General features: G+C 57.3%; 50 protein-coding genes and 4 tRNA genes (2 of these 54 only partly in view). 10 read left to right on the top strand and 44 right to left on the bottom strand.

Going from position 1 to position 57,671, the window contains the following annotated elements:
* Window positions 1-540: the final stretch of a pyruvate kinase gene (gene pyk / locus FGO67_RS09485; protein WP_203300474.1), read on the top strand. It extends 909 nt beyond the left edge of the window; 540 of the gene's 1,449 nt are visible here — the last part of the coding sequence; its start codon lies off the left edge, out of view; the stop codon is at window positions 538-540.
* Window positions 541-678: 138 nt separating this feature from the next.
* On the opposite strand, the gene FGO67_RS09480 is transcribed toward pyk, so the two are convergent.
* The 3 genes from FGO67_RS09480 to zwf are packed head-to-tail and all read right to left on the bottom strand — an operon-like array spanning window position 679 to window position 3,542.
* Window positions 679-1,326, bottom strand: a complete 648-nt coding sequence (locus FGO67_RS09480; protein WP_203300473.1) for a bifunctional 4-hydroxy-2-oxoglutarate aldolase/2-dehydro-3-deoxy-phosphogluconate aldolase — start codon at window positions 1,324-1,326, stop codon at window positions 679-681.
* Window positions 1,327-1,360: 34 nt separating this feature from the next.
* A complete protein-coding gene (gene pgl, locus FGO67_RS09475; protein ID WP_203300472.1) occupies window positions 1,361-2,080 on the bottom strand; it encodes a 6-phosphogluconolactonase in 720 nt (239 codons plus the stop codon).
* Window positions 2,067-3,542, bottom strand: coding sequence for a glucose-6-phosphate dehydrogenase (zwf, locus tag FGO67_RS09470; RefSeq protein WP_203300471.1), 1,476 nt, complete (start codon window positions 3,540-3,542; stop codon window positions 2,067-2,069). Before zwf ends, pgl begins: the two co-directional genes overlap by 14 nt.
* A 226-nt stretch (window positions 3,543-3,768) precedes the next feature.
* On the opposite strand from zwf, the gene FGO67_RS09465 reads away from it, so the two are divergent.
* A complete protein-coding gene (locus FGO67_RS09465) occupies window positions 3,769-4,641 on the top strand; it encodes a MurR/RpiR family transcriptional regulator (RefSeq protein WP_203300470.1) in 873 nt (290 codons plus the stop codon).
* Window positions 4,642-4,751: 110 nt separating this feature from the next.
* On the opposite strand, the gene FGO67_RS09460 is transcribed toward FGO67_RS09465, so the two are convergent.
* The 10 genes from FGO67_RS09460 to FGO67_RS09415 all read right to left on the bottom strand — a co-directional run bounded on the left by FGO67_RS09460 (window position 4,752) and on the right by FGO67_RS09415 (window position 14,199).
* Window positions 4,752-6,605 (bottom strand): SurA N-terminal domain-containing protein, encoded by a 1,854-nt coding sequence (locus tag FGO67_RS09460; protein WP_203300469.1) that lies wholly within the window; start codon window positions 6,603-6,605, stop codon window positions 4,752-4,754.
* A 154-nt stretch (window positions 6,606-6,759) separates the two neighbouring features.
* Window positions 6,760-7,032 carry an HU family DNA-binding protein gene (locus tag FGO67_RS09455; protein WP_041344017.1) on the bottom strand — a complete coding sequence of 91 codons (273 nt, stop codon included), beginning with the start codon at window positions 7,030-7,032 and terminating at the stop codon, window positions 6,760-6,762.
* Between the two features lie 238 nt (window positions 7,033-7,270).
* On the bottom strand, window positions 7,271-9,688 hold the full coding sequence (gene lon / locus FGO67_RS09450; RefSeq protein WP_203300468.1) for an endopeptidase La: 2,418 nt from the start codon (window positions 9,686-9,688) through the stop codon (window positions 7,271-7,273).
* 166 nt (window positions 9,689-9,854) lie between these two features.
* On the bottom strand, window positions 9,855-11,138 hold the full coding sequence (gene clpX, locus FGO67_RS09445) for an ATP-dependent Clp protease ATP-binding subunit ClpX (RefSeq protein ID WP_138441730.1): 1,284 nt from the start codon (window positions 11,136-11,138) through the stop codon (window positions 9,855-9,857).
* Between the two features lie 76 nt (window positions 11,139-11,214).
* On the bottom strand, window positions 11,215-11,850 hold the full coding sequence (gene clpP / locus FGO67_RS09440) for an ATP-dependent Clp endopeptidase proteolytic subunit ClpP (protein WP_203300467.1): 636 nt from the start codon (window positions 11,848-11,850) through the stop codon (window positions 11,215-11,217).
* Window positions 11,851-12,025: 175 nt separating this feature from the next.
* Entirely contained in the window at window positions 12,026-13,330 is a 1,305-nt protein-coding gene (gene tig / locus FGO67_RS09435) for a trigger factor (RefSeq protein ID WP_203300466.1), read from the bottom strand.
* Between the two features lie 308 nt (window positions 13,331-13,638).
* Window positions 13,639-13,723, bottom strand: a tRNA-Leu gene (locus tag FGO67_RS09430).
* Window positions 13,724-13,852: 129 nt separating this feature from the next.
* A tRNA-His gene (locus tag FGO67_RS09425) sits at window positions 13,853-13,928 on the bottom strand.
* A gap of 85 nt (window positions 13,929-14,013) precedes the next feature.
* Window positions 14,014-14,090: transfer RNA gene (locus FGO67_RS09420), tRNA-Arg, on the bottom strand.
* Window positions 14,091-14,122: 32 nt separating this feature from the next.
* Window positions 14,123-14,199, bottom strand: a tRNA-Pro gene (locus FGO67_RS09415).
* Window positions 14,200-14,430: 231 nt separating this feature from the next.
* On the opposite strand from FGO67_RS09415, the gene folD reads away from it, so the two are divergent.
* Complete coding sequence (folD, locus tag FGO67_RS09410; RefSeq protein ID WP_203300465.1) at window positions 14,431-15,288, top strand: bifunctional methylenetetrahydrofolate dehydrogenase/methenyltetrahydrofolate cyclohydrolase FolD; 858 nt, start codon at window positions 14,431-14,433, stop codon at window positions 15,286-15,288.
* A gap of 92 nt (window positions 15,289-15,380) precedes the next feature.
* Here the strand turns inward: folD and FGO67_RS09405 are convergent, their stop codons facing one another.
* The 3 genes from FGO67_RS09405 to FGO67_RS09395 form a co-directional block, all read right to left on the bottom strand.
* Window positions 15,381-17,561, bottom strand: coding sequence for a malate synthase G (locus tag FGO67_RS09405; protein WP_203300464.1), 2,181 nt, complete (start codon window positions 17,559-17,561; stop codon window positions 15,381-15,383).
* Window positions 17,562-17,705: 144 nt separating this feature from the next.
* The gene (cysS, locus tag FGO67_RS09400) at window positions 17,706-19,094 is read right to left on the bottom strand and encodes a cysteine--tRNA ligase (protein ID WP_203300463.1); all 1,389 of its coding nucleotides are present in this window, start codon (window positions 19,092-19,094) and stop codon (window positions 17,706-17,708) included.
* The gene (locus FGO67_RS09395) at window positions 19,091-20,770 is read right to left on the bottom strand and encodes a glutamine--tRNA ligase/YqeY domain fusion protein (RefSeq protein ID WP_203300462.1); all 1,680 of its coding nucleotides are present in this window, start codon (window positions 20,768-20,770) and stop codon (window positions 19,091-19,093) included. The genes cysS and FGO67_RS09395 overlap by 4 nt, the downstream gene beginning before the upstream one ends.
* A 136-nt stretch (window positions 20,771-20,906) precedes the next feature.
* On the opposite strand from FGO67_RS09395, the gene FGO67_RS09390 reads away from it, so the two are divergent.
* Window positions 20,907-21,416, top strand: a complete 510-nt coding sequence (locus tag FGO67_RS09390) for a peptidylprolyl isomerase (RefSeq protein WP_203300461.1) — start codon at window positions 20,907-20,909, stop codon at window positions 21,414-21,416.
* A complete protein-coding gene (locus tag FGO67_RS09385; protein WP_203300460.1) occupies window positions 21,413-22,138 on the top strand; it encodes a UDP-2,3-diacylglucosamine diphosphatase in 726 nt (241 codons plus the stop codon). The genes FGO67_RS09390 and FGO67_RS09385 overlap by 4 nt, the downstream gene beginning before the upstream one ends.
* A 48-nt stretch (window positions 22,139-22,186) precedes the next feature.
* Here the strand turns inward: FGO67_RS09385 and FGO67_RS09380 are convergent, their stop codons facing one another.
* The 5 genes from FGO67_RS09380 to FGO67_RS09360 form a co-directional block, all read right to left on the bottom strand.
* Window positions 22,187-22,897, bottom strand: a complete 711-nt coding sequence (locus FGO67_RS09380; protein WP_203301163.1) for an amino acid ABC transporter ATP-binding protein — start codon at window positions 22,895-22,897, stop codon at window positions 22,187-22,189.
* 98 nt (window positions 22,898-22,995) lie between these two features.
* The gene (locus FGO67_RS09375) at window positions 22,996-24,081 is read right to left on the bottom strand and encodes an amino acid ABC transporter permease (RefSeq protein WP_203300459.1); all 1,086 of its coding nucleotides are present in this window, start codon (window positions 24,079-24,081) and stop codon (window positions 22,996-22,998) included.
* On the bottom strand, window positions 24,081-25,268 hold the full coding sequence (locus tag FGO67_RS09370; protein WP_203300458.1) for an amino acid ABC transporter permease: 1,188 nt from the start codon (window positions 25,266-25,268) through the stop codon (window positions 24,081-24,083). The genes FGO67_RS09375 and FGO67_RS09370 overlap by 1 nt, the downstream gene beginning before the upstream one ends.
* 89 nt (window positions 25,269-25,357) lie before the next feature.
* Complete coding sequence (locus FGO67_RS09365) at window positions 25,358-26,383, bottom strand: amino acid ABC transporter substrate-binding protein (protein WP_203300457.1); 1,026 nt, start codon at window positions 26,381-26,383, stop codon at window positions 25,358-25,360.
* Window positions 26,384-26,645: 262 nt separating this feature from the next.
* On the bottom strand, window positions 26,646-27,530 hold the full coding sequence (locus FGO67_RS09360; protein ID WP_203300456.1) for a hypothetical protein: 885 nt from the start codon (window positions 27,528-27,530) through the stop codon (window positions 26,646-26,648).
* Between the two features lie 197 nt (window positions 27,531-27,727).
* On the opposite strand from FGO67_RS09360, the gene FGO67_RS09355 reads away from it, so the two are divergent.
* Entirely contained in the window at window positions 27,728-28,780 is a 1,053-nt protein-coding gene (locus tag FGO67_RS09355; protein ID WP_203300455.1) for a 2-dehydropantoate 2-reductase, read from the top strand.
* A gap of 26 nt (window positions 28,781-28,806) precedes the next feature.
* Here FGO67_RS09355 and FGO67_RS09350 read toward each other — a convergent pair whose 3' ends face one another.
* The gene (locus FGO67_RS09350) at window positions 28,807-30,387 is read right to left on the bottom strand and encodes a PQQ-dependent sugar dehydrogenase (protein WP_338039548.1); all 1,581 of its coding nucleotides are present in this window, start codon (window positions 30,385-30,387) and stop codon (window positions 28,807-28,809) included.
* A 128-nt stretch (window positions 30,388-30,515) separates the two neighbouring features.
* Window positions 30,516-31,286 carry a ferredoxin--NADP reductase gene (locus FGO67_RS09345; protein WP_203300454.1) on the bottom strand — a complete coding sequence of 257 codons (771 nt, stop codon included), beginning with the start codon at window positions 31,284-31,286 and terminating at the stop codon, window positions 30,516-30,518.
* 140 nt (window positions 31,287-31,426) lie between these two features.
* Here FGO67_RS09345 and FGO67_RS09340 point away from each other — a divergent pair, with 140 nt between their 5' ends.
* Complete coding sequence (locus tag FGO67_RS09340) at window positions 31,427-32,308, top strand: LysR family transcriptional regulator (RefSeq protein ID WP_203300453.1); 882 nt, start codon at window positions 31,427-31,429, stop codon at window positions 32,306-32,308.
* A 1-nt stretch (window position 32,309) separates the two neighbouring features.
* Here the strand turns inward: FGO67_RS09340 and FGO67_RS09335 are convergent, their stop codons facing one another.
* Entirely contained in the window at window positions 32,310-32,915 is a 606-nt protein-coding gene (locus FGO67_RS09335; RefSeq protein WP_203300452.1) for a MiaE family protein, read from the bottom strand.
* Window positions 32,916-33,111: 196 nt separating this feature from the next.
* Between FGO67_RS09335 and acnB the strand changes: the two genes are divergently transcribed.
* Window positions 33,112-35,706, top strand: coding sequence for a bifunctional aconitate hydratase 2/2-methylisocitrate dehydratase (gene acnB / locus FGO67_RS09330; RefSeq protein WP_203300451.1), 2,595 nt, complete (start codon window positions 33,112-33,114; stop codon window positions 35,704-35,706).
* A 74-nt stretch (window positions 35,707-35,780) separates the two neighbouring features.
* Here acnB and FGO67_RS09325 read toward each other — a convergent pair whose 3' ends face one another.
* From FGO67_RS09325 to FGO67_RS09245, 17 genes are all read right to left on the bottom strand, one after another.
* Entirely contained in the window at window positions 35,781-36,773 is a 993-nt protein-coding gene (locus tag FGO67_RS09325; RefSeq protein ID WP_203300450.1) for a zinc-dependent alcohol dehydrogenase family protein, read from the bottom strand.
* Window positions 36,774-36,798: 25 nt separating this feature from the next.
* Window positions 36,799-37,545: a sulfite exporter TauE/SafE family protein gene (locus FGO67_RS09320; RefSeq protein ID WP_203300449.1), complete on the bottom strand. Its 747-nt coding sequence runs from the start codon at window positions 37,543-37,545 to the stop codon at window positions 36,799-36,801.
* A 13-nt stretch (window positions 37,546-37,558) separates the two neighbouring features.
* Window positions 37,559-39,706, bottom strand: coding sequence for a TRAP transporter permease (locus FGO67_RS09315; protein WP_203300448.1), 2,148 nt, complete (start codon window positions 39,704-39,706; stop codon window positions 37,559-37,561).
* Between the two features lie 2 nt (window positions 39,707-39,708).
* Window positions 39,709-40,716: a TAXI family TRAP transporter solute-binding subunit gene (locus FGO67_RS09310; RefSeq protein WP_203300447.1), complete on the bottom strand. Its 1,008-nt coding sequence runs from the start codon at window positions 40,714-40,716 to the stop codon at window positions 39,709-39,711.
* A gap of 236 nt (window positions 40,717-40,952) precedes the next feature.
* Window positions 40,953-42,446: a sodium/proline symporter PutP gene (gene putP, locus FGO67_RS09305; RefSeq protein ID WP_203300446.1), complete on the bottom strand. Its 1,494-nt coding sequence runs from the start codon at window positions 42,444-42,446 to the stop codon at window positions 40,953-40,955.
* 364 nt (window positions 42,447-42,810) lie between these two features.
* Window positions 42,811-44,301, bottom strand: coding sequence for a sodium/proline symporter PutP (gene putP / locus FGO67_RS09300; protein WP_203300445.1), 1,491 nt, complete (start codon window positions 44,299-44,301; stop codon window positions 42,811-42,813).
* Window positions 44,302-44,460: 159 nt separating this feature from the next.
* Complete coding sequence (locus FGO67_RS09295) at window positions 44,461-45,240, bottom strand: AraC family transcriptional regulator (protein WP_203300444.1); 780 nt, start codon at window positions 45,238-45,240, stop codon at window positions 44,461-44,463.
* A 39-nt stretch (window positions 45,241-45,279) separates the two neighbouring features.
* On the bottom strand, window positions 45,280-45,915 hold the full coding sequence (gene tmk, locus FGO67_RS09290; RefSeq protein ID WP_203301161.1) for a dTMP kinase: 636 nt from the start codon (window positions 45,913-45,915) through the stop codon (window positions 45,280-45,282).
* Complete coding sequence (mltG, locus tag FGO67_RS09285) at window positions 45,915-46,982, bottom strand: endolytic transglycosylase MltG (RefSeq protein ID WP_238942316.1); 1,068 nt, start codon at window positions 46,980-46,982, stop codon at window positions 45,915-45,917. The genes tmk and mltG overlap by 1 nt, the downstream gene beginning before the upstream one ends.
* Before the next feature lie 5 nt (window positions 46,983-46,987).
* Window positions 46,988-47,803: an aminotransferase class IV gene (locus FGO67_RS09280; RefSeq protein WP_203300443.1), complete on the bottom strand. Its 816-nt coding sequence runs from the start codon at window positions 47,801-47,803 to the stop codon at window positions 46,988-46,990.
* 8 nt (window positions 47,804-47,811) lie between these two features.
* A complete protein-coding gene (fabF, locus tag FGO67_RS09275; protein ID WP_203300442.1) occupies window positions 47,812-49,059 on the bottom strand; it encodes a beta-ketoacyl-ACP synthase II in 1,248 nt (415 codons plus the stop codon).
* Window positions 49,060-49,189: 130 nt separating this feature from the next.
* Window positions 49,190-49,423: an acyl carrier protein gene (acpP, locus tag FGO67_RS09270; protein WP_012136033.1), complete on the bottom strand. Its 234-nt coding sequence runs from the start codon at window positions 49,421-49,423 to the stop codon at window positions 49,190-49,192.
* A gap of 132 nt (window positions 49,424-49,555) precedes the next feature.
* Window positions 49,556-50,299, bottom strand: a complete 744-nt coding sequence (fabG, locus tag FGO67_RS09265; protein WP_203300441.1) for a 3-oxoacyl-ACP reductase FabG — start codon at window positions 50,297-50,299, stop codon at window positions 49,556-49,558.
* A gap of 15 nt (window positions 50,300-50,314) precedes the next feature.
* Window positions 50,315-51,253: an ACP S-malonyltransferase gene (gene fabD, locus FGO67_RS09260; protein WP_203300440.1), complete on the bottom strand. Its 939-nt coding sequence runs from the start codon at window positions 51,251-51,253 to the stop codon at window positions 50,315-50,317.
* Window positions 51,254-51,389: 136 nt separating this feature from the next.
* A complete protein-coding gene (gene plsX / locus FGO67_RS09255) occupies window positions 51,390-52,409 on the bottom strand; it encodes a phosphate acyltransferase PlsX (RefSeq protein WP_203300439.1) in 1,020 nt (339 codons plus the stop codon).
* A gap of 25 nt (window positions 52,410-52,434) precedes the next feature.
* Window positions 52,435-52,614: a 50S ribosomal protein L32 gene (rpmF, locus tag FGO67_RS09250; RefSeq protein ID WP_203300438.1), complete on the bottom strand. Its 180-nt coding sequence runs from the start codon at window positions 52,612-52,614 to the stop codon at window positions 52,435-52,437.
* A gap of 81 nt (window positions 52,615-52,695) precedes the next feature.
* Window positions 52,696-53,250, bottom strand: coding sequence for a YceD family protein (locus FGO67_RS09245; protein WP_203300437.1), 555 nt, complete (start codon window positions 53,248-53,250; stop codon window positions 52,696-52,698).
* A 163-nt stretch (window positions 53,251-53,413) separates the two neighbouring features.
* Here FGO67_RS09245 and FGO67_RS09240 point away from each other — a divergent pair, with 163 nt between their 5' ends.
* Window positions 53,414-54,010, top strand: a complete 597-nt coding sequence (locus FGO67_RS09240) for a Maf family protein (protein ID WP_203300436.1) — start codon at window positions 53,414-53,416, stop codon at window positions 54,008-54,010.
* Window positions 54,011-54,031: 21 nt separating this feature from the next.
* Here FGO67_RS09240 and FGO67_RS09235 read toward each other — a convergent pair whose 3' ends face one another.
* From FGO67_RS09235 to rluC, 3 genes are read right to left on the bottom strand one after another with little or no spacing between them, the layout of a single operon-like run.
* Window positions 54,032-55,075: a S49 family peptidase gene (locus FGO67_RS09235; RefSeq protein ID WP_203300435.1), complete on the bottom strand. Its 1,044-nt coding sequence runs from the start codon at window positions 55,073-55,075 to the stop codon at window positions 54,032-54,034.
* A 38-nt stretch (window positions 55,076-55,113) separates the two neighbouring features.
* Window positions 55,114-55,761, bottom strand: a complete 648-nt coding sequence (locus FGO67_RS09230; RefSeq protein WP_203300434.1) for an HAD family hydrolase — start codon at window positions 55,759-55,761, stop codon at window positions 55,114-55,116.
* A complete protein-coding gene (gene rluC, locus FGO67_RS09225) occupies window positions 55,762-56,868 on the bottom strand; it encodes a 23S rRNA pseudouridine(955/2504/2580) synthase RluC (protein ID WP_203300433.1) in 1,107 nt (368 codons plus the stop codon).
* Window positions 56,869-57,462: 594 nt separating this feature from the next.
* Between rluC and rne the strand changes: the two genes are divergently transcribed.
* Window positions 57,463-57,671, top strand: partial view of a ribonuclease E gene (gene rne, locus FGO67_RS09220; RefSeq protein WP_203300432.1) — the start only. The gene runs 3,058 nt beyond the window's last position; the window shows 209 of its 3,267 coding nt (coding positions 1-209); it begins with the start codon at window positions 57,463-57,465; the stop codon falls past the right edge of the window.

Genomic DNA, 57,671 nt, shown 5'->3' with positions numbered 1-57,671 from the left:
GCGGTCATGGACTACACCGATGCCGTGATGCTGTCAGCTGAAACCGCGGTGGGTGATTACCCGGTGGAAGCCGTTGAGGCAATGGTTCGCATCTGCCTGGGCGCCGAGAAGCACCCGTCAATGCACCAGTCCAAGCACCGGATTCACGAGAGCATGGAGCGGGTCGACGAGGCCATTGCGCTGTCTTCGATGTACGCGGCCAACCACCTGGAGGGTGTCGCTGCCATAATCTGCATGACTGAAACCGGCGCTACGCCGCGACTGATGTCTCGCATCAAGTCCAGCCTGCCGATTTTTGCCTTCTCCCGTCATCACTCAACACAGCATCGGGTAGTGCTGTTCCGGGGCGTCCAGACCATACCGTTCGACTCTGCCAAGATTCCGAACGAGCAGACCAATGCCCTGGCCGTGTCAGAACTGGTTAATCGTGGCGTGGTTAGCGAGGGCAATCTGGTGGTGATTACCAAGGGCGACTATGTGAATGCCCAGGGTGGCACCAACACCATGAAGATCGTAAAGGTAGGTTCGGAAATCCGCTAATACGGGGATGGAGAAACCTGCGCTCACGCTTCGAACAAAACACCTAGAACGGAGCGTGAACAAACCTTGCGGCCAGCGTTGTTTTTGACACTGGCCGCAAGGGCACTTCTTAAAGCCCGCGAGTTACAGGGTTGAGAGTTATAAATCTGCGAGACTGTCCCGAGCAATCTGGGTGACCTGCGCCCAGTCTTTAGCAGCAACCACATCTGCCGGTGTCAGCCAGGATCCGCCCACCGCCTTAACGTTCTTCAGCGCCAGATAGTTTTTCGCCGTATCGCGACGAATACCACCCGTCGGGCAGAAGGTCACATCGCTAAAGGGTCCACTGAACGCTTTCAACGCCGGCACACCGCCAGACACTTCAGCCGGGAAGAATTTGAACTCGCGGTAGCCCAGGGCATACCCCATCATCAGTTCTGACACGGTTGAAACACCGGGCAGCAACGGAGCTTCCGAGGTTACGCCAAATTCAAGAATGGCTTCGGTCACACCAGGGGTAATCACAAACTGCGCTCCCGCCGCTTCGACCTGGCGATACTCGGCCACACTGGTGACCGTGCCGGCGCCAACCCAGGCGTCAGGAATGGCTTCACGCACGGCTTTGATGGCACTAACACCGTGTTCAGTCCTGAGAGTGATCTCAAGCACGTTGATGCCACCGTCAACCAGCGCCTGACACAGCGGAACAGCATCTTCCAGCTCATTGATCGCGATAACCGGCACCAGAGGCGAGGCCGCCAACACGGCCTGGACGCGCTCGCGCTGGAATTCAGAAAGTTGGGTCATGGGTTTTTACTCCAATAAATCATGAAAAGCAGACTCAGGGACTCCAGAACACATTGAGTCCAGGCTGAAGAAAAGCGCGCACCGGCATTGCCATCACGTCGTTCGGATTGGCCAGCGCCTGCTCCAGAGTCTCAAGCTTGTCCTGGCCCTTCAGGTGTAGCGCAGTAAACCGAGCATCCTTCAGTACCGGCCAGGTCAGTGTGATTCGTTGCTGGGATTGGGACGGCGGCGTGGCCGCAGCCACCCGGTCCGGGCAGTCGGCACTGATCGCCTCAGCCAGCTCCGGCGCGTCCGGAAACAGAGACGCCGTATGGCCGTCATTCCCCATACCCAGAATCAGAACATCCAGGGGCAGCGCCAAATCAGCCAATTCCGCATTCACCGCCGCCAGCCCCTCAAGCGGGGTCGCACCTTGCTGCTTGAGCGACAGGTAATTGGCAGCCGCAGCTTTGCCCTGCAACAGATGCGCCTTCACCAACTGGGTATTGCTGGCCGGATCGTCCTCGGCTACCCAGCGCTCATCCGCCAACACGACATCAACCCGCTGCCAGTCGAGCGCCTTCTCCGACAGGGCCTTGAAAAATGGCAGCGGTGTCGAGCCACCCGAAACCACCAGGCTGGCTCGCGGAGCCTGCGCCAGCCGGGTTTCAAGAACCTCAGCCACAGCATCGGCCAGCGCCACGGCGACCTGCTCCGGGGTCTCCCCGAAGCGTGGAAGCATACCCTCAGGCAACTGAATATCAGGCGTCTTCATACCAGCTCCTTCCGTCACGAGTGATCATGGCGATGGACGCCACCGGGCCCCAGGTACCGGCGGCATAGCGCTTGGGAGGAGCGCCACTGTCGCGCCAGTTCTGGATGACCTGATCAACCCAGCGCCAGGCGTGTTCAACCTCGTCGCGGCGAACAAACAGGTACTGATTGCCTTTCATCACCTCCCACAGCAGACGCTCGTAGGCATCTGGAATCCGGTCGGTGTCAAAGGTCTCCGAGAAGGTCAGTTCCAGAGGGCCCTGGCGCAATCGCATACCCTTATCCAGACCCTGGTCCTTGGTCAGGATCTTCAGCGACATACCCTCATCCGGCTGCAACCGGATAATCAGCTTGTTGTTGGCCAGGTGCTTCTGATCCGGATCGAAGATGTAGTGCGGCGCAGGTTTGAAATGAATGATGATCTGGGAAAGCTTTTCCGGCAGCCTTTTTCCGGTGCGGATGTAAAATGGCACACCGGACCAGCGCCAGTTGTCGATTTCAGCCTTCAGCGCCACAAAGGTCTCGGTATCACTGCCTTTGTTGGCACCCTCTTCTTCAAGGTAACCGGGCACAGGCTTGCCATTGCTGGTACCCGCTGTGTACTGGCCGCGAACCACGTGGCTTTCCATTATGTCTGGAGTCACCCGCTTGAGCGCCTTGAGCACCTTTACCTTTTCATCACGAATACTGTCCGCCGATAGATCCGAAGGGGGGTCCATGGCGATAAGGCACAGAAGCTGGAGCAAGTGGTTCTGAATCATGTCCCGGATCTGGCCGGCCTGATCAAAATAGCCCCACCGACCCTCAATACCGACACTCTCCGCAACGCTGATTTCAACGTGGGAAATGTGGTTCTGGTCCCACTGTGAAGCGAACAGGTTGTTGGCAAATCGCAGGGCGATCAGGTTCTGTACCGTTTCCTTACCCAGGTAATGATCAATACGGAACAACTGGTTCTCGTTGAACACCTCGCCCAACTCATCGTTGATCACCTTGGACGACTCAAGGTCATGACCAATGGGCTTTTCTACCACTACCCTGGTGTTCTGGTTGCAGCAATTTGCCGCCCGCATACTTCGGGCAATCACACCGTACATGGACGGCGGCGTCGCCATGTAAACGATCAGTTCGTTATGGGCGTCGTCTCGCCAGTCGTTGAGAACGCTGAAGCCCTCGGGATTGCTGAAATCGAGAATCTGGTAGTCGACCCGCTGCAAAAACTTGTCAGCAACGGTGGCATCAAACTCTTCCGGCTTGACGTATTGCTTCAGTTTTTCGAGCAGTTGCTGCCGAACACTGTCGGTGTCCGCTTCCGTGCGCGCAACGGCGAGAATGCGGCTGCCTTCAGCAAGCAGCTTGGCCCTCTCCAGTTGGTAAAGTGCAGGAAACAGCTTGCGTTGAGCGAGATCGCCCAGTGCGCCAAACAGCATAAGGTCACAACGGGTATTGCTTTTATTGGCCATTGGATCCTTCTCTCCGGTGGGTAAGGCGATCACAACGCCAGTCGGCTCGCCTTTGGATGTCGGGGTTCGATGTAGTAATTTTATGCAAATAATGACATCGGGGATCGGGTTTTCCAAGGAAAAAATGCACTAAATGACATTTTTACTACCCCAAAGCAGGAAGAAACGCGGTATAATCAGCGCCGTCGAAAAACAACGAACGCCAAAGAGTCAGGGAGTACTTTTAATGGCCGCGAATCAGGCGCACCGCGATGAAAATCTGCTTACCGACATTCAGTCCCGGCTAGACAGTCTCAACAAATCCGAGCGCAAAGTAGCAGAAGCCATTCTTCGCGATCCCAGCGCCGCCACCCGCTACAGCATAGCTGCGCTTGCCCGGGCCGCCAATGTCAGCGAACCCACCGTCAACCGGTTCTGTCGCGGATTTTCCGCCACCGGTTTTCCGGACTTCAAGATCCGGCTGGCGCAGAGCATCGCAACCGGCACTCCCTATGTCGGCCAGAACGTCGAGGCTAACGATACGGTCTCAGAATTTGCTGACAAGATCATGCTCAGCACCATTGCCAGTCTCGACAAAGCTCGCCAGGCCCTGGACCCGGACGCCCTGGCTACCGCTATCGACTACCTGATCCAGGCCAAGCAGATCAATTTCTTCGGTATGGGCGGCTCAGCGTCCGTGGCGCTGGATGCCCAACACAAGTTCTTCCGCTTCAACATTCCGGTAATGTCTTACGACGATGCATTAATGCAGCGCATGGTGGCAGCCGGTTCCAGTGTGGGCGACGTGATCGTGCTCATCTCCTACACCGGACGCACCCGGGAAACCGTGGACATCGCCCAGCTGGCACGCGCCAATGGCGCAACCGTGATTGGCATCACCAACCCCGATTCGCCCCTGGCCGCGGTCTGCAGCGTGGTGGTCGGCGTCACCGCGCCCGAGGACACCGAGGTCTACATGCCCATGTCGTCCCGAATCATCCATCTGACTGTGATTGATATCCTGGCCACCGGCGTCACCCTCAAGCGTGGCGCGGATTTCCTGGGGCACCTCAAAAAAATCAAAGAGAGCCTGAAGCCGACCCGGTTTCCGTCCGAATAAAACCCGCCGGCCGCGCGCTTGCGCTCAAAAGCTGACGATTGACCACAAAAAAACCCGGGCTTACCCGGGTTTTTTTGTGGTCCCTTTCGGGGCTCAATACTCAATCAGGCTTAGGGTCTCTCAACTTCCGCACGATTGCGCAGGAACTGCTGGTAGGCACCGTATTCACGCTGCCCCTCAAGAGACGCGAGGAATTCTTCCAGCTGGCCAAACTCTGCAGAAGTTTCATCCACGGCGCCCTCGTTGACGCCATCGAGCGCTACCACGGCGGCACTGCTGCCACTGACAGACTGGCCATAGCTGGTCTCGCCTTCGGCAGGACGGGACAACGAGAATACTGTCCGCATGACGGCCGCTCCGGCCTCCTGATCATTGCGGGGTTTTGCTTCGTAGCTGACCCACTCATCTGCACCCAGCTCCGACAGCGACTTGCCTGCTTCAAGGCCGGCAATGATCTCATCAGCGCGCTCACTCAGGGCGGCGCGGGTTTCCTGGGCCTTCAGAGAAGCGCGCACGTCCGCGGCGACCTCTTCCAGTGCCAACTGCTGGGCTTCACGGTATTCGCGCACACGAGCCACCACCGACACGTTGTCGCCCACGTCGATCAGCTCGGTGTTATAACCGTCTTCAACAACATCAGCAGAGAACAGCTGGCGCAGCAGGCCTTCGTGATCAAAGGGCGCGGTTCCGCCATTACGGGTAATGCCTTTGGCTTCGCGCACTTCCAGACCAAGTTCCTCGGCCGGGCCGGCAAGATCATCGGCGGCGTAAGCGGAGTCCGCCAGCTGGGTGCGAATCTCGGCAAAGCGTTCTTCGGCACGCTCGCGGGCCAGTTCGCTGCGAAGCTGACCTTCAATCTCAGACAGTGCAGGCACGTCCGAACGGCGCACGTCTTCCAGCTTGATCAGGTGTACACCGAAGCTGGTCTCGACCGGCTCGGACACCTCACCCTTTTCCAGGGCAAACAGAGCCTCTTCAAACGCTTCGTTGTAGACGCCACGGCCGGCATAGCCAAGATCACCGCCCTCTTCGGCAGAAACGGTATCGATTGAATATTCTTTAGCCAAATCCGCGAACGAAGCTCCGTCGGCCAGTTTTTGCTGCAGAGTTGCCATGGTCTGATCAGCGTCTTCGCCATCTTCAATCAGGATATGCGCAGCACGGCGCTCTTCCCGGGCCAGATCATCGGCACGGGTTTCATAATACCCCTGAAGCTCGTCGTCGCTGATTTCAATGGATTCTGCCAGGGCACCCAAGGACAAGGTGATGTAAGCCGCATCGACCTGCTCAGGCTGCTTGAAGGCGCTGCTGTTCTCGTCGTAGAACGACTGAACCTCGTCTTCGGTGATTTCCACCTGATCGGCGACGGCACTCTCAGGCACGGTCACGACACGGAAGTCCCGGGTCTGGTTCTGGATTCGCAGCAACTGGCTGACGTTCTCGTTCGCCGCCACGCCGCTTTGCACAATGCCGGCGCGGATCTGGTTGACCACATACTGCTTGCGCATCGCTTCGCGGAATTCCGCCACGCCCATTCCCATATTGCGAACGGTCGAAACAAAGCGGTCACGGTTAAACTGGCCTTCAACCTGGAACTGGGGCATCTGGGTGATCAGCGCGTCGATGTCAGCATCAGTCAGGGCCAGGCCCTGGCTGTCGGCATCCTGGATGAGTACCTGTTGCTGAATCAGGGACTCCAGAACGTCTTTGCGAATCTGGTCTTCATTCAGCAGCGACGGATCCGGGTTATCCATGCGCGACAGACGACGCTGGCTTTCCATCTGGACCAGACGGAGAAACTCGCGCTCTGTGATGTCTTCACCGTTTACCGTTGCCACTTCCGGCTCACCGGAGAAGCCGCCGATGATGGCGTCCATTCCCCAGATGGATAGGGACACGATCAGCAAACCGATAATGATTTTGGCAATGGTGCCTTGGGCGTTTTCCCGAATATCTTGAAGCATGTTTCTCCCGAATCCCTGTTCAAGGTCGTGCAGTTTTCAGCGTTTGGCGATAAGCGTAGGGGCACTGAACGTAAAAAGGCGCACCCTATCCGGAATGCGCCTTGAATTCTTGCTGGGCAGCTCCCTGCGACAGGAGCTGCCTGAGAAAGAACCGTTACTTAACGGCGTCTTTCAGGGCCTTGCCTGCTTTGAACCCAGGCACTTTAGAGGCCGGAATCTTGATCTCGGCACCAGTCTGCGGGTTACGACCGGTACGAGCAGCACGCTCTTTTACAGAGAAAGTACCAAAACCGATCAGAGTTACCTGATCACCCTTTTTCAGGGCACCGGTGATGGAGTTGGTCATTGCGTCCAGAGCACGGCCAGCGGCGGCTTTGGAAATATCTGAGGATTCTGCAATTGCATCAATAAGTTCGGACTTGTTCACACTAAACCCCTTCGATTTCAGGTTGAAGATGTTATAGGTTGGGTTGTTTTTTCTAGGACGCTCTCGACTATCGCATAGGCGGTCGGAGAATTCCATTCTTCACTTTTCTTATTCCTTGCGGCTGTTAACCGGTGCTTGGAATAGGCACTTAATGCGCGGGAGCCCTTGGTATTGGCTGCTTCACGGCGAAACAGTTATACCAACGGGCTCTCTGGCATGTCAACAACTCATCAAGGCTTTAATGTGTATTTATGCGCTCTGCGGCGTCGCCGTCGTCGTCACGGGGCTTGCTTGAACCCGCTTCTGAGGACTCATCTGCGGTGCGCGGCTCCGGCGGATACGCCAGGGCTATGTCCAACACTTCATCGATCCATTTGACCGGATGAATCTCCAGCGACTCCTTGATGTTGTCCGGTATCTCTTTGAGATCTCGAACATTTTCATCGGGTATCAAGACCGTCTTAATACCGCCGCGATGGGCCGCCAGAAGCTTTTCCTTAAGGCCGCCAATGGGCAGAACCCGACCCCGCAGGGTGATCTCACCGGTCATTGCGACATCCGCACGGACCGGAATTTTGGTCAGTGAAGAAACCAGCGCGGTGCACATGCCAATACCGGCACTCGGACCGTCTTTTGGCGTTGCCCCCTCGGGAACGTGCACGTGCAGATCGTGTTTTTCATGGAAATCGTCGGCAATTCCAAGCCCAGGCGCGCGACTGCGAACCACAGTCAGAGCCGTTTGAATCGACTCCTGCATGACATCGCCCAGGGAACCGGTCTTAACCACCCGACCCTTACCCGGTGTCAGTGCACACTCGATGGTCAGCAATTCGCCCCCCACCTGGGTCCAAGCCAGGCCGGTCACCTGGCCGATCTGGTTTTTCTCTTCCGCCAGGCCGTACTTGAACTTCTTCACACCGGAGTAATCCTCCAGCATGTCCGGCTCCAGCGTCACAGAAGCCTTGTCGTTGGCTTCAACGTGCTCACGTACCACCTTACGGCAAATCTTGGCGATCTCGCGCTCCAGGCCCCGTACGCCCGCCTCACGGGTGTAGTAACGAATCAGATCCCGAAGGGTTTCCTCTGGAATTATCAGTTCGTCCTTGCGCAGGCCGTTGGCCTTGATCTGCTTGGGCAGCAGGTAACGCAACGCGATGTTGACCTTCTCGTCCTCGGTGTAACCCGGGATCCGGATAATTTCCATCCGGTCCAGCAGGGCCGGAGGAATATCCATGGAGTTTGAGGTGCACACGAACATCACGTCGGACAGGTCGTAGTCGACCTCCAGGTAATGGTCGTTGAAGGTGTGGTTCTGCTCCGGATCCAGCACTTCCAGCAATGCTGACGCCGGATCACCACGATGGTCCATACCCATCTTGTCGATTTCATCGAACAGGAACAGCGGGTTCTTTACCCCTACCTTCGAAAGCTTCTGCAAAAGCTTGCCCGGCAATGCGCCAATGTAGGTTTTACGATGGCCGCGGATCTCTGCTTCGTCGCGTACACCACCGAGGGCCATCCGCGTATACTTGCGGTTGGTAGCACGGGCAATGGACTGACCCAGCGAGGTCTTACCGACACCAGGAGGGCCTACCAGGCACAGCACCGGACCTTTGACCTTCTTGACCCGGCTTTGTACCGCCAGGTACTCGAGGATGCGCTTCTTGACCTCGTCCAGGCCGTAGTGATCCCGGTCCAGAATCTCACGGGCCTTTTCGATGTCGTGACGCACCCGGCTGCGCTTCTTCCAGGGAATGGCCAGCATCCAGTCGATATAGCCACGAACGACGGTGGCCTCAGCCGACATTGGCGACATCATCTTGAGCTTGTTCAGCTCCGCTTCGGTCTTCTTGCGGGCCTCTTCCGGCAGACCGGCTTCTTCAAGCTTCTGCTCCAACTCTTCAAAATCGTTGTTGCCCTCACCCAGATTACCCATTTCTTTCTGGATGGCTTTCATTTGTTCGTTCAGGTAGTACTCGCGCTGGCTGCGCTCCATCTGCTTTTTGACACGGCCACGAATGCGCTTCTCGACTTCGATCAAGTCGATTTCACCGTCCAGCTTGCCCAGCAGCAGATCTACCCGCTTGCGGACATCCAGGGCTTCGAGCAGCTCCTGTTTCTCTGGAATACGCATTTCCAGGTGCGCCGCCATGGTGTCGGACAGGCGCTCCAGATCTTCGATACCGGTAAGAGCATTGGAGACCTCTGACGGCACCTTCTTGGACAGTTTCACGTACTTTTCAAACTCGTCCATCAGAGTTTTGATGAGCACGTCCTGCTCGCGCTCAGGTAGCCCTTCCTCTTCCATCAAGGTCGCGCCGCCCGACAGGTATTCGCCTTCGGTGATGTCGCTGATGGTGGCCCGGGCATTACCTTCGACCAGAACCTTTACAGTGCCGTCTGGCAGCCGCAGCATCTGCAGGACCGTTGCCAGCGTCCCCATGTCAAACACATCAGCGGGGCCCGGCTCGTCGGTAGAGGCGTCACGCTGGGCAACCAGGAGGATTTCCTTACTGCCTTCCATCGCGGCTTCGAGGGCCTGGATGGATTTTTCACGGCCCACAAACAGCGGGACCACCATGTGCGGGAACACCACCACATCACGCAACGGCAGCAACGGGTAGTCTTGCACAGTACTTTCAGGTATCCGGGTCATAGGGAATCCTCTGACGGTGTTTCTTTGAGCATATCACCCTTCATTGGGGCGCCCGTAAAAAATGCAATCTCTTTACCATACGAAACAGACTGGGAAAACGGGGATACAAAACGCAAAAAGGGGCGTTTCCGCCCCTTTTTGTTTTAACGCCCCGCCAAACGCCGGATCAATCTTCCGGCACTGCCTTGGCGTGGTCGTTGCTCGCGTAGATCTTGAAGGGTTCTGAATCCCCGTCAATCACGCTTTCATCGATGACCACCTTGGCAACGTCATGCTCAGAAGGAATCTGGTACATGGTATCCAGCAGCGTGGCTTCCATGATCGAACGCAGACCACGGGCGCCGGTTTTGCGCTCCATGGCTTTGCGCGCAACCGCCCGCAAGGCATCCTCACGGAAGTCGAGCTCGACCCCTTCCATATCAAACAGCTTCTGGTACTGCTTGGTAAGCGCGTTCTTCGGCTCAGTCAGGATCTGAACCAGCGCAGGCTCGTCCAGCTCGGTCAGTGTTGCCACCACCGGCAGACGGCCGACAAATTCTGGAATCAGGCCAAACTTCACCAGATCCTCGGTTTCAACATCCTTGATGATGTCGCCGGTACTCTTGGTATCTTCCTGGCTGACCACAGAGGCCGAGAAACCAATGGAACTGCGCTCTGAGCGTTCCTGGATCACCTTGTCGAGACCTGCAAAAGCGCCGCCACAGATAAACAGGATATTGCCAGTGTCCACCTGCAGGAATTCCTGCTGCGGATGCTTGCGCCCGCCCTGAGGCGGAACCGAGGCTACTGTGCCCTCGATCAGTTTCAGCAGTGCCTGCTGAACACCTTCGCCTGAGACGTCCCGGGTGATTGACGGGTTATCCGACTTCCGGGAAATCTTGTCGATCTCATCAATGTAGACAATACCGCGCTGGGCCTTGTCGACATCGTAATCGCACTTCTGCAGCAGTTTCTGGATGATGTTTTCGACGTCCTCACCCACATAGCCCGCTTCAGTCAGCGTGGTCGCATCAGCAATAGTGAACGGAACGTTCAGCATCCGCGCCAGGGTCTCGGCCAACAGGGTCTTACCACTACCGGTCGGGCCGATCAGCAGGATGTTGCTCTTACCCAGCTCAACATCCGCCTTGCCTTCACCGTAACGCAGGCGCTTGTAGTGGTTGTAAACCGCCACCGAAAGCACAACCTTGGCACGATCCTGACCGATAACGTATTCGTTCAGCGTGTCTCGTATCTCTGCGGGTGTCGGGAGCCGGTCGCTAGCCTCTTCCTGGGAATTCTCCTGAATTTCCTCACGAATGATGTCATTGCACAGGTCGACACACTCGTCGCAGATGAACACCGAGGGCCCTGCAATGAGCTTGCGGACTTCATGCTGGCTCTTTCCGCAAAACGAGCAGTAGAGCAACTTGCCGTTATCGTCGCCTCTGCCGTTTCTTTCATCTGCCATTGAAATACCTCTGATCTTGGTTAGCCGGCGTTACTGGCTATTACGCCGGCCAAGAATGATGCGATTACTTCCAGTATTATTTATTCGGGACGCGCTTATCAAGTATAGAATCAATCAGCCCATACTCTTTCGCCTGCGTCGGATCCATGAAATTGTCACGGTCCGTGTCCTTGGCGATGGTGTCCAGATCCTGGCCGGTGTGGTGCGCCAGGATTGAGTTCAGGGTGTGACGGATCTTGAGGATTTCACGAGTGTGAATCTCAATATCGGTCGCCTGCCCCTGGTAACCGCCCAGCGGCTGGTGAATCATCACCCGCGAATTCGGCAGGCAGGCACGCTTGCCTTCCGCGCCACCGGCCAGCAAGAAAGCACCCATGCTGGCAGCCTGGCCAACACACAGGGTCGCCACGTCCGGCTTGATGAACTGCATGGTGTCGTAGATCGACATACCTGCGGTCACAGAGCCACCTGGGCTGTTGATGTACAGGTGGATATCCTTGTCCGGATTCTCGGACTCCAGGAACAGCAGCTGGGCGACGATCAGATTGGCCATGTGATCTTCAACCGGGCCAACCAGGAAGATCACCCGCTCTTTGAGCAGACGGGAATAGATATCGAAGGAGCGCTCGCCCCTCGCGGTCTGTTCAATAACGATCGGCACCAGGCCGGAATTGGTTACCATTGCGGGACCGTCAATTGGTTTCTGCGTCATGTGCGCCTGAACTCCTTATGGACAATGGGACGTGGACTCGCGCCACGGTGTTCATCACAGGTGTTATTGCACTGCTTACTTTGCCAGCAGCCGCCCCAGATGAAAACAGCCGGACAAGCCGGCTGTTTTCTGGGGTCGACCAACAGGGCCGGAACCAGCTCCGACCCTGACCGGATCAGCGCTGCTGCTGTCCAGCCTGAACGGCCTCTTCGTACTTAACCTTCTTCTCTTTAACCTTGGCCTGTTCCAGCACCAGGTCAACGACAGCGTCTTCCAGCACAGAAGATTCGATCTGCGACTTCTGCTCCGGGTTGCTGTTGAAGTGAGCAACAACTTCCTCAGGCTGTTCATACGTAGACGCGATCTCCTGGATCTTTTCATCTACCTTGGCCGGATCCGCCTTCAGGTCGTTCTTCTTGACCACTTCCTGGAACAACAGGCCAGTCTTAACGCGACGCTCAGCCTGCTCCTGGAAAATTTCCTTCGGCAGCTGCTGGAAATCTACCTGGCCACCGAAACGCTGTACCGCGTCCTGACGCAGGCGATCGATTTCCTGGTCAACCAGGGCAGTCGGCACGTCCAGCTCGGTGCTTTCCAGCAGGCCATCAACAACGTCATTCTTGACCTTGTTGGAAACCGCCTGCTTCAGCTCCCGCTCCATGTTTTTCTTCACTTCTTCACGGAACGCGGCTTCGTCTTCAGCTTCGATGCCAAATTTCTTGAAGAATTCGGCATCCAGCTCAGGCAACTGCGGTTCTTCAACCTTGTGGATCTTGATCTCGAACTTGGCCGGCTTACCTGCCAGTTCTTCGTTGTGGTAATCCTCCGGGAAGGTCACTTCAATTTCCATGTCCTCGCCGGCTTTACCACCCTGAATGGCTTTCTCGAAGCCAGGGATCATCTGGCCAGAGCCCAAGGTCAGTCGGTGACCTTCAGCGGCACCGCCCTCGAACTCTTCACCGTCGATAGTGCCTTTGAAATCAATGGTCAGCACGTCCTTGTTCTTGGACTTGCGCTTGACTTCCTTCATGGTGGCCTGCTGACGACGCAGGTTATCGATCATGTTGTCGACATCTTTCTCAGCGATGTCAGAAGTCAGCTTCTCAACAGAGATCTTGCTCAGGTCGCCCAGCTCGATTTCCGGCAGCACTTCGAAGATGGCAACGAACTCAAGGTCCTTGCCTTCTTCCATGGTCTTCGGCTCAAACTTCGGCCAGCCCGCAGGGTTGATGTCCTGCTCCTGCAATGCCTTGACGTACTGATCGCGCATAACCTCGCCCACAATTTCCTGGCGGACGCTGTCACCGAAACGACGCTTAACCACCTTCATGGGCACCTTGCCCGGGCGGAAACCATTCAGGCGTACGGTACGCGCAGTTTCCTGCAGGCGCTTCTGAACCGCCTGGTCAATTTCCTGGGCGGGCACACCAATCGTCATGCGACGTTCGATGTTGGAGGTCGTTTCAACAGACACTTGCATGGAAGATCCTCAAATTACAGGTTCAGTATGTGAATGAAATCAAACTTGAAAACCGGCTTTCAGGCTGATCCTGAAAACAGGCCGAAAATTAAAAGGCGATAGTTTATCACGGTTTGCCCCGGGGAGAGAATCACCCGTTGTGACCCCACGGAGTTCAAGAGCAGACCGTGCTCGCGTTAGTCACAGAAAATGGGGATCAAATCTGAAAAAGAAAGGGGGCGCCGATGGATTGTTGCAGATACGGGCGCCAGGAAATAAATCACCCATAAAAAAAGCCTCTTGGGTTGTCTCCAAAAGGCTTTTAAAGTTGGTGCGGGTGGAGGGACTTGAACCCCCACTCCTCTCGGAACCAGAACCTAAATCTGGCGCGTCTACCAGTTCCGCCACACCCGCATAACTTTTGAAACTGTGTGAGCCTAGCGCTTTCGCAGCTTGGGCCACTCATTTCTCGCTTCGAAGCTCACCCGTGCCAGCAACTGCTGCCGTGGAGTCTTTCGTCAAAGCGGGAAACAACAAGAAAAGTGGGGTGGACGAAGGGGTTCGAACCCTCGACCGCAGGAGTCACAATCCTGAGCTCTACCAACTGAGCTACGTCCACCACAATCAGGACATACCTTTCGGTACTTACAATACTCAACTTTGCTGCTTCGGCGACTACGGCGCGGACCAAGCCGACGCCTAAATGGCGCGCCCGGCAGGACTCGAACCTGCGACCACCCGCTTAGAAGGCGGGTGCTCTATCCAGCTGAGCTACGGGCGCTTAACCGTTCGCCCACCTGAATATCAGAAAAGTGGTCGGGGTAGAGAGATTCGAACTCCCGACATCCTGCTCCCAAAGCAGGCGCGCTACCAGACTGCGCTATACCCCGTCTGAACTGAACAACAAGTGCCTCAGCAAAGTTGGCGCGCATATTACCGGCGCCGGACGGTGCCGTCAACACGGATTTCCAAATTTACCAAAAGATCAGGCTTTAATAAGACCTTACGCCCCCTGGAAAGTTCCGGAAAACGCCGCCAACGCCCCGCCAATTGGAGTTCTGACGGAAGCATGAGACAATGCTCGGCCTTCATTTCTCAACGCCCAAGCGACAAGACAAAACATGAGCGCCAAACTGATTAACGGAAAAGAAATCGCCGCCGGTGTCAGGCAGCAGGTTGCCGCCGGTGTAGAAGCTCGCAGACAGCAGGGGCTTCGCGCACCCGGGCTGGCCGTGGTACTGGTCGGCGAAGATCCGGCCTCCCACGTCTATGTAGGCAACAAGCGCAAAGCCTGTGATCAGGCCGGAATACTCTCGCTGTCCTACGACCTGCCTGCAGACACGTCTCAGGAAGCCCTGGAAGCTCTCATAGATGAGCTGAACGAAAACCCGACCGTAGATGGCATTCTGGTGCAGTTACCACTGCCAGAGCATCTTGATGCCGACCCGATCCTGGTCAAGATCCGCCCGGACAAAGACGTGGACGGCTTCCACCCGTACAACATCGGCCGCTTAATGCAGCGTAAGCCGACGCTCAGACCCTGCACGCCCGCAGGCATCATCACCCTCCTGGACAGCATCAACACCCCGTATAAGGGCCAGCACGCGGTCATCGTGGGCGCCTCCAACATCGTCGGCCGCCCCATGAGCATGGAACTGCTCCTGAAAGGCGCAACCACCACCGTCTGCCATCGCTTTACGCCAAACCTGGAAAAATTCGTTGGTGAGGCAGACATCCTGATCGCGGCCGCCGGCAAACCCAACCTGATCAACGGGGAATGGGTAAAGCCGGGTGCAACGGTCATCGACGTGGGCATTAACCGCATGGACGACGGAAAATTGCGCGGAGATGTCGACTTTAACGCGGCAGCTGAGCGGGCAGCCTACATTACGCCGGTTCCGGGCGGCGTTGGGCCAATGACCATCGCCACCCTGCTCCAGAACACACTGTACGCGGCTGACGTACTGCACAAGGACTGAGCACCTAAACGCTGAGACACACGTATTGCACCGTCACAAGCAGCCATAAAAAAACCCCGCACCAGGCGGGGTTTTTTGTGCCTACTCAGCGCTTACGCACCGTACTTGGCTTTCGCCTTCAGACGGTATGCGTGCAGGAGCGGCTCGGTGTAGCCATTCGGCTGCTCACGACCCTTGAGGACCAGATCCATCGCCGCCTGGAAGGCAACACTGTCGTCAAAGTTCGGCGCCATGGCGCGATAGGACGCATCACCGGCGTTCTGCTTATCAACCACGGCGGCCATGCGCTTCATGGTTTCGTCGATCTGCGCCTCGGTGCAAACGCCGTGGTACAGCCAGTTGGTCAGCAGCTGCGAGGAAATCCGCAAAGTGGCGCGGTCTTCCATCAGCCCGACGTTATTGATGTCCGGCACTTTGGAGCAACCAACGCCCTGCTCAACCCAACGTACAACGTAGCCCAGAATGCCCTGCGCGTTGTTATCCAGCTCCTGCTGGATCTCCTCGGCAGACAGCGCACCCGGATCGGTCATAACCGGCACGGTCAGGATGTCATCGATGTTCGCACGAGCGCGGCTTTCGATGTCTTTCTGAACGTCGCTCACACTGATCTGGTGGTAATGGGTTGCGTGCAGTGTTGCCGCAGTCGGTGATGGAACCCAGGCGGTGTTCGCGCCGGATTTCGGGTGACCGATCTTGGCTTCGAGCATGCCAGCCATCAAATCCGGCATGGCCCACATGCCCTTACCAATCTGAGCGACACCACGGAAACCAGTCTCAAGACCGATATCCACGTTCCACTGCTCGTAGGCGTTGATCCAGGCTGCCTGCTTCATTTCGCCCTTGCGAATGAACGGTCCCATCTCCATGGAGGTGTGCATCTCGTCACCGGTACGGTCCAGGAAGCCAGTATTGATGAATACCGCACGCTCTTTGGCCGCGTGGATACAGGCTTTCAGGTTTACCGTGGTGCGACGCTCCTCGTCCATGATGCCCACTTTCAGGGTGAACTGAGGCAGGCCCAGGGCATCCTCCACACGACCGAAGAATTCGTTGGTAAACGCCACTTCTTCCGGACCGTGCATCTTGGGCTTAACGATGTACATGGAGCCCTTGGTGCTGTTCTGGAAGCTACCACCGCCCTTCAGGTCGTGAATCGCAATCAGCGACGTGATCAGGCCATCCATCAGCCCTTCCGGCACTTCCTGGCCATCGCTCAGCAGCACCGCTGGGTTGGTCATCAGGTGACCAACGTTACGAATGAACATCAGGCTGCGGCCTTTCAGGCTCAGCTCACCACCGTCAGGCGCGGTGTAGGTGCGATCCGAGTTCATTTTCCGGGTCAGCTGCTTGCCGCCCTTCTCGAAGGTTTCCTGCAGATCGCCCTTCATCAGGCCGAGCCAGTTGCGATAGGCCAGGGCCTTGTCGTCGGCGTCAACGGCGGCAACGGAATCTTCACAGTCCATGATGGTAGTCAGGGCCGACTCCATCAGCACGTCCTTGACGTGGGCGCCGTCGTCTTTACCAATCGGGTGGCTGGCATCGATCTGGATCTCGAAGTGCATGCCGTTCTTGACCAGCAGCACACCAGTGGGCGCATCGGCGGCGCCGGTGTAACCAACAAAGCCAGACTCGTCTTTCAGGCCAGTGGACTCACCGTTCTGCAGTTTGACGACCAGCTTGCCGCCCTCAACAGAGTACTTGGCGGCGTCCTTGTGGCTTCCGGATGCCAGTGGAGCGGAGCTGTCCAGCAGCTTGCGGGCCCACTCGATAACCTTGGCGCCACGCACCGGGTTGTAGCCGGCACCCTTGTCCGCACCACCCTCTTCAGAGATGGCGTCGGTACCGTACAGCGCGTCGTACAAGCTACCCCAACGGGCGTTGGCGGCGTTCAGCGCGAAACGGGCGTTCATGATCGGGACAACCAACTGCGGGCCCGCCATGGTGGCGACTTCCGGATCGACGTTGGAGGTGGAGATCTTGAAATCCGCCGGCTCTTCGACCAGGTAGCCAATCTCCTTCAGGAAGGACTTGTACTCGGCCATGTCCAGCTTCTGACCTTTGTGGTCACGGTTCCAGCTGTCCATTTTTTCCTGAATCGCATCACGCTTGACCAGCAACTCGCGGTTACGCGGGGCCAATTCGTTCACGATTTTGTCGAAAGCGGTCCAGAATTTATCTGCGTCGACACCGGTTCCCGGGATCGCTTCGTTGTTTACGAAATCATACAGATTCTTCGCGACCTGAATGCCGCCGACTTGTACGCGTTCTGTCATCGTTGTCTGCCTCAGTGGGTTACGTTTCCCGACTCCCCCTTCATTGAGGGGGCATTCTAATTTGAGCGCCGCATTGTACGGGAAAATGCGTATCAGGTCATTCCCACTCGTACCATGCGGCTTTTGTTTTAGCTTTCTAAAACCTCAGCCCCGCCGCCAGGTTGTACCTTCGCGGGAATCGTCCAGGATAATGCCTTTGTCCGCCAACTCATCCCGGAGACGATCGGCTTCGGCAAAATCGCGGCCTTTGCGGGCGTCGTTGCGGGCCTGGATCATTTTTTCAATGTCCTCGGCACTGAGTTCGCCGCCGGTATCGCCCTGGAAAAATGCCTCTGGATCCTGCTGCAGCAGCCCGAGAATAGAGCCCAGACGAACCAGAACCGCGGCACTTTGCTTGGCTTCCTGATCACGCCCGTCACGACGATGCTGATTGATATCATTGGCCACGGCATGCAGCACCGCAATGGCACCGGCCGTGTTGAAATCGTCGTCCATCACTTCCATGAAACGGCGATCATGCTCTGTTTCACCCACGTCTGCCGCCTTGGCCGGAACAATACCGCGCAGCGAATTGTAAAGCTTGGTCAGGGTGCGACCGGCTTCGGCCAGATTATCCTCGGAATAATCGACCTGGCTGCGGTAATGGCTGGACACCAGGAAATAGCGAACCACTTCCGCCGGATAGGTTTCGAGAATTTCGCGGATAGTAAAGAAGTTGCCAAGGGACTTGGACATCTTTTCCTTGTTGACCCGGATCGCACCCGCGTGCATCCAGGCCCGGGCAAATTCGTGGCCGGTGGCGCATTCGGATTGAGCGATTTCGTTCTCGTGGTGGGGGAACAACAGATCCGGACCACCGCCATGAATATCGAAGGTATCGCCCAGACACTCGGTCGACATCGCCGAACATTCAATGTGCCAGCCCGGGCGACCATCGCCCCAGGGTGACGGCCAGCTGACCTCGCCCTCACCTGCAGCCTTCCACAGCGCAAAATCCGCCGGGCTGCGCTTGGCTTCCTGGACATCGATGCGGGCACCGGCAACCAGGTCCTCGAGCTTTTTCTTGCTCAACTTGCCATAGTCGGCAAACGAGTCGACAGCGAAATAGACATCGCCGTTGTCGGCGGCGTAGGCGTGACCACTGGCGATGAGCTTATGGATCATCGCCACGATCTCATTGATATAGCCGGTTGCCCTTGGCTCTTCCGTGGGCGACAGAACGCCCAGCCGGGCCTCATCCTCGTGCATGGCGCGGATCATGCGGTCGGTCAGGTCGGTGAAGGCTTCGCCATTCTCCTCCGCCCGCCGCAGGATCTTGTCGTCAATGTCGGTGATGTTACGCACGTAGTTCACGTCGTAACCCCGATGCCTCAGATACCGGGTGATGACATCGAAAGCCACCAGGACCCGGGCATGGCCAAGGTGGCAGTAGTCGTACACGGTCATGCCGCAGACGTACATCCTCACCTTGCCAGGCTCAATGGGCTTAAACTCTTCCTTGCGCTGCGAGAGCGTGTTGTAGATGCGGATCACTTGCCCCCCTTACTCCAGGAATCACGAAGCGTAACGGTTCGATTGAAGACCGGCCGACCGGCATTCTGCGACAAAAGCTCGTCGAAGAAGAAATAGCCCTCCCGCTCGAACTGGTACGGCAGATCGGTTCGCGGCTTCACCAGGCCCTTCTCAGCCCGCGCACCATGAAGCACAACCAGGGATTCCGGGTTCAGGTGATCGGTAAAATCGCCTTCCTTATCACTGTCCGGGGACTCGTGATTGAACAGGCGATCGTACTGGTTAATGTCGACCTCGACGCTGTCCGTCGCGGACACCCAGTGCACCACGCCATTGGGCTTATAGCCTTCAGGGTTCACACCCAGAGTGTTCGGATCGTATTCGCATTTAAGCTCGACAATCTCGCCACTGTCGTCACGAATGATCTCGCGACAGGTCATCACATAACCACCACGCAGCCGCACGGCCTGATCCGGGGCAAGGCGCTTCCATTTGCGCGGCGGCTCTTCGGCGAAGTCCTCACGATCAATAAACAGGGCCTGGCTCCAGGTGACATCGCGCTCCCCCATCTCCGGATTCTGGGGGTGCACCGGCAGCACCAGCGTTTCGGTCTGGTCGGCGGGATAGTTGGTCAGAGTCACCTTGAGCGGGCGCATCACACACATGGCGCGAGGCGCGCGGGTATTCAGGTCTTCCCGAATGGCGTGCTCCAGCATACCCACGTCGACCGTACCGCCAGCTTTGTTGACCCCTACCATGTCGCAGAAGGTGCGGATCGATTCCGGTGTGTAGCCACGGCGACGCATGCCGGAAATGGTTGGCATCCGCGGGTCGTTCCAGCCGTCCACAAAATTCTCATCCACCAGGCGCTTGAGTTTGCGCTTGCTGGTGATGGTGTAGTTCAGGTTCAGGCGGGCAAATTCGATCTGGCGCGGATGGCAAGGGCCAGAAATATTATCCAGCACCCAATCGTAGAGCGGCCGGTGATCCTCGAATTCCAGGGTGCACAGAGAGTGGGTGATGTTTTCAAGCGCATCCGAGATTGGATGGGTGAAATCGTACATCGGGTAGATGCACCACTTGTTGCCGGTCTGGTGATGGTCGGCGTAACGAACGCGGTAGAGAATCGGGTCGCGCAGATTGATGTTGGGAGACGCCATGTCGATCTTGGCCCGCAACACCAATTCGCCGTTCTGGTATTTGCCATCGCGCATATCGCGGAACAGCTGGAGATTTTCCTCCACCGGACGGTCCCGGTACGGACTGTTCTTGCCCGGTTCCTTCAGGCTGCCACGGTACTCTGCCATTTGATCAGCCGAGAGCGCACAGACATACGCCTTGCCATTCTCGATCAACTCCTCGGCAAAAGCGTAAAGCGCGTCAAAGTAGTCCGACGCGTGACGAACCTCGCCCGCCCATTGGCAACCAAGCCAGGACACGTCCGCCTTGATGGCGTCGATGTACTCCTGGTTTTCCTTTTCCGGGTTGGTGTCGTCAAATCGCAGGTTGCATTCGCCGCCGAAGGTCTCCGCAATGCCAAAGTTCAGGCAGATGGATTTGGCGTGACCAATGTGCAAATAGCCATTCGGCTCCGGCGGGAAACGGGTTACCACCTTACCAGCGTGCTCGCCCTTGGCGATGGCGTCTTCGATCAGGCTCTGAATAAAATTGTGGGCTTTCTTCGATTCGGCGCTCATACGTTCTCTGTAGAAAAGGGTGGATCAGAAACCGCCTATTATACTCACAAATCTGAGCGGGACTCATGCATAGCGGGAAACTCTTGCGTACAATACGGCCTTTAGGCCCACTAATTCTTTTGAACAGGATACCCTGATGATTTTGCTGCAAACCAACCTTGGCGACATCAAGCTCGAACTGGATCACGACAAGGCTCCCGAGACCGCCAAGAACTTTGAACAGTACGTTCGTGACGGCTTTTACGACGGCCTTGTTTTCCACAGGGTGATCAGCAACTTCATGATTCAGGGTGGCGGCTTCGAGCCTGGCATGACGCCTCGCAAAACCCGCGATCCCATTCAGAACGAAGCGGATAACGGCCTGAGCAACATGCAAGGCACAGTAGCTATGGCCCGCACCATGGACCCGCACTCCGCCACCGCCCAGTTCTTCATCAATGTCGAGAACAACGGGTTCCTCGATCACAGCGCCAAGAACGCCGAAGGCTGGGGCTACTGTGTGTTCGGCAAGGTGGTCGAGGGTATGGAAACCGTCAACCTGATTCGTGCCGTTAGCACCACTATCAAGGCTGGCCACCAGGACGTCCCGGCAGAAGACGTCGTCATTATCTCGGCCAAAGTGCTTGAGGAGGGAGGTGCAGCGTGACCACGCTGTTTATCTCGGATCTCCACCTGGAGGAATCCCGGCCGGACATTACGGAGGCGTTTCTCGGCTTCCTGAAGGAAAAGGCCCACGGAGTAAAACAGCTCTACATTCTGGGTGATTTCTTTGAGGCCTGGATCGGCGATGACGAGCGCACACCGCTGCAGGAACAGATTGCGGCAGCGCTTCGTGCAGTCAGCGAGAGCGGAACCGAAATCTTCCTGATGCACGGCAACCGCGACTTCCTGATCGGTCACGACTTCTGTGACCGGGCAGGGGCAACGTTGCTGGATGATCCCACCGTCGTTGATCTGTACGGCACCCCTACCCTGCTGATGCACGGTGACAGCCTGTGTACCGCCGATGTGGAGTACCAGAAGTTCCGCGCCAACATGCGCAATCCACAGTGGCAGCAGATGATCCTGCAGCGCCCGCTGGCTGATCGCCAGCAGATGGCGCGTCAACTGCGGGAAATCAGCATGGCGAAGAACCAGGGCAAAGCGGAAACCATCATGGACGTCACGCCGGAAGAAGTGGTCAAGGACATGGAGGCGCACGGCGTGCAGCGCCTGATACACGGCCACACTCACCGGCCGGCTGAGCATCACCTGGAGGCCAATGGTCAACCGGCCAAACGTATAGTGCTGGGCGACTGGGACACCCACGTTTGGTGGCTGGAAGTTCAGCCCGGTGAAGAGCCGGTGCTGAACAAACGACCGCTGTAACGAAAAAAGCCGGACAAACGCCCGGCTTTTTTGTTTCTGGCGCTGGTTCTAGTGCGCCAGGATCTGCTTGAGGAACTGCTGCGTACGCGCCTCCTGCGGATTGCTGAAGAAGTCGTGAGGCGGTGCCTCCTCGACAATTTCCCCGCCATCCATAAAGATCACTCGGTCCGCCACGGTCTTAGCGAAGCCCATCTCGTGAGTGACGCAGAGCATGGTCATGCCGCTACCGGCCAGTTCGATCATGACATCCAGCACTTCCTTGATCATCTCGGGATCCAGTGCCGACGTCGGCTCATCGAACAGCATGATTTTCGGCTTCATGCACAGCGCCCGGGCAATGGCTACCCGCTGCTGCTGACCGCCAGAAAGCTGCCCCGGGAACTTATGGGCCTGATCCGGGATTTTCACCCGCTCAAGGTATTCCATGGCTGAGGCTTCCGCTTCCTTGCGCGGAACCTTGCGGACCCAGATTGGCGACAGGCAGCAGTTCTCCAGCACCGTAAGGTGCGGGAACAGATTGAAGTGCTGGAACACCATGCCGACTTCCCGACGTACGGTATCGATGTGCCGAATATCGTCCGTCAGCTCAACATTGTCGACAATGATTTTGCCCTGCTGGTGCTCTTCCAGCCGGTTAATGCATCGAATGAAGGTCGATTTACCGGAACCGGACGGGCCACAGATAACAATCCGTTCGCCCTGCTTAACCGTGAGGTTCAGGTCCTTGAGAACGTGAAAATCGCCGTACCATTTGTGCATCCCTTCAACCCGGATGATGCCCGGATTCTTCCCCGTCTCGCCCTGAGCGGAGGACTTTACTTCAGAAGTTTGGGTTTGTTCTGTCATTGGGTTACCCATCAGGTTTTGTGACCGGTGTCGAGTTTGCGTTCGAGGTTCTGGCTGTAACGGGAAATGCCGAAACAGAATATCCAGAAACAGAAGGCCACGAAGACATAGCCCTCCACGGCGACGTTTTGCCAGGCCGGGTCAGTCACCGTTGACTGAACGGTGCCGAGCACGTCGAACAGACCGATAATCAGGACCAGCGTGGTGTCCTTGAACAGTGAAATAAAGGTATTCACGATGCCGGGTATGACCAGCTTCAGCGCCTGAGGCAACACCACCAGGCCCATTTTCTTCCAGTACCCAAGGCCGAGCGCATCGGCGGCTTCGTATTGACCTCTCGGGATGGCCTGCAAGCCACCACGGATGACTTCAGCCATGTAAGCCGACTGCCAAAGCGTGATACCAATCAACGCCCGCATCAGCTTCTCAAAGTTCATTCCCTCTGGCAGGAACAGCGGAAGCATGACCGACGCCATAAACAGCACGGTGATCAGCGGCACCGCTCGCCAGACTTCGATGAACACCACGCTGAGCCCACGAATGATTGGCATCTCGGAGCGACGACCAAGGGCCAGCAGAACGCCAATGGGCAACGACGCAAGGATCCCGATGTAGGCCAGGATCAAGGTCAGCATCAAGCCGCCCCATTTGGTGCTTTCCACAGTCTCAAGGCCAAAGTTACCGCCTGGAATCAGGAAGTAGCCAATGACAGGCAGCCCTGTCATGCCAAAGATGCCGAACCATTTACGGCCGGGGAAGCGCTCGATGAACTGGGGCACAAAAGCAACCGCCAGCAGCAGGAACATGATGTCCACACGCCACTGCAGTTCGTCGGGGTAGAACCCGTAGATAAAGAAATTCAAACGCTGGCTGATAAACAGCCAACAGGCGCCTGCACCGGAACAGTCGCTTGCATCGGCACCCTGGAAGTTGGCATCAAACAGAGCCCAATTCAGCAAGGGTCCAACGCTGGTCACAACCAGATACCCGACTACGACGGTAAGCAAGGAGTTGTACCACGTGGAAAATAGATGCTCCCGCATCCATTTCACCGGAGTGAGGGCCTTCTTGGGTGGTTTCATGGTGGACTCAGTCATCATCGCTCCTTAATCGCCACGGCCCGGTTGTAAATGTTCATCAACAGTGAGATCGACAGACTGATGGTCAGATACACCGCCATGGTAATGGCGACCACCTCAACCGCTTGCCCCGTCTGGTTCAGCGTTGTGCCCATGAACACGGCCACCAGGTCGGGATAACCAATGGCGGTCGCGAGCGAGGAGTTTTTGGCGAGGTTCAGATATTGACTGGTCAGCGGCGGAATGATGACCCGCATGGCCTGCGGAATCACAACCAGACGCAGGGTCAGTCCGTTCGGCAATCCGAGCGCCTTGGACGCCTCGGTCTGCCCCTTACTCACCGACAGAATACCGGAGCGAACAATCTCAGCGATGAAACTGGCCGTGTACAGCGAAAGCGCCAGCCACAGTGCGGCAAGCTCTGGAATAATGGTGATGCCACCGCCAAAATTGAAACCTTTCAGCGCCGGAACATCCCATTCCAGCGGGCTACCCGCGATGAAATAGGCCAATACTGGCAGGACCACCAGAATGGCAACACTAACCTTGAAGGTCGGGAAAATCTGGCCAGTGGCCAGTTGCCGTTTCTTGGCCCAGGTGCGGATGCCAACCACAGCTGCGATAGCAAACAGAAGCGCCCCCCAAACCAGTCCGAACCCATCCTGGGTTAGCGGCTCTGGAACATACAGGCCACGGTTGTTGAGGAACATCGTGCCGCCTACCTCGATACTCTGCCGGGGCGACGGTAAGGCACCCAATACTGCGAAATACCAGAAGAATATCTGCAGCAGTAACGGAATGTTTCGAATCACTTCGATGTAAAAGAGCGAGACTTTGGCTACCAGCCAGTTGCTGGACAGACGCGCTACACCGATGATGAAACCAAGCAGCGTTGCCGCAATAATACCCATGGCCGAGACGAGCAAGGTGTTGGTCAGACCAACCCAGAACGTCCGACCGTAGGACATGGTCGAATCGTATGGCACCAGGCTCATGATGATGCCGAAACCGGCGGTTTCATCGAGGAACCCGAAACCAGTGCTTATACCCCGGCTCTCCATATTCGAGAGCGTATTTTCTACCAGAGTCCAGCCAGCCCAAAAAACGGCGGCAATGGCCAGAATTTGGAAGAATAAGGAACGTACCCGGGGGTCATACCAGGGCTTTGGCCCCGCAGGCTTTGAATCAATTGTTTGTTTTTTCATGCAATTTCCCGGAAAGCTTCCCTGCAGTTCACTTCGTCAGAGATAACAGCGGGTGCTCAATCTAGAGCACCCGCTGCGGCTTTCAGGTCTTATCGAACCGGCGGCGCATACATGATGCCGCCTTCAGTCCAGAGCGCGTTGATACCGCGATCCAGACCGAGTGGAGTGTCCGGACCCACGTTGCGGTCATACATTTCGCCGTAGTTACCGACCATCTTCACAACCTTGTGGCCGAAATCAGCCGGCAGGCCGAGCTTGGCACCCATGTCACCGTCAGTACCCAGCAGGCGCTGAATGTTCGGGTTGTCAGATTTCAGCATGTCGTCGGCATTCGCGCTGGTAACACCCAGCTCTTCGGCATTGATCTGCACCGACAATACCCACTTCACGATGTTGAACCACTGATCGTCGCCCTGGCGGACCACCGGGCCCAAAGGCTCTTTGGAGATGGTGTTCGGCAGGATCTTGGCGGATTCCGGATCAGCCAGCTTGGAGCGCAGGGCCGCCAGCTGGGAGCGGTCGGAAGTCAGTACGTCGCAGCGACCTGCAGAGAAGCCCTGAACGGTCTGCTCAGAGGTATCAAATACGATCGGCTTGAATTCCATGCCTTTGGCGCGGAAGTAATCAGACAGGTTCAGCTCGGTGGTGGTACCTGACTGGATACACACAGTGGCGCCGTCCAGCTGGGTGGCGTCATCAACACCAATGTCCTTGTTGATCAGGAAGCCCTGGCCGTCGTAATAGTTCACGCCGGCAAAGTTCAGACCCAGTGACGCATCACGGGTGAGGGTCCAGGTGGTGTTACGGGAAAGCATGTCGATTTCACCGGACTGCAAGGCGGTGAAGCGCTCTTTCGCAGTCAGCGGTGTGAATTCAACGGCCTTGGCGTCGCCAAAAATGGCGGCCGCAACGGCGCGACAGGTGTCGACATCGATACCCGTCCAGTTACCCTTCTCATCAGGCTGGGAGAACCCAGGCAGACCACTGGTAACGCCGCATTGAAGGTGCCCCTTCTCCTTCACATTTTCCAGCGTCGTTGCAGCCATCGCACCGCTGGCCGCAAACGCGCCAGATGCCAGTGCCATTCCCAGGACAATCGATTTCGTCTTATTCATTATCGGATCTCCGAACTTCGGTTGGTTGCTTCGCGATGGGATTCAGCAAATTGTGAGCCATGCAAGCTATGTCATTGATATTTTTATTTGTTTTCTATTTTTTTCGGCCTCACCTTACCAATCGGCTGATGAGAGCGACCAAGTTTGCGCCAACTTGGTGCACCTACTCTAATGCGTCGCCCTCACCCGAGGCAAGATTTACGAGCCGTACCCCTATAAAGTAGAACAAACTTCGAGAAATCAACTAGTTTTTACGAAAAATTTATGTCGATGATTCCATTTGGGCAGGCTCGCGATAGGTCTCCAGCCGCTTCAGCCAGCCACTCAGCCAACGCTCCTTTTCGATCGGATTCTCGGCATTTTCGGCCCGACGGGTTAACACCCGCCCGGCAGCCTCGCGAAAATTCATCAGCGCTGGCCGCTCAGCGGTTTGCGGCTCCATCTCCAGCAGCACCTGCAGCAGGCCCCAGCCCTGCCCGTTGTAGCGTTCCATGGCAGAAATACCTTCGCCCTTGAAATTGACGTAATCCATCAACGCATAGATTCCGCCCGGTGTGGCCGCCAGCGCCTTGAGTCGTTTGCGCACCGAATCTTGCTCGGGTTCCGGTGCTGCTGAGACCACTTTCTCCAGGGATTCCTTGGCCCGGCGCACAATGAATTCGGCCTGCAGCCCCTGGGAGCCAGCGAGGAATGCCTGCAACTCAGCGATCTCAACCGAGTCCTCCGCTGCCAGAAACGCCTTGCGGTCCGGCCAGGGCGCGTCCATCGGGTCGAGTTTCCGCAGCCATTCCGGCATGGCTACCTGACGCTGGGTCATGTACTGGATCAGTGCCGGAAAACTCTCAACGAACCGGCCTTCGACTCCTTTCGGGTACCAGATGAAGTGACCGATACCCAAGGACGGGAAATCCTCACCCTCGTTCCAATGCACCAGGCATTCCAGCTTGCCGGCACACTCATTCCGAAAAATCTGGGCCCCCACCCATTCCATCTGTCCCGGCCCCAGGGTTAAGGAGAGATCCGGTTCATCGGTCTCCCCCACTGCTTCTTCCTGCATGCCCCCGGTCTCGACCGACTGGATGTCTGAACCATCGCAGGCCGCCAGAAACAGCACGCCGAAAATCAGTATCCATCTGTTTTTAATCATAATTTATTTAGAACCTCGATCTCTGACTGATCGGATGGCAGCCATCTGCATCCCGATCCTGGTTGCGTCGACTCATTATGGAACAGAGCTGATTCTGTCGTGGAAAAAACCGCCTTACGAAATGGAAATAAACCACATTGACTTCTAATGGACGGCCAGACAGTCTTCTCACTGACCTAACAAAAAACGGAATTCCAATGCCCAACACCTACTCCCCTGATTCTTCCAGTGGTTCGCCTCGCATCGTGATCTTCGGTGCCGGCAGTGTCGGTTGTTATGTGGGTGGGCGGCTGCTGTCCGGGGGCGCCAACGTGGTCATGGTGGGCCGTCCACGGCTACGTCAGGTCTTTGATAACCACCCGCTGGTGCTGACTGACTATGAGGGCTTTTCGTTCGAGACGCGGCTTACGCCTGAGCAGTTCACCGACGACGCCTCGGTGGCGGCAATTGCTGATCTGGTGCTGGTCACCGTGAAGTCTGCGGCCACAGCCGAAGCCGCAGCCACCCTTGCCAAGGTTCTGCCCAAGGGAACGCCGGTGGTGAGTCTTCAGAACGGCATTTCCAATGCCGAGGAGTTGCGGGCACGGCTCCCCAACGCCCGGGTTTGCGCAGGCATGATTCCCTTCAACGTGCTGCAGAAGAAAGCTGGACATTTCCACCACGGTACCGAAGGGCACCTGATGGCAGCCCGGGACGACAGCCTGCGCCTGTTTCTGCCAGCTTTCGAACAGTGCGGTTTGCCGCTGGAGTTACGTGACGACATGACCTCGGTGATGTGGTCCAAGCTGCTGCTGAACCTGAACAATCCGATCAACGCGCTTTCCAATGTACCGTTGCTGGAAGAGCTGTCTGATCGCAATTACCGTCGCTGCCTCGCCATGGCCCAGCGCGAGACGCTTGAGTTAATGAGCCAGGCGGGCATTGAGGCAGTACAACTTACCCCTGTGCCCATGCACCTGGTGCCATCGGTGATGGGACTGCCAAATTGGCTGTTCACCCGGCTGGCGAAACGGATGCTGGAGATTGACCCCATCGCCCGCTCTTCCATGTGGGAAGATCTGGAGGCCGGCCGTGCCACGGAAGTGGACTGGATCAATGGCGAAGTTGTTCGTCTTGCCGAGTCCCTGAACCAGTCAGCGCCAGTCAACCAACGCCTGACCAGACTGGTACACGATTGCGAAAACACCCGACGACGCTGGGCGGGAGACGAACTGCTGGAAGAATTGCAGGCTGCCCGAGCCTCGAGATAACAACTTGTGCGAAAGGCTGCCCACTGTCATGGCCCTGGCGTCACCCGCAGGACCCGGCCATTGGACTCATCGGTTAGCAGGTAAAGCGCCCCCTCCGGCCCGGTAACGACATCCCGGATACGGGCCTTCAGTTCCTTGAACAGCGTATCCACATCCTCGGCCTTGCCATCGACAAACTCCACCCGGCGGACGCTGCGGTCGGCGAGCGCCCCCACGAACAAATCCCCCTGCCACTCAGGAAACAGCTCACCGCGGTATCGAGTCATACCAGAGGGGGCGATCGAGGGCGTCCACTGCAGCAGCGGCTGTTCCATATTCGGGTATTCGGTAAACGGGGTAATCCGCGCACCGGTGTAATCGAGCCCATAGCTGATCACCGGCCAACCATAGTTCTGCCCTGGCCGCAGCACATTGATCTCATCCCCTCCACGGGGGCCATGCTCGTGACTGATCAATATCCGCTCGAGCGAGTCGTATACCAACCCCTGCACATTGCGGTGACCATAGCTGAACACTTCCGGCCGGGCCTCAGGCGAATCAATGAATGGATTGTCTTCCGGTGCCACTCCGTCGGTGCCGATGCGAACCACGCTACCGAGATGATTGCCAATTATCTGGGCCTGCTCCCGGTAGTCGAAACCATCACCAAGGGTAATGATGAGCGATGCGTCTGGCAGCTGGGCCATGCGACCGCCGTAATGGGCATCGCCTTTTTTAGCCGGCAGGGCTCGAAAAATCTCTTCGACATCCTCCAGCCTATCTTTGCCCAGTTTTGCCCTCGCCACACACAGGTGGTTAGCGGTCTCCACGCCACAGGCATAACTCAGGAACACAAGACCGCTCGAAGCGAAATCCTGAGAAATCAGCACCTCAAACAAGCCCGCCTGCCCGGAACTGAACACCTCTGGCAGGCCCGACACTTCCCCGGGTACCAACTCGCCCGCAGCCGTAATCCGGCGCAGTCGGCCGGGGCGCTCAGTCACCAGGGCACCGCCGTCCGGCAGGAACGCCAGCGACCAGGGATGTTCAAGCCCCGAAACAACTTCCTGTACTTGATAGTCCGCTGACGGTTGTGCCCGCAGCTCAGCACCGGGCATGGCAAGGCCGGTGACCAGCGCCAATGCGGCGACGGAGTTGTAGCCGGCGCGAGGCAACCCTTTCACCGCAGTCAATCTCGCATAGAGACCACCGGCGCACGCGGCCGTCACCAACAAAGCAGCCAGGCCACCCAGGGTTCGGGTTGCCGCAATCAGTGTCGGCGGCGGCGTCAGGGCATCGACCAGAGTAAAGGTGACCCACAGCGCCACAGCGGCGCCAAAAGCATGAAACAAAACTCGATGCCCCAGGCCAAGCACTTTCAATAGCAGCCCGGTGACCAGGGTCGACAGTAAAAAGCTGACGCCAAAGAGCGCAGCGTAAAAAGGAGCAAACTGGCGCAAGTCATCAACCGTGGTCGACCACCGAGCCCCGGCACCGATCTCAACGCCCAGTTGCTGCAACGCCAGCAGGTTAAAGTGAGTTTGCACCACCGTCCCGAGCACCACCCCTACCAGCAAGGCGATCGCGAAGGCGGCCACACGGCCTTTTAACCCAACTACGTTTGTCACAGCTCTTTCCTTATGTTGCTGACCAGCGCTTACAAAACTATAGCGACCCGAGGGTGCAAAACACCAACGAAAAAACCCCGGGCTTTCGCACCGGGGTTTTTTCGGAGCTGGGCTAGTGCTTGGAGCGATTACTGCTCAACGAATGCCCGCTCGATCACATAGTGCCCCATCTCGCCACCACGTGCTTCCTTGAAGCCCATCTTGTTCAGGATGGCGCAGGTGTCTTTGAGCATGCTCGGGCTGCCGCAGATCATGAACCGGTCGTGTTCCGGATCGAAATCGGCCAGGTTCAGATCCTTGGTGATCTTGCCACTTTCCATGGCGTCGGTCAGACGGCCCTCGTTGCGGAAGGCTTCCCGAGTGACGGTTGGGTAGTATTCCAGCTTACCCTTGACCATCTCGCCGAAGAACTCGTTCTCAGGCAGCTCCTCAATATCCTTTTGGTAGGCCAGCTCGGATACGTAGCGAACGCCGTGGGTCAGGATCACCTTGTCATAAGCCTCGTAAACCTCCGGGTCCTTGATGATGCTCATGAACGGTGCGAGTCCGGTACCGGTACTGATCATCCAGAGATTCTTGCCCGGCAGCAGGTTGTCCATCACCAAGGTGCCTGTGGGCTTACGGCTCACCAGGATTTCATCGCCCACCTCAATCTTCTGCAGACGTGAGGTCAGCGGGCCGTCCTGAACCTTGATCGAGAAGAACTCGAGCTCTTCTTCGTAGTTGGCACTAGCAATACTGTAGGCACGCATCAGCGGCTTGCCATCGGTTTCCAGACCAATCATCACAAAGTGACCGTTCTTGAAGCGGAACCCCGGGTCGCGGCTGGTCTTGAAGCTGAACAGGGTATCGTTCCAGTGGTGTACGCTGGTCACTGTCTCTTTAATCAGGTTGCTCATTTAAACCTCGTCCTGCTCATTCGCCTGTGTGCGAACTATTCGAAATTGGATTGAAAAAAGTTTACCCCAGGACTAACCTATCGGGAAAATGGGATATCTTCATAACCTTATTCGAGTGAATCGATTTAGAGCGCGCCAACATGAAATACAGCTTCCGACAGCTTGAAGTTTTCCTCGCCGCGGCCAACTTCCAGAACATCACCCGGGCCGCCGAATCCCTGGCCATGTCCCAATCCGCTGCCAGCAGCGCGCTGAAAGAACTCGAAAACCAGTTTGATATCCAGCTCTTCGATCGGGTCGGGAAACGCCTGCAATTGAATGAGCTGGGGCGCTTGTATCGCCCGAAAGTAGAAGCCGTGCTCGCTCAGGCCAAGGAGCTGGAACAGGCCTTCAGTAAACACACGGAAGTGGGCGCTCTTAAAGTCGGTGCCACGCTAACCATCGGCAACTATCTGGCCGTGGGCGTGATGGCCCAATACATGAATACCCCTACCCATCCCCGGGTTTCACTGGAAGTGGCCAACACCAGCACCATTGCCCGCCGGGTCAAGGATTTTGAACTGGATATCGGCCTGATCGAGGGCGAACTGCACGCTTCCGAGCTGGAAGTACTACCCTGGCGGGGCGATGAGCTGGTGGTGTTCTGTTCGCCCGACCATCCCCTGGCCAGCAAAACGTCACTAACCGATGACGACCTGCGCGAAGCCACCTGGATCATGCGCGAACAGGGCTCCGGCACCCGGCAAAGTTTCGAGCGGGGCATGCACGGCCTGCTCACAGACCTCAACGTGTTGCTGGAACTCGAGCACACCGAAGCCATCAAGCGGGCCGTGGAAACCAATCTCGGTATCGGCTGTTTGTCGGAAGTGGTGCTCGAAGACGCCTTCCGTCGCGGCAGCCTGGTACCCCTGAAGGTTCCGGAGCACCGGCAGTTTGACCGGCAGTTCTACTTCATCCTGCACAAGCAAAAGTACCGCAGTGCCGGCATCGATGCTTGGATGGAGCTGTGCCGACAGCTCTAGCTTACTGGACCGGGCCGCTGTGGAAGCGGAATTCGGTGTCCGGCTCGGTGATCAGGCCATGCTCAATGTTGAGAAACGCCTTTACCCGGTCATCCACCGGGCCACCATTGGCCTGCTCCGCCAGTTTCAGATAATCCTGGTAATGCCGGGCTTCAGATTTCAGCAGGCTGTTGTAGAAATCCGCCAGCTTGTCATCCAGATGCGGCGCCAGGGTGGCAAACCGCTCACAGGAGCGAGCTTCAATGATCGCGCCAACAACCAGCACATCCACCAGACGACCGGGATCTTCCGCCCGCACTTCCTGCCGTAACCCCGCGGCATAGCGCGCCGGAGTAAGGTGATCGTAGGTCACGCCGCGCTTTTTCATGATCGCCAGCACCTGCTCGAAATGCCGGAGCTCTTCCCGGGCCAGGCGCGACATCTTATTCAGCAGGTCGGTGTTATCGACGTAGCGATACATCAGGCTCAGCGCGGTGGAGGCGGCTTTTTTTTCACAATGGGCGTGGTCGATCAGCATCAGATCCTGATTGGCCAAGGCATTGTCGATCCATTGCTGCGGCGTGCGGCATGGCAGGAAGTCGTGAATCTCTTGCAGGGCTTCGTTCATGTCAGCGTTCTGAGTCTAAAAATTGGGACGCGTGAGTATAGCGCACCTAACAGACCACTCCGACCACTGTCCATCTTAACTTTATAAGGGGTTTCCTATAGAATGCCGCACCAGTTTAAGGCCTTTCCGCCATAAAACTCCCGCCAGGCTGAAAAGGGCTGGGCGCGGGACATTCCAACTGATGAGGGTCCATATCGTGTTAGAAGCATACCGTGAACACGTTGCTGAACGTGAAGCTCTGGGTATTCCTCCCAAGCCCCTGAACGCCGAGCAAACAGCCGCTCTGGTTGAGCTGCTGAAAAATCCGCCGGCCGGTGAAGAAGAAACTCTCGTTTATCTTCTGGAAAACCGCATCCCGCCGGGCGTAGACGAAGCCGCCTACGTTAAGGCCGCGTTCCTGACCGCCATCGTTAAAGATGAAGCTGCCTCCCCGCTGCTGAGCAAGCAAAAAGCGGTTGAGCTGCTGGGCATGATGCAGGGTGGCTACAACATCGCCACTCTGGTCGACCTGCTGGACGATGCCGAGCTGGCCGAACTGGCGGGCGAAAAGCTCAAGCGCACCCTGCTGATGTTCGATGCCTTCAACGACGTGAAGGAAAAGATGGACGCCGGCAACGCCGTCGCCAAGGCTGTGGTTGAATCCTGGGCCAACGCCGAGTGGTTCACCAACAAGAAGAAGGTTCCGGAAAGCACCAAGATGGTGGTTTTCAAGGTTACCGGCGAAACCAACACCGACGACCTGTCACCGGCCCCCGATGCCTGGTCCCGTCCGGACATCCCGCTGCACGCCCGCGCCGCTTACAAAATGGAGCGTGATGGCCTGAAGCCGGAAGAGCCCGGCGTTACTGGCCCGATGAGCCAGATTGACGAAATCAAATCCAAGGGCCTGCCCGTTGCCTTCGTAGGTGACGTGGTTGGTACCGGTTCCTCACGTAAGTCTGCCACCAACTCCGTACTGTGGTTCTTCGGCGAGGATGTTCCGGGTGTACCGAACAAGCGCGCCGGCGGCGTGTGCATCGGCAACAAGGTTGCTCCGATCTTCTTCAACACCATGGAAGATGCTGGCGCCCTGGTATTTGAAGCACCTGTTGACGACCTGAACATGGGCGACGTCATCGACATCCGTCCGTACGAAGGCAAGATCCTGAACGAAGCGGGCGAAACCATCTCCGAGTTCAGCTTCAAGTCCGACGTGATCCTGGACGAAGTTCAGGCCGGCGGCCGTATCCCGCTGATCATTGGCCGTGGCCTGACCGCCAAAGCCCGCGCAGCACTGGGCCTGGGTGCCACTGACATCTTCCGTCTGCCGAAAGATCCGGAAGCTGGCACCAAAGGCTTTACCCTGGGCCAGAAGATGGTCGGCAAGGCCTGCGGCCTGGAAGAAGGCCAAGGCGTTCGTCCTGGCACTTACTGCGAGCCGCACATGACCACCGTGGGCTCCCAGGACACCACCGGTCCGATGACCCGTGACGAACTGAAAGATCTGGCGTGTCTGGGCTTCCAGGCTGACCTGGTTATGCAGTCGTTCTGCCACACCGCGGCCTACCCGAAGCCGGTCGACGTGGAAATGCAGCACACCATGCCGGACTTCATCCAGACCCGTGGCGGTGTTGCCCTGCGTCCGGGTGACGGCATCATCCACTCCTGGTTGAACCGCATGCTCCTGCCGGACACCGTTGGTACCGGTGGTGACTCCCACACCCGTTTCCCGATGGGCATCTCCTTCCCGGCCGGTTCTGGCCTGGTAGCCTTCGCGGCCGCCACTGGCGTCATGCCGCTGGACATGCCGGAATCAGTACTGGTGCGCTTCAAGGGCGAAATGCAGCCGGGTATCACCCTGCGTGACCTGGTTCATGCCATTCCCCTGTACGGCATCAAGCAAGGCATGCTGACCGTTGAAAAGAAAGGCAAGATCAACGAATTCTCCGGCCGCATCCTGGAAATCGAAGGCCTTGAGCACCTGACCGTTGAACAGGCGTTCGAGCTGTCTGACGCTTCCGCTGAGCGTTCTGCCGCCGGTTGTACCATCAACCTGTCGGAAGAGTCCGTTGCCGAGTACCTGCGCTCCAACATCACCATGCTGCGCTGGATGATTGCTGAAGGTTACGGCGACCCGCGCACCCTGGAGCGTCGCGCCAAGCAGATGGAAGAGTGGATTGCCAATCCGAAGCTGATGCGTGCCGACAAAGACGCCGAGTACTCTCACGTCGTCGAAATCGATCTGGCCGACATCAAGGAGCCGATCGTTTGCTGCCCGAACGATCCGGACGACGCCAAGTTCCTGTCCGAAGTGGCTGGCGACAAGGTCGACGAAGTCTTCATCGGTTCCTGCATGACCAACATCGGTCACTTCCGTGCCGCTGGTAAACTGCTTGAGCAGCACAAAGGCGCCCTGACCACCCGTCTGTGGATGTCTCCGCCGACCAAGATGGACCAGGCGCAGCTGATGGAAGAAGGCTACTTCAACACCTACGGCACCGCCGGTGTTCGCACCGAGATGCCGGGCTGCTCCCTGTGCATGGGCAACCAGGCTCGTGTAGCAGCCAAGTCCACCGTGCTGTCTACCTCCACCCGTAACTTCCCGAACCGCCTCGGTGATGGTGCCAACGTGTACCTGACCTCAGCGGAACTGGCAGCGGTTGGTGCGGTTCTGGGCAAACTCCCCTCCCCGCAGGAGTACATGGAGTACGCCAAGGACCTGAACAGCATGTCGAAAGAGATCTACAAGTATCTCAACTTCGACCAGATGGAGAACTACACCAAGAAGGCTGCTGAAGCGAACATCGCCTAAGCATCACGCCTTTACGGTAAGCTCCACGAAAAACGCCAGCCCTCGGGCTGGCGTTTTTTTATGCCTGAAAGAACTTATCGCTCGAGCAGAATCTTACCGACAGCCTCACCCGACTCGATACGACGATGGGCGTCGCCAATCTGGGTAAACTTGAAACGCTGGGTATCCAGTAGCGGCTTGACCTTGCCCTGCTCCAGCAAATCACACAACGCTTTCAGCAGCCGTGGCTGGTCATCCATGCCAATGCCATGCAGCAGCGAGATGGAGCGGAAGATCACGTGCAGAGTCAGGCTCTTGGCGTGCATCTGGCTCAAGTCATGGGTCGAGCGGGTGTTGATCGAACACAGGCGGCCGTTCACCGCCGTGGCCTCAATGGAGCGGTCCACGTTGCCACCACCCACGGTATCGAACACCAGGCCAAAGCCCTTACCACCGGTCAGGCGCTGCTTGTAGTCCTCTACCGACTCGTCCTTGTAGAAGATAATGTCATCAGCACCCAAAGCGCGGGCTTGCTCGGCTTTCGCTTCGGTAGAGACCGTGGTCGCCACCCGGGCGCCCAGGTACTTGGCAATCTGAATCGCCACATGGCCCACGCCACCGGTACCGGCGTGGATCAGTACGTGCTCTCCCGACTGCATTCCGGCCCGATCTACCAGGGCGCTCCAGGCGGTCAGAAACACCAGCGGCAAGGCCGCACACTCGGCCAGCGGCAGGCTCATCGCAGGCGTGCGCTTGCCCAGCAGACGGACATCGGCAATCATGTAATCGGCCAGTGCACCCTGCCAACCCTTAACACCGCCGGCACAGCCGAACACTTCGTCGCCCTCGGCAAAGCCAGTCACTCCGGGGCCAACCTTGTCGACCACACCGGAGACATCACCATTCAGGATCGCGGGCATCGCCGGCCCGGTTTTCACCAGCCCTGAACGGATCTTGGTTTCCAGCGGATTCACACTGGAGGCCACCACCTTGATGCGAACCTGGCCCTCGGCCGGCTCCGGTGTGTCCACCTCACGCTCGACAAACACCTCAGGGCCGCCGAACTCTTCAATAACCATCGCTTTCATCGTCAAAAACCTCGTTATTCGGTTATCAATAAAAAACCAGTCGAACCAGAATGGCAGCCACCATCACCAGAGTGATTGCCTTCACCCAACGCGCGCCCTGCTTGCTCATATTCACATGAGTGGCAATGAAGGCACCGGTGACATTGCCCAGGGCCAGGGTCAGCCCCACACCCCAGCGGACCTGGTCGTTAATCGCAAAGACCACCAGCGCCGCAAAGGTGAAAGGCAGGACAATGGACACCTTGAGCACGTTCACCTGCCGAAGATCAATCTTGAGCATGTGGTACAGGACCACAATAAACAGCACCCCGACACCCACCTGGATAAACCCGCCATACATCCCGACAAAGAACATTGCCAGATAAATGGCCGGGGTCAGCCGGTCCACGGTCAGTGGGCGGGTATCCAGATTGGGTTGCGGCAACAGCATGAATACCGAGGCACCGATCATAGCCGAGACTAAGACCACCTCGAATACCGCATCGGGCACCCAGGTCGCCACCCAAGCCCCCAGTAACGAACCCAGAACCGCAGGCACGGCCAGGCGCAGGCTCACTATGAGGTTGCCGTGCCCCATGCGGTGGAAGCTGCCCACCGCGGTGATACTCTGCAAGGTGATAGCCACCCGGTTGGTGCCGTTGGCCACCTGGGGTGGCAAGCCAAGGAACATCAACAACGGCAGGGTCAGCATGGAGCCACCGGCCGACAGCACGTTGATGAAGCCGGCGATGCCACCCAGCGCCAACAGCGCCAGGATTTCCAGCAGTGTCATAGCCGGGGTTCCGTCATGCAGTGGCCGGCATGGACATCCGCCGACCCTGGCGACTGCTCCATACGAAGGCGATGATGAAGATCACCAGCCCTGTCACGTCCAACGCAATCTGGCCGTGAGGCCAGAGCATGAGCACGCCAATCGGGAACATCAGCAAGCGCACAAGCGGATTGAGTGGATGTTCCAGATACCCCTCAAGCCCCGCTACGATGGCGTAGATGCCGAACAAGGCAAAACAGAACACCTGCAGCATCTGGTCAAAGTCGCCGGTAATCAGCGGTGAGTAGGCAAACAACAGCGGTACGATGTACAGCCCCTTGGCCAGCTTCCATGCGGTGAAACCGGTGCGCATCTGGGGCGTGCCGGCGATGGCGGCCGCAGCGAACGCCGTCAGGCACACCGGTGGCGTTACGTTGGAATCCTGGGACAACCAGAAGATCACCATGTGGGCAGCCACCAGCGCCATCGACAAGGTTGCGGGCGACAAGGCCTGTTCCAACAACTGCGAACTGAAGGTATCCGGCACCGACGCCAGTAACTGCTGGGCGGTCGCCTGGTCCATCGGCGCGTTCAGCAGGTTCATCTTGTCCGGCGCCACCAGCATGAAGATTGACTTGGCCTGTTCCGGCAGATTCCCGCTCATCACCAAGTCTAACAACTGACTCTGGGCGATCAGGTTATAGATTGCCGGAGCCGACAGTGTGGCCAGTACGATATAGGCCGCCGTCACCGGCAAACCCATCCCCAGGATCAGGGACGCCAGCGCCACCAGAACGATGGTAATCAGCAGGCTGCCGCCGGCCCAGTCGGTAATCATGATTGAGAAGGTATTACCTATGCCGGTGGTCGACACCACCATGACAATCAGCCCCACTGTGATCAGCAGAATCGCCGTGGTGGTGATGTTGCGGGTACCCATCACCAGAGCTTCCAGAATGTCTTTAGGGCCCATTGGGTGTTTCGACAGCCAGGACGCAACGATCACCGACAGAATGGCAATACCGGCCGCGTAGGTGGGCGTAAAACCATAGACCAGCGCTGCCACCAGAACCACCAACGGCAACAGGAAATGCCAGCCGTCTTTGAGCACCTCCTTCAGGGTGGGGGCTTCCTCATCTTCCAGTTTGACGGCATGGCTGCGCTTGGCCTCGATACGAACAAACATCGCCACCGACAGGAAATACAGCAGGGCCGGCAGTGCCGCCACGGAGATGATGGTGAGGTAGGATACCTGGGTGTACGAGGCCATGATGAACGCCCCTGCCCCCATCACCGGCGGCATCAGCTGACCACCGGTGAAAGCCGCGGCCTCAACACCCGCTGCAAAGCGCGCCGGAAAGCCGGCCTTGCGCATCAACGGAATAGTGATCACGCCAGTGGACACGGTGTTGGCAACACTGGAGCCCGAGACAGAACCCATCAGGCCGGAGGAGAACACCGCCACGAAACCCGGGCCACCGACAAAGCGGCCTGCCGCGCACCGGGCCAGCTCGATGATGAAGTCACCGGCGCCGGATTTCACCAGGAAGGCCCCAAACAGGATGAACATGAACACATAGGTCCAGGAGATCCGGGCAATGGAGCCGAGCATGCCCTGACCACCAATGTAGGAACGGAACAGAACGGTTTCCCAGGTCAACCCCGGGAAGTTGAAGATACCGTCCACGTACTGACCCCACCAGGCGACGTAGGACAACGCGAGAATGCACAGCACCGGGATAAACCAACCCACGGTGCGGCGCGCAAATTCCAAAATCAGCAACACTGCGGCAATGGAGAATATCCAGTCGCCGGTGCTGAAATTGACACCCCGATCATAGAGCGCGTTCTCAAACAGCATCAGGTAGATCGCGCAGGCCAGTGCAGCCAGCCCGAGAAACACGTCAACGCCCAACACGGCCCGTTGGCCAGCCACGGAGCGCACCCTCAGCATGGGAGTGGTGAGCGCACAAATCAGCCCGAACAGGCCAAAGTGCAACGCCGACGTCCACAGCTCGGAGAGTGTGGACACAGTATTGAAGTACAGATGAATCAGCGACGTGACGATGGCTAAACCAAAAATCACCGGTCCGAGGAGCCGGTGATCAAGGCGTTCGCTGGCGTCGCTGGCGCTTTCGTCGCGAACCTCGATATGAGGTTCGCTGGTTGGTTGCTCCGCCACGTTTACTCCGCGATCAGTCGCTCAGGAATATCGATGCCCTGCTCCCGATAGAAACGAGCAGCGCCCGGATGCAGCGGCATCGGCAGGCCGGCAATCGCCTTTTCCAGCGCCATGGCCTTGGTGGCCGGGTGGATGTTATTCAGGAACGGCAGGTTGGCGTAGATTGTCTTGGTGATCTGGTACACGTCCTCTTCCGGGACATCGGCACGGGCCGCCATGATATTTGGCTGGGCAATCGTGTTGATGTCCTTGTCCTGATTCGGGTAAGTGCCGGCAGGAATGGTGTACGGGGTCCACAGCTCAAAGTCGCTGTTTACCTGGGCCAGCTGCTCCGCAGTGAAGTCCAGGGTAGTAATGTCTTTGCCCAGATTGGCGTAGGCGCGGGTCACCGCGGAAGCAGGCACACCAGCGGGAATGTTCATGCCGTCGATGTTGCCGTTCTGCATGGCATCAGCACTGGGGCCGTAGCCCAGGTAAGCGATGTCCACCTGCTCCAGATCGACGCCAACCTTACCCAGGATAAAGCGACCTGAGCCTTCGGTACCGGAGTTGCGGGCACCAATGGAGAAGCTCTCATCGTACAGGTTGGTCATGTCAGAAATGGTGCCGGTGTCGACCACGCTGTTGCGCACCACGAAGTGCTCAACGTTCTGCCACAGCATGGAGACGGAGCGAAGGTTCTTGTAAGGCTTGGGGACCGGGCCGGTACCATTCCAGGCGTAGGCGCCGTAAAGACCCTGAAGAATGCCGAACTGGATCTGCCCTTCGTCCATCAGCTTGAGGTTCTCACCGGAGCCGGCAGAACTGATGGCAGAAACCGAGATGTTGGTTTGCGGCTCGAGCTTCACCTTGATCAGCGTGGAGATTGCCACACCGACCGGATAATAGGTCCCACCGGTGGTGGCGGTACCCATCACGTAATTGCCTTCGGCCTGCACGCTGGCTGACAGCGAAACGGCGGCTGCGGCAACCACACCCATAGCGGATTTACACAGAGTGTTCCTGTTCATATGTCTTTATCCTCAGATGCTTATAATTATTACGGGGCGCTTCCTAACAACTTATCACGGTAGCGCTTTGACGAAACGACTGCCAGCAACACAGCGCCGCCTTCGACCTATGTATTAGAGCGTTCCGGGGCAGCGCCCGGCCCGCAAGCAAAAAAAAAGCCCCCGTCACGAATGACGAGGGCTTTTGTGCCTACCAATCTGGCCCCGGCTTTTTAGCCAGAGGCCAGATCCAGCCGTCACGGCAGGTTGTGGTAACGCGCTTTGATGGCCTTATCGAAGCCGGCCAGGATTTCCGCGTGCGGCTTATCACCGAACTTGGAAACCAGAACAATGGCAATGGTCGCCAGGATGAAGCCCGGAATAATCTCGTACAGGTCCAGCAGGCCGCCGGACATGTTGCCCCAGATCACCACGGTGGCACCACCAACAACGATACCGGCAATAGCACCATTGCGAGTCATGTTACGCCAGAACAGCGACAGGATCAGGGCCGGACCAAAGGCCGCACCGAAACCAGCCCAAGCGTAAGAAACCAGCTCCAGCACCTTGCTGTCCGGATTAAGACCAAGAATACAGGCGATGATCGCGATACCAACCACGGCCAGACGACCTACCCATACCAGCTCTTCCTGGGATGCTTCCTTGCGGAACAGCGCCTTGTAGAAGTCTTCCGCCAGGGCTGATGAGGACACCAGCAGCTGGGAATCGGCGGTGCTCATAATCGCTGCCAGGATGGCGGCAAGCAGAACACCGGCAATCACCGGATGGAACAATGCATCAACAAGCAGCATGAAGGCACGCTCACCGTCTTCCAGCGGTGTCTCGAAGTAGCCAATGGCAGCGAAACCACACAGCAGAGCGCCCAGCAGACCAAAAGCACTCCAGGTTACTGCGATACGGCGAGCCGCTGGCACGTCATCCTCACTACGGATGGCCTTGAAGCGCGCAAGAATGTGCGGCTGACCAAAGTAGCCCAGACCCCAGCCCAGCAGGGACAGGATTGAGAGAATACCCAGCGCAGTACCATCGGTACTCGTGAAGGCGTCCAGGAACTCTGGGTTTTTCGCTTCCATCGCTGCGGTGGTTGCACTCCAGCCGCCGTCGGCATTAATGGCCATAATCGGCACCAGCAACAGCGCGGCGAACATCAGCAGACCCTGGATGACGTCAGTCCAGGTTACCGCCAGGAAGCCACCAAAGAAGGTGTACGAAACCACAGCGACGGTGCCGACAATCACAGCAATCGTGTAATCAAGACCGAAGACCGTTTCAAACAGCTTGCCACCTGCAACCAGACCGGAGCTGGTGTAGAACAAGAAGAACATCAGAATGAAGAAGGCACACACCACACGCAGGACGCGGCTCGTGTCACTGAAGCGGTTCTCGAAGTAGGATGGCAGTGTCAGCGAGTCGCCGGCGGACAGGGAATATGTCCGTAAACGGCTGGCAACGAACAGCCAGTTCAGCCAGGTGCCCGCCAACAGGCCAACAGCGATCCAGATGGCCTCATAGCCGGCGGCGTAGGCATAGCCCGGCAACCCCAGCAACAGCCAACCACTCATGTCGGACGCACCGGCACTGATCGCAGAAGGCAGGGGGCCAAGACTCCGGCCGCCCAAGATGTAATCGGACAAATTCGAGGTACGCTTCCAGGCCACATAGCCAATGCCTAGCATTAGCAGAATGTAGGCCAGGAAGGTAATACTTATCCCAACACTGTTTCCTATCATTTCGTTTTCTCCCGGTGCGCTATCTGGGTTAGTTATTATTGGTTTTGGAACGGCTCTCCTTCCGCACCCTGGATACAGGATGGAAAGGACAACCCAAAGAACTCAAAACCGTAACGGAGCGAGACCACGCTCCAAGGTAAGTTACAGACCTGCGTACGTTAGTATTACTACTGATCACAGGCTTGCAAAATCCTACGATCTTTTTGATAAATCGTCCAAAACGCCGAGTTTTTTTAAAACTCAGGTCATTTTTCACCAAAAACGTAACCGATAAGGCATCGTGCGCCGATGAATCCCGGCAACAAAAAAGGGCTCCCGCAGGAGCCCTTTCATTCGTTACTAAGAGAACAATGTACGCACCGCGTTAGCGGGAAATCGCCTGATATTCGCCAGCATCAGCAGTTGCAAGGCTAACCACCATGATAGCTACCCACGCAGCGATGAACCCTGGAATGATCTCATAAACGCCTGGGCCACCCATGAATTCACCGTTCCATCCCAGCGAAATCCAGATCATGACCGTTCCGGCACCGGCGATCATACCTGCGAGGGCGCCAGCACCATTAGTGCGCGGCCACATCAGCGACAGAATAATCAGCGGACCAAAGGCGGCGCCGAAACCTGCCCAGGCGTTACTGACCAGCGCCAGCACCTGAGAGTTGGGATCAGATGCGATGACGGCAGCCACCAGGCCAACCAGCACGACACAAAGCCGACCAACGTTAACGCACTCTCGGTCACTCGCTTCCTTACGCAGGAACAGACGATAGAAATCTTCTGTTAGCGAGGAAGATGACACCAACAGCTGGCTGGAAATGGTGCTCATGACCGCTGCCAACAGTGCCGCATAGAGGAAGCCGGTGATCAGCGGGTGGAACAACAAATCAGACAGGATGATGAAGATCGTTTCCGGATCCTGGATATCCATACCATTACGCACTGCATACGCCCGGCCAAAGATACCAAGAGAGACCGCACCAATCAGCGAAATCGCCATCCAGCTCATACCGATGTTACGTGCCGTCGGGACGTCTTTCAGTGTGCGGATTGCCATAAAACGCACAATGATGTGCGGTTGGCCAAAATAGCCCAGTCCCCAGGTGACCGCTGACAACCAACCAATAATGGTTAAGCCTTCCGTCCAGGACAGCAGATTGGGGTCAACCTCATTCAGAGTCTGTGATGCTTGGGCGAATCCGCCGCCGCCTTCACCAAAGAGCACTACAAGCGGCATGATCACCAGCGCGAGCATCATAATGCAGCCCTGCACAAAGTCGGTCATGCTCACCGCGAGGAAACCGCCCACAACCGTGTACACCAGCACAACACCCAGGGTAATCACGATCCCGACTGCGTAATCACTCAGGCCTCCGAAGTTGAAAATGCCAGCAAAAGCACTTTCAAACAGCTTGCCACCGGCAACAAGTCCCGATGCCGTGTATACCGCGAAGAAAATAACAATAACAATCGCAGACACAGTACGCAGGGAGAGCGCCTGGGTCGGGAACCGATTCGCCAGGAAGGATGGAATCGTGATGGCGTTACCGTAGTGAACAGTCTGCTCACGAAGACGGGGAGCAACCAGAGTCCAGTTAAAGAAAGCACCGACAAGCAGGCCTATGCCGATCCACGCTGACCCCAGGCCAGAAACATACAGAGCTCCCGGTAGCCCAAGCAGCAACCAGCCGCTCATATCCGAAGCGCCGGCAGACAGAGCCGCAACTTTGGGACTGAGCGATCGACCACCCAACATGTAGTCTTCCGATGAAGACGTAGATGTGCGCATCGCATAAACGCCAATGGCGATCATGACCGCAAAGTAAGCAAATAGACTGATCCAAACACCAATAGCCATAACGCTCCTCCAGTTATATGAGTCGGATTTTATCCGCTCGATAAGCACTTGGTCGCTCTGATGGCGAGCCACTATGCCGTTCTTCTTGTTTCCTTGAATGCCTTCTCGACGAGCATCGCCCCAACTACAACGAGTCCGTCAGCTGCGAACTGTACCCACTCAGGCAACGTCTCCACATGCCTGCAATTTAGCCGGCGTGATGCCTTTGTGTTTTCGCAGCGAATTTGTCAGGGCGCTTTGAGACGAAAAACCAGCCCGATAACTGATTTCCGAGACAGAAAGTGATGTTGACGCCAGCAGATTCACAGCCTGATCAAGACGAATCTGGAGCAGAAACTGATGGGGCGTGATGCCAGCCACGTCCCGAAAGACCTCATGAAAACGGCTCACACCCAGACAGGCCTCGTCCGCCAACTCTTTCACTGAAATTTTCCGGTGCAGATTAGCGACGATGTAACGCTCAATGGCGCCCAGGCTGAGACTATGGCGATTGGATGGGTAAACCTTCGGATCCACGATCCGATCCGCCATGCAATACAGGATACTGGCCGCCAGGTGTCCGTGCAGTGTTGCATTGCCCGGGGAACGGTCGAATTCACTCGCCGCGAACTGAACCATCCCTTGCATTCGGCTATCCATATGCACCGTGCGTGGCTTTTCAAATACCCGCACCATCTGCTCGTAATCTGCATGGGCAGAGGTAGAGGTCATAGGGGTTGCAGGATTAAGGTTTATAACCAGCACGTGATTCTGTTGATCACCACGATAATCGTGCCAAGCCCCCGTAGGCACCAGGCAGGCTTTCCATGTGTCTAACTGGGATCCCTTGCCGTCGACACTCACGACAGCCTCGCCTCTCACCCCCACAACAATCTGGTGGTGCTCGTGGCAATGCTGATGAGAGGTGGTCGGAAGCTTCAGTAGTCGAGCATCCAGCATAGACGCAAGCGCACCTTAATAATTGATAATATTAAGCAATTAAAGCAGATCTGAGTGAAACTTGCACACAAGGTCACGGATGGCAGCCGTTACCTGCTCAAGCGAGGCGGAGGCGTCCACCACGCTGTAGCGCTCAGGGTCAGCCTGCGCGCGGCCCAGATAGGTATCACGGATGCGCTGGAAAAACGACACCGCCTCCTGCTCAAACCGGTCCAGATCACCCCGACTGCGCGCCCGCTTCATGCCAGTTTCAACCGGGGCATCCAGCAAGATGACATGATCCGGCCGCACATCGCCCTGCACCAGGCTCTCCAGCATCGCAATGCGTTCTGATGACACTCCGCGCCCACCGCCCTGATAGGCAAAGGTGGCGTCGGTAAAGCGGTCACAAAGCACCCACTGCCCTCGCTCCAGAGCTGGCAGGATACGGGTATTAAGGTGCTGGGCCCGGGCCGCGAACATCAGTAGTAGTTCGGTGGTCTCGTCCACCGCCTCGTCCCGAGGCGCCAACAACAGCTCGCGGATAGATTCCGCCATCGGTGTACCACCCGGCTCCCGGGTAACCACGACATCGACGCCCAGCCCCTTCAGGGTATCTGCCGCGTTGGTCAGCTGAGTGGATTTACCCACGCCCTCAGTGCCTTCGAAGGTAATGAACTGACCGCGTTGGGTCATCATGAACCTCCGTTGTCGCTGTTCGAATCGCTCTGGGCCGCCGGCGATGAACGGTAGTCCTTACGACGATTGAGTTGGAACTCACGAACGGCTTTCTGGTGCTCCGCGAGTGTTCGGGAAAACTTGTGGGTGCCATCGCCACGAGCGACGAAATACAGTGCATCACCGTCGTCCGGATGCAGCGCCGCGTGAATCGCCTCCCGGCCGGGCAGCGCAATTGGAGTCGGCGGCAGGCCGTCAATGCGATAGGTGTTGTACGGGGTATGAGTACGCAGGTCGCGCTTGCCGATACGGCCCTTGTAGCTATCACCCATGCCGTAGATTACGGTTGGATCGGTTTGCAGTCGCATACCTTTCTGCAAACGGCGCACAAACACCCCGGCCACCTGATCGCGCTCATGGGGCGCGCCGGTTTCGCGTTCAACAATAGAAGCCATGATCAGTGCTTCGTAAGGCGAACTGTACGGCAGATCCGGCTCACGCTCGGCCCACTCTTCCTCCAGAGCGGCTTCCATGGTGTCGAACGCCCTCCGGAGCAGATCCAGGTCGGATTCGGTGCTGGTAAACAAGTAGGTATCCGGGAAGAAGCGCCCCTCCGGATGCTCGCCCTCGGCGCCGACGGCCTTCATGATTTCCGCCTCGGTCCAGTCGCTGGTCACCTGCTCCAGGCGTTCAGTGCGCGCCAGGGCCGCCCGCATGTCACTGAAGGTCCAGCCTTCAATGAACTGCACTGACCAATGCTTGGTATCACCGGCGACCATAGCGGTAAGCATATCCAGCGGGGTCATGCCGTTGGTGAACTCGTACTCCCCGGCTTTGATCCTTGCCTGCTCGGGGTACAGGCGGCCATGCACCCGTAGCCACAGGCTCTGCTCAATCAGGCCCTCCTGCTCAAGCATGCGCGCCACCTGCCCAAAGGCGGTGCCATTGGGCAGGCTGAACAGCACCGGCTCATCCAGGGCCAAGGGTTGCTTGAGAGTTTGCAGGCCCTGCCAGGCCCAGAGTCCGGTACCTGCCGCTATCAATACAATTGCGCAAACCAAGGCTGTCAGTAACTTCTTGAGCAAGGGAATTATTCCAGTAGATCGTGGGGATGAACGATTGTCGCAAGTCCGTTATCGACAGGCAAATCCTGATCGGCAAGACGCCGCACCGGAACCAGGCCAAACACACTGTTGAGCAGGAAAAGCCCCTGGCAGCGGGGACCGGTCAAATCGGCAATGGCCAGCGGCCGCTCCAGCACAGTTTCGCCGCGCTCACGCAGACGCTCCAGCAACCACTCCCGCATGACACCGGCCACGGCCAGTGATGAAACCGGCGGTGTTACCCAGCCATCCCGGGTCTTGAGCAGCAAGTTGGTTCGTGTGCCTTCAACCAGGTAACCGTCGTGATTCGACATAATCACTTCAAAGAGCCCGTCGTGCAGTTCACGGGCGGCCATTACCTGGTCGAGTCGATTGAGGGATTTGATACCGGCAAACATCGGATGGACCGACAGCGGTACTCGGGAAAAATCCGCCACCACACCTTCGGCATCAGGCTCAGGCGGAAGCGAGGTCGCAGATACCAGCAGGTTTGGGCGCATGCTGTCATCGGGGCGATAACCACGCCCACCGGCACCCCGGGTCAGAATCAGCTTCAGCACCCAGCCATTGTCAAAGCTGTCGGCCCAGCGCTGTGCTGCCTGGGCGCACACATCACTAAGTTCCACACGCGACACCACAATTCCCAGCCGCGCGGCGTCACGAACCAGGCGCATGACATGCCGCGACAGCAGAACGCCCTGCTGCCCCTGCATCCGGACAGTCTCAAACAGACCATCACCGTAGGCCAGACCCCGGTCATTAGCCGGCAGTCCGCCTTCATCCGCCCAGAACAGATTGAGCATGAGCCGGCTCAGTCTTCGTAGCGACGGAAAATCAGCGTGCCGTTGGTACCGCCAAAGCCAAAGGAATTGGAGAGTGCGACACGAACGTCTGATTTGCGGCTCTTGTTAGCCACAAAATCCAGATCACACCCCTCATCGGGGTTGTCCAGATTGATGGTCGGCGGCAACAAGCCGTCGCGGATTGCCAGAACGGAGAAAATGCCTTCAACGGCACCGGCGGCGCCCAGCAAATGTCCGGTCATCGATTTGGTGCTGCTCATGGCCAGTTTTTCAGCGTGATCGCCAAAGACGGATTTCACCGCCGCCACTTCAGCAACGTCGCCAACCTGAGTGGAGGTGCCGTGGGCGTTGATGTAATCAACCTCATCCGGGCTCAGACCAGCATCGCGCAGGGCATTTTGCATGGAACGGGCAGCACCCTCCCCGCTCGCAGGCGGAGCGGTGATGTGGTGGGCATCATCGCTCATGCCAAAGCCGACCACCTCACCGTAAATGGTGGCACCGCGTTTCCTGGCGTGTTCGAGGTCTTCCAGAACCACCACACCAGCACCGTCACTCAGAACAAAGCCGTCGCGCTCGCGATCCCAGGGCCGGCTCGCCTTCTCGGGCTCATCGTTGCGCGTGGACAATGCCCGGGCAGCAGAAAACGCGGCAATCCCGGTGCGGGTGGTTGCCATCTCGGAGCCACCGGCAAGCATCACATCAGCATCACCGTAAGCGATGGTTCTGGCCGCGTAGCCAATATTGTGAGTGCCCGTGGTGCAAGCCGTGACGATGGCAATGTTAGGACCACGATAACCAAAGCGAATCCCGGCATTGCCGGAAATCATGTTGATCACCGAGGCGGGAACGAAGAACGGTGACACCTTGCGCGGCCCCGACTTATCCATGGTCAGCACATTCTTTTCAATGTATTCCAGACCACCAATGCCAGAGCCAATGGCGATACCGACCCGGTCTTTATCCAGTGCGTCGTAATCATCCAGGCCGCTGTCGTCGACGGCCTGTTGGGCGGCAATCAAACCGTAGTGAATGAAGGCATCAAGCTTTCGGGCTTCCTTGGTGGACAGCCAGGGCTCGAGGTCGAGGTCCTTGATGGCACCTCCAATCCGGGTGTTGTACTCGGAAGCGTCAAAGCGCTCGATATTACCGATGCCGCTGCGGCCTTCACGCACGCCTTCCCAGGAACTTTTTACGTCGTTTCCCAAGGGAGACAACATACCCATGCCTGTGATGACAACCCGTCGTTTACTCATAACCCCTTCACCCGATCCTTTTACAAGTGCGTCCGATCACCGATTGAACCTGAATTCCAACCAATAAAAAAGCCGCCCTTCGTTTAGTAACAAGGACGGCTTCTTGCCTGGCTTTAACTACTGCAGAGTATCAGGTGTGCGCGACAATGTAGTCAATCGCGTCCTGAACACTGGCCAGCTTCTCGGCTTCTTCGTCGGGAATTTCAGTTTCAAATTCCTCTTCCAGTGCCATTACCAGCTCAACGGTGTCCAGTGAGTCAGCGCCAAGATCCTCTACAAAAGAAGATGAGTTCTGAACTTCGGACTCTTTAACGCCCAACTGTTCACAAACGATCTTCTTCACGCGCTCTTCAACTGTACTCATAATGTCCTCACTTTATGTGTCAACCAAGCAACTTTGTGCTGCAAGTTTAATTTAAACCCCACCCGCAAACAAGCAGGGATTCGGTCAAACATGTTGTGTGACAAGGGCTTGCGTACAAGCAGCCGCCCCAGTCTATCCCATGTACATTCCGCCGTTAACGTGAATGGTCTCGCCACTCACGTATCCGGCTGCATCTGACGCCAGAAAGGCAACCACGGCTGCCACTTCTTCCGGCTCACCCAGACGACCCGCGGGTATGATTTCCAGCATAGTCTCACGCTGCTTGTCGTCCAGTTTTTTTGTCATATCGGTGTCGATAAACCCGGGAGCCACGCAGTTGGCGGTAATACCCCGATTCGACATTTCTTTGGCCAGACTACGGGTAAAGCCTTCCACGCCCGCCTTCGCAGCGCAGTAGTTACCCTGCCCGGGATTGCCCATGCCAGCCACCACGGAGCTGATGTTGATAATCCGCCCCCACTTGGCTTTGGCCATGCCACGCAGCACCGCCTTGCTGGTGCGGTACACGCTGGACAAGTTGGTTTCCAGAACCGCCGCCCAATCGTCTTCCTTCAGGCGCATCAGCAGGTTATCGCGGGTGATACCGGCATTGTTGACCAGAATCTGTGGCGCGCCAGAGGTACTGGCAATTTCTTTCAACCCGGCATCAACGCTTTCGGCTTCGGCAACGTTCATCACGATACCGTAGCCTTTCAGGCCCGCGGCTTTGAGATCGTTGGAAATGGTTTCGGCACCTTGAGCACTGGTGGCCGTACCGATCACTTCGGCACCCTGCTCTGCCAGGGCCCGGGCAATGGCCTTGCCAATGCCACGAGTTGCACCGGTGACCAGTGCGATTTTGCCTTCCAAAGACATGTATAACTCCCTTTTTTAGAACTGACTGAATGCGTCCAGCGCTTTCGCCAGTGAATCCGGCTCTTCGATACTGTGAACAGCCAGACTACGATCAATTCGCTTGATCAAACCGGCCAGCACCTTACCAGTGCCACACTCAACTGCAACCGACACTCCGCTATCAACCAGAGTGCCTACCGAATCGGTCCACAGCACCGGGGAATACAGCTGCTTCAGCAAATTGGCCTTGAGTGTATCGGAATCTGTCTCGGCGACGGCGTTAACATTTTGTATAACGGGTATGACAGCGTCGTTAAAGCGCACATCTTCCAGCTCACCCGCAAGCTCGTCGGCGGCACCTTTCATCAGCGCACAATGCGACGGCACACTGACCGGCAGCGGCATTGCCTTGCGCGCGCCCTTTTCCTTACAGGCTTCAATGGCGCGCTCAACGGCAACGGCCGAACCTGCAATCACAACCTGCCCAGGGGCATTGAAATTAACCGCTGAAACCACGTCGCCATTGGCCGCACTGGCACAAGCCGCCACCACGTCGTCGTCTTCAAGGCCGAGAATTGCTGCCATCTTGCCTTCACCGGCCGGCACCGCATCCTGCATCAGCTCGCCACGCAGGCGAACCAGCTTGACCGCGTCGACAAAATCGAGACTCTCGGCCGCAACCAGCGCGCTGTATTCACCCAGGCTATGGCCCGCCACGAAGCTGGGCCGACTACCACCCGCCACTTGCCACTGGCGCCACAAGGCGACACTGGCTGTCAAAAGCGCCGGCTGGGTAACCATAGTCTGGTTAAGTTCTTCCGCAGGACCTTTTTGGCACAGCTGCCACAGGTCGTAGCCAAGGGCATTGGATGCCTCGGCAAAGGTTTTGTTGACAATAGGCCACGCCTCGGCTGCCGCTGACAGCATGCCGACTGACTGGGACCCCTGACCGGGAAAAATAAAGGCTGATTTCATAGTAAAGATCTTAACGTCATTGAGGTGTTACGGGAGATTAGCCAATAGTACAAGTTAGGCCAATTATCCGCGAATACACATCAAAAACGGGACAGACTTTAGTCTCAGAGACTGAGGAGAATGATGGCGCAAAAGCTTAGAGCATCAGGTCGTCGAGGCGCTCGTTGATTCGACGAGGGACTTCCAGTTCCACCTCACGCACCGCCTGGCGAATGGCCGCCAGCATCGCACGCTCGTTAGCGTTGCCATGACTTTTGATGACAACTCCCTGGAGCCCCAGCAGGCTTGCGCCATTGTGACGTGACGGATCCATCAGCCGCAGCAGGCGACCGATAATGGGACGCGCCATCAGGCCGACAAAACGGCCGTAGAGCGTCTTGGTGAAGGCATGCTCCATCAGCTCAATCAACAGACCAGCGACACCTTCACCGGTTTTCAGCGCGATATTGCCAACGAAGCCATCGCAAACAACGACATCTGCAACATCGCGGAAAAGATCGCTGCCTTCGACGTAACCGATGTAATTGAGAGTATCGCACTGGGCCAGCATGTGAGAGGCAAGGCGCACCTGCTCATTGCCCTTGATCTCCTCCTCACCGACATTCAGCAACGCCACGCGCGGCTCGGACTGCCCCGACATGGCAGACGCCATCAGAGAGCCCATCAGCGCATACTGATAGAGATTTTCAGCCGTGGAATCGACGTTGGCGCCGAGGTCGAGAACGTGGCAACGACCACGAAGGGAGGGAATCAACTTGGAGATCGCCGGCCGTTCGATGCCTGGATACATTCGGATCAGTGAGCGACCGAACGCCATCAGCGCCCCGGTATTACCAGCGCTGACACAACCCTGAGCTTCGCCATCCCGGACCAGTCCGAGCGCGATAGCCATGGAGGAACTTTTCTTGTGGCGAAGGGCATGAGAGGGGCGCTCATTCATGCGCACCACGTCCGCGGCCTCAACAATGCGAATTCTCGCATGCTCTTCACGCAACAAAGCCTCAAGTTCGCTCCGTATTCCAACCAGAACGATACTCAAGGCTTCGTTTTCGCGCACCGCATCAAGCGCCGCGGAGACCACCACTGCAGCTCCGCGATCACCGCTCATGGCATCAATGGCGATGGTTACGGGGTTCACCGTTGCTCCATCTGTCATTGGGCGGTGCCTGATCGCAACTGACTTACTCGTCGCTTGCTTCGATTACCTGCTTGCCGCGGTAAAAGCCGTCCGGAGAGACGTGGTGACGACGATGAACTTCACCGGTTGTTGGATCGGTGGACAGAGCGGCAGTGCTCAGCGCGTCGTGTGAACGACGCATGCCGCGCTTGGAACGAGTCTTGCGGTTTTTCTGTACAGCCATGATTATGCTCCTGACCTGTTTACGTAAATAAAACGTGTGTTCAGTGTAAAGCGCAGACTCCAAATCAGAGCCAGCACCTGCTTAGTGTTTCGTTTTCTTGAGATCCGCCAGCACGCTGAAGGGATTCTCTTTTTTCGGCTCGTCCGGCTGCGCCGGAGATCCGTCTGGCTCGTAGGCTTCCAGGTCTTCGCGGGCTGGACACTCACTGCGCTCATGGAGCGGGAATGCCGGCAGCACCAACAATAGCTCGTCCTCAACCATTGACCACAATTCAGCACTGAAGTCATCCGTCAGGAACGGCTCAAGATCTTTCGGCAGCTGTTGCGCCTGCTCATCGCTGGTTACCAACCCCAGCGCAAACTGGGAGTTCAGCGTTGTACGCATGTCACCCATGCAACGCTGGCACTCAAGGCTGACCACAGCCTCAAGCTCACCGGAGACAATGCGACGACGCTGCGCATCCATATAAAAGGACAGCTTTACGTTGCACACAGACCCTTCATCAACGCCAAGAACCGATTCTCGGAAACGAGTCAACGCACTGAGGGGAACGTCTCCCTCCAGCGTGGTGTTCTGCTCCGCCAACCGATAAGGATCGACAGATTTGGGTAACTCGGCGTGTGACGCATTTGACATAGGCGCGCAATTTTAGGGGCGCAGCCCTCTGGTGTCAAAGACTTCGTTGCCTTTTGCCCGGGGGTTCCGGTGCAGATAGGTGTATCTTACGATAACCCACTTCCGGCAACTGCCCCATTCGTCACAACCCTTAGTCGCAAATAGCCACACAAGGAACCGCCTGATGTCATCACACCCCCTACTTCTTGCCTCATCGTCCCCGTACCGCCGGGACCTGCTGGAGCGCCTCGGCCTGCCTTTCGAGACCGCAAGCCCCGACATCGACGAAAGCCCCAGAACAGATGAAAGCCCGGAGCAACTGGCCATCCGCCTGGCGGAATCCAAGGCTCGCGCCCTGGCCAACCAATACCCCCACCACTGGATCATTGGCTCGGACCAGGTGGCCTGCCTGCCGGACGGCACCCTGCTGGCAAAACCAGGCAATCACGAGCAAGCCATCAGCCAACTGCAGCGTAGCAGCGGCCAGACCGTGCAATTCCTGACCGGCTTGACCCTGCTCGACCCAAACACAGACCGCTCACAAACCCATTGCGAGCGGTTTGCCGTGCAATTCCGGAATCTGACCGCGGAAGAAATTGAAGGCTATTTGCTCAAAGAACAGCCCTACGACTGCGCCGGCAGCTTCCGCATGGAAGGCTTGGGCATCGCGCTGTTCAAAGCTATGGAGGGGCGCGACCCGAACAGCCTGATCGGCCTGCCCCTGATCGCGCTGAATGACATGCTGAGAAACTGGGGACTCAACCCACTACTGACCCGCTAAGCAGCGGGCCAATAGCGGGCATTAGCGCAGCTCCAGCCGGGACTCCAGCATCTGGCCGGCAAACCCTTCACCAAAGGCAACGCCAAGCTGATCGACAATATCCTGCAGCGGCGACTTGCGCCGGCTGTAGTCCACCAGGTCTTCCTGGCCTACGATCTGCCGCGCTACAAAGGAGGAGCTGCCCAGCCCGTCAATGAGCCCCAACTCCTGGGCCTGTTCACCACTCCAGATCAGACCACTGAATAGACGCTCATCATCCGCCAGCCGATCGCCCCGGCCAGCTTTCACCGCCTCGATGAATTGCTTATGGGTGTTTTCCAGCACCCCCTGCCAGAAGACCACCTCTTCTTTCTGCTCCGGCGAGAACGGATCCAGGAACGCCTTGTTATCGCCGGCGGTGTACAACCGACGCTCAACGCCCAGCTTCTCCATCACCCCGGTGAAACCAAAACCACCGGCCACAACCCCGATGGACCCCACCAGGCTGGCTCGGTTGGCATAGATCTCATCGGCAGCGGAGGCAATGTAGTAGGCGCCTGAGGCACCGACATCGGAAATCACGGCGTAAACCTTCTTCTCCGGATATTCTTCCCGCAAGCGCTTGATCTCATCGTAAACGTAGCCGGACTGCACAGGGCTTCCGCCCGGGCTGTTGATGCGAAGCACCACGGCCACTGCATTCTTTTCTTCGAACGCCGTGCGGAGCGCGCCAACGATATTGTCGGCGCTGGCCAGTTCGTCAGCGGCAATCGGACCGTTAATCTCCACCAGAGCGGTGTGCTTGCCGGTGGCCGAATCAAGGGTATCGCCGAGCGGGAACTTGAGCATAAAAAGCAGCAAGAAAAGATACCCGAAAGTCAGGAACTTAAAGAATATCCCCCAGCGACGACTGCGACGTTGCTCTGACTGCAGCGACATCACCAGCTTTTCGATCAGCTTCCAGTCTCGCCCGGACTCGGGAGGCAGGTTTGGCGTCTTTCGCCCGGCCTTGGGCTTGCCACCACCCTCTTGCTCCACCGGCTTGTCGCCCCAATCAGGGTTATTATCGGAATCCCAGTCAGTCATGCATACATCCTGTCAGCAACGTTCAAATAGAACTGGCGTTAAAGCCCCAGCACCTTACGAAGATCCGGCACCGTATCGACAATGGCGTGCGGCGAGTAGTCGCCGAGCACATCGCGCTTGTGCACGCCCCACTCCACCCCGATGGACGGCATGCCAATCCGCTGCGCCATGTCGAGGTCGTAGCGGGTATCGCCGATCATTACCGCATCGGAGGGATCGATGCCGTAAAACCGGACAATCTCCTCCAGCATGGTGGGGTCGGGCTTCGACCGGGTTTCATCGGCACAACGGGTAGTATCAAAGTGCGAACCGAGGCCACTGGAATCCAGTGCGATATCCAGGCCACGCCTGCTCTTGCCGGTCGCCACCGAACAGCCGAGACCAGCACCACGAATATCGGCCACCACATCGGCCATGCCGGCAAAAACATTCTGGGGGGTGGTCACCTTGCTAAAGAAGTAGCGACCGTAGCCTTCGCGAATGGTGTTCATCTCCTCCCGACTGATACCCGGGTAGAGCTTCTCAAGCGCCTCAATCATTCCGAGGCCAATGATGTCCCGATATGCTTCCCGTTCCAGTTGCGGATAACCCAACTCGGTCGCAGCCTGATGCAGGCTTTCGGCGATGTGCTCCACGGAATCCACCAGGGTCCCGTCCCAATCAAATATGACTACCTTGACCTTCATTTATTGGTTCCTGTTGCGCGCTTCCACAATTTTGAGCACATCCGCAAATGCATCGTCGTAGGGTGCCTCCAAACGCATCGGCTCACCGGTATCCGGCAAACTGAATTCGAGCGCCCGGGCATGAAGCATAAGCCGCTGACCACCAACAGCACGGAAGGCCTTGAGGCTTACATCATCCATATACTTGTCGTCACCGGCAATCGGATGACCCTGACAGGTACAGTGCACGCGAATCTGATGGGTTCGACCGGTAACCGGAGACGCCTCCACCAGACTATAACCCTCATAACGCTGCAGGCAGCGGTACAGCGTCAGCGACTCCTTGCCGGCCTCATCGACCCTCACCCGGCGCTCGCCATTAGGCATCTCATAGCGCAGCAATGGAGCCTCCACCCGCTTTACCGAGGTCGACCAATGACCACTCACCAGGGCGTGATAGTGCTTTCGGATGCGCTTATGGCGCAATTCGTCCTGCAGAAAACGCAAAGCCGAACGCTTCTTTGCGACCATCACCAGGCCAGAGGTGTCCCGATCGAGCCGATGCACGAGCTCCAGGAAACGGGAGTCAGGGCGCGCCGACCTCAACACTTCAATCAAGCCGAAACTGAGCCCGCTGCCACCGTGAACGGCAATGCCAGAGGGCTTGTTAACCACCAGCATCTGCTCATTCTCAAACACCACCGCAGCTTCCATGACGCCCTGAACCCGGGTGCCCGGCTCTACCTGGGCCGGCTTTTCCTTGCGGGTCACCGGCGGAATACGAACCTGGTCACCGGCTTTCAATCGGGTATCGGGCTTTACCCGACCCTTGTTAACGCGCACCTCGCCCTTGCGAACCACCCTGTAGATGATGCTCTTGGGCACGCCGCGTAGCTGCGCCAACAGGAAATTATCAACCCGCTGCCCCTCGTTGTCCTCGTCGACAACGACCATCTGGACCCCCTGACGCACCTCTTTATGCTCAGTGTTACGCTCAGTGCTCGGGCGATGGTCAGTGCCGATGCGCCCGGTGCTCGCCGGCTTGCGCGCGGCATCCCTGGCCCGAGGGGTGGCAGCTTTTGCCGGACGCTTTGCGGCGGGTTTTCTGCGCGCGGGCTTGCGGGGCATAGAATTCCTTTAGGACAGGTGTTTGCATCATTGAATGGCCACCCGAATACTGTTATATTCCGGCGTGCTCTGTTGTTTGTCTACGGCCTGACAGACTCTAGTCAGAAGCCGGAGCGGCAGAAGTATACCGACACTATTCGAGAGTTTGAACGCCGCATGCCCAATCACTATCGGGCAACGGCGGAGAAAATGCTCCCGGAGCCCCAGGACAGACCGATGACGGCTGCACCCTGCTTCCGGGAGAGTAATAAAACCGTGCGGAAAACCGACGGGCGACATCGCGAAGAATCATTGCCACCCAGGGCCGGGCCGTCCAGCTTACGAATACGACGTGAGACCCAGGCACCTGAGTGAACCTGAAAACGGATTATATGCGTCAACAGACATCAACTTTACACGACCTCTCGCTGCCCACAGGTGGCCAGACTGTCGGTGGTCTAAGACCAATAGGATCGCACCCCATAAGGGTCTGATTCGTCTGGCCGCCGGTTTGCTCTTGATGTAGAAGAGTCCCGCGGCACGCACATCCTGCTTCGCTGATGCGACCCCTCACGGTTTTCTGTCAAAATTAAACGACAGGAACTTCTTCTTTCCATGAAAAGAATGCTCATCAATGCAACTCATCCCGAAGAGTTGCGCGTAGCCCTGGTCGACGGCCAGCGTCTGTTCGACCTCGATATCGAATCCAGTTCCCGCGAGCAGAAAAAAGCCAACATCTATAAAGGCCGCATTACCCGCGTTGAGCCCAGCCTTGAGGCCGCCTTTGTCGACTTCGGCGCTGAGCGCCACGGCTTTTTGCCCCT

The organism is Marinobacter sediminum (genome assembly GCF_016820575.1).
Taxonomy (GTDB): Bacteria; Pseudomonadota; Gammaproteobacteria; order Pseudomonadales; family Oleiphilaceae; genus Marinobacter; species Marinobacter sediminum.
This window is presented reverse-complemented; position numbering and strand designations above follow the sequence as displayed.

Bases quoted from the DNA above. Each gene is read 5' to 3' on its own strand.
- FGO67_RS09480 (WP_203300473.1), bottom strand. From the start codon at position 1,326: ATGACCCAACTTTCTGAATTCCAGCGCGAGCGCGTCCAGGCCGTGTTG.
- pgl (WP_203300472.1), bottom strand. From the start codon at position 2,080: ATGAAGACGCCTGATATTCAGTTGCCTGAGGGTATGCTTCCACGCTTC.
- zwf (WP_203300471.1), bottom strand. From the start codon at position 3,542: ATGGCCAATAAAAGCAATACCCGTTGTGACCTTATGCTGTTTGGCGCA.
- FGO67_RS09465 (WP_203300470.1), top strand. From the start codon at position 3,769: ATGGCCGCGAATCAGGCGCACCGCGATGAAAATCTGCTTACCGACATT.
- FGO67_RS09460 (WP_203300469.1), bottom strand. From the start codon at position 6,605: ATGCTTCAAGATATTCGGGAAAACGCCCAAGGCACCATTGCCAAAATC.
- lon (WP_203300468.1), bottom strand. From the start codon at position 9,688: ATGACCCGGATACCTGAAAGTACTGTGCAAGACTACCCGTTGCTGCCG.
- clpX (WP_138441730.1), bottom strand. From the start codon at position 11,138: ATGGCAGATGAAAGAAACGGCAGAGGCGACGATAACGGCAAGTTGCTC.
- clpP (WP_203300467.1), bottom strand. From the start codon at position 11,850: ATGACGCAGAAACCAATTGACGGTCCCGCAATGGTAACCAATTCCGGC.
- tig (WP_203300466.1), bottom strand. From the start codon at position 13,330: ATGCAAGTGTCTGTTGAAACGACCTCCAACATCGAACGTCGCATGACG.
- folD (WP_203300465.1), top strand. From the start codon at position 14,431: ATGAGCGCCAAACTGATTAACGGAAAAGAAATCGCCGCCGGTGTCAGG.
- FGO67_RS09405 (WP_203300464.1), bottom strand. From the start codon at position 17,561: ATGACAGAACGCGTACAAGTCGGCGGCATTCAGGTCGCGAAGAATCTG.
- FGO67_RS09395 (WP_203300462.1), bottom strand. From the start codon at position 20,770: ATGAGCGCCGAATCGAAGAAAGCCCACAATTTTATTCAGAGCCTGATC.
- FGO67_RS09390 (WP_203300461.1), top strand. From the start codon at position 20,907: ATGATTTTGCTGCAAACCAACCTTGGCGACATCAAGCTCGAACTGGAT.
- FGO67_RS09380 (WP_203301163.1), bottom strand. From the start codon at position 22,897: ATGCACAAATGGTACGGCGATTTTCACGTTCTCAAGGACCTGAACCTC.
- FGO67_RS09375 (WP_203300459.1), bottom strand. From the start codon at position 24,081: ATGACTGAGTCCACCATGAAACCACCCAAGAAGGCCCTCACTCCGGTG.
- FGO67_RS09370 (WP_203300458.1), bottom strand. From the start codon at position 25,268: ATGAAAAAACAAACAATTGATTCAAAGCCTGCGGGGCCAAAGCCCTGG.
- FGO67_RS09365 (WP_203300457.1), bottom strand. From the start codon at position 26,383: ATGAATAAGACGAAATCGATTGTCCTGGGAATGGCACTGGCATCTGGC.
- FGO67_RS09360 (WP_203300456.1), bottom strand. From the start codon at position 27,530: ATGATTAAAAACAGATGGATACTGATTTTCGGCGTGCTGTTTCTGGCG.
- FGO67_RS09355 (WP_203300455.1), top strand. From the start codon at position 27,728: ATGCCCAACACCTACTCCCCTGATTCTTCCAGTGGTTCGCCTCGCATC.
- FGO67_RS09345 (WP_203300454.1), bottom strand. From the start codon at position 31,286: ATGAGCAACCTGATTAAAGAGACAGTGACCAGCGTACACCACTGGAAC.
- FGO67_RS09340 (WP_203300453.1), top strand. From the start codon at position 31,427: ATGAAATACAGCTTCCGACAGCTTGAAGTTTTCCTCGCCGCGGCCAAC.
- FGO67_RS09335 (WP_203300452.1), bottom strand. From the start codon at position 32,915: ATGAACGAAGCCCTGCAAGAGATTCACGACTTCCTGCCATGCCGCACG.
- FGO67_RS09325 (WP_203300450.1), bottom strand. From the start codon at position 36,773: ATGAAAGCGATGGTTATTGAAGAGTTCGGCGGCCCTGAGGTGTTTGTC.
- FGO67_RS09320 (WP_203300449.1), bottom strand. From the start codon at position 37,545: ATGACACTGCTGGAAATCCTGGCGCTGTTGGCGCTGGGTGGCATCGCC.
- FGO67_RS09310 (WP_203300447.1), bottom strand. From the start codon at position 40,716: ATGAACAGGAACACTCTGTGTAAATCCGCTATGGGTGTGGTTGCCGCA.
- putP (WP_203300446.1), bottom strand. From the start codon at position 42,446: ATGATAGGAAACAGTGTTGGGATAAGTATTACCTTCCTGGCCTACATT.
- putP (WP_203300445.1), bottom strand. From the start codon at position 44,301: ATGGCTATTGGTGTTTGGATCAGTCTATTTGCTTACTTTGCGGTCATG.
- FGO67_RS09295 (WP_203300444.1), bottom strand. From the start codon at position 45,240: ATGCTGGATGCTCGACTACTGAAGCTTCCGACCACCTCTCATCAGCAT.
- tmk (WP_203301161.1), bottom strand. From the start codon at position 45,915: ATGACCCAACGCGGTCAGTTCATTACCTTCGAAGGCACTGAGGGCGTG.
- FGO67_RS09280 (WP_203300443.1), bottom strand. From the start codon at position 47,803: ATGCTCAATCTGTTCTGGGCGGATGAAGGCGGACTGCCGGCTAATGAC.
- fabF (WP_203300442.1), bottom strand. From the start codon at position 49,059: ATGAGTAAACGACGGGTTGTCATCACAGGCATGGGTATGTTGTCTCCC.
- acpP (WP_012136033.1), bottom strand. From the start codon at position 49,423: ATGAGTACAGTTGAAGAGCGCGTGAAGAAGATCGTTTGTGAACAGTTG.
- fabG (WP_203300441.1), bottom strand. From the start codon at position 50,299: ATGTCTTTGGAAGGCAAAATCGCACTGGTCACCGGTGCAACTCGTGGC.
- fabD (WP_203300440.1), bottom strand. From the start codon at position 51,253: ATGAAATCAGCCTTTATTTTTCCCGGTCAGGGGTCCCAGTCAGTCGGC.
- plsX (WP_203300439.1), bottom strand. From the start codon at position 52,409: ATGACAGATGGAGCAACGGTGAACCCCGTAACCATCGCCATTGATGCC.
- rpmF (WP_203300438.1), bottom strand. From the start codon at position 52,614: ATGGCTGTACAGAAAAACCGCAAGACTCGTTCCAAGCGCGGCATGCGT.
- FGO67_RS09245 (WP_203300437.1), bottom strand. From the start codon at position 53,250: ATGTCAAATGCGTCACACGCCGAGTTACCCAAATCTGTCGATCCTTAT.
- FGO67_RS09240 (WP_203300436.1), top strand. From the start codon at position 53,414: ATGTCATCACACCCCCTACTTCTTGCCTCATCGTCCCCGTACCGCCGG.
- FGO67_RS09235 (WP_203300435.1), bottom strand. From the start codon at position 55,075: ATGACTGACTGGGATTCCGATAATAACCCTGATTGGGGCGACAAGCCG.
- FGO67_RS09230 (WP_203300434.1), bottom strand. From the start codon at position 55,761: ATGAAGGTCAAGGTAGTCATATTTGATTGGGACGGGACCCTGGTGGAT.
- rluC (WP_203300433.1), bottom strand. From the start codon at position 56,868: ATGCCCCGCAAGCCCGCGCGCAGAAAACCCGCCGCAAAGCGTCCGGCA.